The sequence below is a fragment of the Nocardiopsis suaedae genome (genome assembly GCF_027706745.1).
Classification (GTDB): Bacteria; Actinomycetota; Actinomycetes; order Streptosporangiales; family Streptosporangiaceae; genus Nocardiopsis_A; species Nocardiopsis_A suaedae.
On record NZ_JAQFWP010000021.1, the window covers coordinates 1 to 56,809 of the forward strand.

General features: G+C 74.1%; 54 protein-coding genes (1 of these 54 cut by a window edge). 30 read left to right on the top strand and 24 right to left on the bottom strand.

What is annotated here, in order from left to right; genetic code table 11:
* Positions 1–182: 182 nt before the first annotated feature.
* Positions 183–1,688, top strand: coding sequence for a cell division protein PerM (locus O4U47_RS12950; protein ID WP_270678080.1), 1,506 nt, complete (start codon positions 183–185; stop codon positions 1,686–1,688).
* A 6-nt stretch (positions 1,689–1,694) separates the two neighbouring features.
* Here O4U47_RS12950 and O4U47_RS12955 read toward each other — a convergent pair whose 3' ends face one another.
* Positions 1,695–2,114, bottom strand: coding sequence for a DUF4190 domain-containing protein (locus O4U47_RS12955; RefSeq protein ID WP_270678081.1), 420 nt, complete (start codon positions 2,112–2,114; stop codon positions 1,695–1,697).
* A gap of 243 nt (positions 2,115–2,357) precedes the next feature.
* Here O4U47_RS12955 and purN point away from each other — a divergent pair, with 243 nt between their 5' ends.
* The 3 genes from purN to O4U47_RS12970 are packed head-to-tail and all read left to right on the top strand — an operon-like array spanning position 2,358 to position 5,448.
* A complete protein-coding gene (gene purN / locus O4U47_RS12960) occupies positions 2,358–2,990 on the top strand; it encodes a phosphoribosylglycinamide formyltransferase (protein WP_270678149.1) in 633 nt (210 codons plus the stop codon).
* A complete protein-coding gene (gene purH, locus O4U47_RS12965) occupies positions 2,987–4,558 on the top strand; it encodes a bifunctional phosphoribosylaminoimidazolecarboxamide formyltransferase/IMP cyclohydrolase (protein ID WP_270678082.1) in 1,572 nt (523 codons plus the stop codon). The genes purN and purH overlap by 4 nt, the downstream gene beginning before the upstream one ends.
* A 32-nt stretch (positions 4,559–4,590) precedes the next feature.
* Positions 4,591–5,448, top strand: a complete 858-nt coding sequence (locus tag O4U47_RS12970; RefSeq protein ID WP_270678083.1) for a bifunctional methylenetetrahydrofolate dehydrogenase/methenyltetrahydrofolate cyclohydrolase — start codon at positions 4,591–4,593, stop codon at positions 5,446–5,448.
* Positions 5,449–5,500: 52 nt separating this feature from the next.
* Here the strand turns inward: O4U47_RS12970 and O4U47_RS12975 are convergent, their stop codons facing one another.
* The gene (locus O4U47_RS12975) at positions 5,501–6,106 is read right to left on the bottom strand and encodes an FHA domain-containing protein (protein WP_017626033.1); all 606 of its coding nucleotides are present in this window, start codon (positions 6,104–6,106) and stop codon (positions 5,501–5,503) included.
* A gap of 444 nt (positions 6,107–6,550) precedes the next feature.
* Between O4U47_RS12975 and O4U47_RS12980 the strand changes: the two genes are divergently transcribed.
* A complete protein-coding gene (locus O4U47_RS12980; RefSeq protein WP_408638968.1) occupies positions 6,551–6,901 on the top strand; it encodes a DUF3017 domain-containing protein in 351 nt (116 codons plus the stop codon).
* Between the two features lie 115 nt (positions 6,902–7,016).
* On the top strand, positions 7,017–8,234 hold the full coding sequence (locus O4U47_RS12985) for an NADP-dependent isocitrate dehydrogenase (protein WP_270678085.1): 1,218 nt from the start codon (positions 7,017–7,019) through the stop codon (positions 8,232–8,234).
* Between the two features lie 346 nt (positions 8,235–8,580).
* Here O4U47_RS12985 and O4U47_RS12990 read toward each other — a convergent pair whose 3' ends face one another.
* The 3 genes from O4U47_RS12990 to O4U47_RS13000 all read right to left on the bottom strand — a co-directional run bounded on the left by O4U47_RS12990 (position 8,581) and on the right by O4U47_RS13000 (position 11,442).
* A complete protein-coding gene (locus O4U47_RS12990) occupies positions 8,581–9,789 on the bottom strand; it encodes an LCP family protein (protein WP_270678086.1) in 1,209 nt (402 codons plus the stop codon).
* Between the two features lie 138 nt (positions 9,790–9,927).
* Entirely contained in the window at positions 9,928–10,344 is a 417-nt protein-coding gene (locus tag O4U47_RS12995; protein WP_270678087.1) for a spore-associated protein A, read from the bottom strand.
* A gap of 51 nt (positions 10,345–10,395) precedes the next feature.
* Positions 10,396–11,442, bottom strand: coding sequence for a galactokinase family protein (locus O4U47_RS13000; protein ID WP_270678088.1), 1,047 nt, complete (start codon positions 11,440–11,442; stop codon positions 10,396–10,398).
* 105 nt (positions 11,443–11,547) lie between these two features.
* Between O4U47_RS13000 and O4U47_RS13005 the strand changes: the two genes are divergently transcribed.
* The 4 genes from O4U47_RS13005 to O4U47_RS13020 all read left to right on the top strand — a co-directional run bounded on the left by O4U47_RS13005 (position 11,548) and on the right by O4U47_RS13020 (position 15,955).
* On the top strand, positions 11,548–12,744 hold the full coding sequence (locus O4U47_RS13005) for a YihY/virulence factor BrkB family protein (protein ID WP_270678089.1): 1,197 nt from the start codon (positions 11,548–11,550) through the stop codon (positions 12,742–12,744).
* A 105-nt stretch (positions 12,745–12,849) separates the two neighbouring features.
* The gene (locus tag O4U47_RS13010) at positions 12,850–13,992 is read left to right on the top strand and encodes a glutamate--cysteine ligase (RefSeq protein WP_270678090.1); all 1,143 of its coding nucleotides are present in this window, start codon (positions 12,850–12,852) and stop codon (positions 13,990–13,992) included.
* A 54-nt stretch (positions 13,993–14,046) separates the two neighbouring features.
* On the top strand, positions 14,047–15,303 hold the full coding sequence (locus O4U47_RS13015) for a M20 family metallopeptidase (RefSeq protein ID WP_270678091.1): 1,257 nt from the start codon (positions 14,047–14,049) through the stop codon (positions 15,301–15,303).
* Positions 15,304–15,355: 52 nt separating this feature from the next.
* Positions 15,356–15,955: a PH domain-containing protein gene (locus tag O4U47_RS13020; RefSeq protein WP_270678092.1), complete on the top strand. Its 600-nt coding sequence runs from the start codon at positions 15,356–15,358 to the stop codon at positions 15,953–15,955.
* A gap of 490 nt (positions 15,956–16,445) precedes the next feature.
* On the opposite strand, the gene O4U47_RS13025 is transcribed toward O4U47_RS13020, so the two are convergent.
* On the bottom strand, positions 16,446–17,249 hold the full coding sequence (locus tag O4U47_RS13025; RefSeq protein ID WP_270678150.1) for a purine-nucleoside phosphorylase: 804 nt from the start codon (positions 17,247–17,249) through the stop codon (positions 16,446–16,448).
* Between the two features lie 273 nt (positions 17,250–17,522).
* Here O4U47_RS13025 and O4U47_RS13030 point away from each other — a divergent pair, with 273 nt between their 5' ends.
* Positions 17,523–18,899, top strand: a complete 1,377-nt coding sequence (locus O4U47_RS13030) for an NAD(P)H-quinone dehydrogenase (RefSeq protein ID WP_270678093.1) — start codon at positions 17,523–17,525, stop codon at positions 18,897–18,899.
* A 94-nt stretch (positions 18,900–18,993) separates the two neighbouring features.
* On the opposite strand, the gene O4U47_RS13035 is transcribed toward O4U47_RS13030, so the two are convergent.
* The 6 genes from O4U47_RS13035 to O4U47_RS13055 form a co-directional block, all read right to left on the bottom strand.
* On the bottom strand, positions 18,994–20,265 hold the full coding sequence (locus O4U47_RS13035) for a chemotaxis protein CheA (RefSeq protein WP_270678094.1): 1,272 nt from the start codon (positions 20,263–20,265) through the stop codon (positions 18,994–18,996).
* Between the two features lie 142 nt (positions 20,266–20,407).
* Complete coding sequence (locus tag O4U47_RS13040; protein ID WP_270678095.1) at positions 20,408–21,877, bottom strand: dicarboxylate/amino acid:cation symporter; 1,470 nt, start codon at positions 21,875–21,877, stop codon at positions 20,408–20,410.
* Positions 21,878–22,075: 198 nt separating this feature from the next.
* A complete protein-coding gene (locus tag O4U47_RS31285) occupies positions 22,076–22,288 on the bottom strand; it encodes a putative leader peptide (protein WP_408638966.1) in 213 nt (70 codons plus the stop codon).
* A gap of 134 nt (positions 22,289–22,422) precedes the next feature.
* A complete protein-coding gene (locus O4U47_RS13045) occupies positions 22,423–24,198 on the bottom strand; it encodes an acetyl/propionyl/methylcrotonyl-CoA carboxylase subunit alpha (protein ID WP_270678096.1) in 1,776 nt (591 codons plus the stop codon).
* A gap of 41 nt (positions 24,199–24,239) precedes the next feature.
* Positions 24,240–24,503 (bottom strand): acyl-CoA carboxylase subunit epsilon, encoded by a 264-nt coding sequence (locus tag O4U47_RS13050; protein WP_270678097.1) that lies wholly within the window; start codon positions 24,501–24,503, stop codon positions 24,240–24,242.
* Positions 24,500–26,104 (bottom strand): acyl-CoA carboxylase subunit beta, encoded by a 1,605-nt coding sequence (locus O4U47_RS13055; RefSeq protein ID WP_270678098.1) that lies wholly within the window; start codon positions 26,102–26,104, stop codon positions 24,500–24,502. Before O4U47_RS13055 ends, O4U47_RS13050 begins: the two co-directional genes overlap by 4 nt.
* A gap of 219 nt (positions 26,105–26,323) precedes the next feature.
* On the opposite strand from O4U47_RS13055, the gene O4U47_RS13060 reads away from it, so the two are divergent.
* The 8 genes from O4U47_RS13060 (at position 26,324) to O4U47_RS13095 (ending at position 36,496) form a co-directional block, all read left to right on the top strand.
* Entirely contained in the window at positions 26,324–27,166 is an 843-nt protein-coding gene (locus O4U47_RS13060; protein ID WP_270678099.1) for a nitrilase-related carbon-nitrogen hydrolase, read from the top strand.
* A gap of 12 nt (positions 27,167–27,178) precedes the next feature.
* Positions 27,179–28,603, top strand: coding sequence for a dihydropyrimidinase (gene hydA, locus O4U47_RS13065; RefSeq protein ID WP_270678100.1), 1,425 nt, complete (start codon positions 27,179–27,181; stop codon positions 28,601–28,603).
* 12 nt (positions 28,604–28,615) lie between these two features.
* Positions 28,616–29,653 (top strand): TIGR03842 family LLM class F420-dependent oxidoreductase, encoded by a 1,038-nt coding sequence (locus O4U47_RS13070; RefSeq protein ID WP_270678101.1) that lies wholly within the window; start codon positions 28,616–28,618, stop codon positions 29,651–29,653.
* A gap of 228 nt (positions 29,654–29,881) precedes the next feature.
* Entirely contained in the window at positions 29,882–32,482 is a 2,601-nt protein-coding gene (locus tag O4U47_RS13075) for a phosphoenolpyruvate carboxylase (protein WP_270678151.1), read from the top strand.
* Positions 32,483–32,534: 52 nt separating this feature from the next.
* Positions 32,535–33,371 carry a biotin--[acetyl-CoA-carboxylase] ligase gene (locus O4U47_RS13080; RefSeq protein WP_270678102.1) on the top strand — a complete coding sequence of 279 codons (837 nt, stop codon included), beginning with the start codon at positions 32,535–32,537 and terminating at the stop codon, positions 33,369–33,371.
* A gap of 216 nt (positions 33,372–33,587) precedes the next feature.
* Positions 33,588–34,652, top strand: coding sequence for an adenylate/guanylate cyclase domain-containing protein (locus tag O4U47_RS13085; protein ID WP_270678103.1), 1,065 nt, complete (start codon positions 33,588–33,590; stop codon positions 34,650–34,652).
* 77 nt (positions 34,653–34,729) lie between these two features.
* Positions 34,730–35,854, top strand: coding sequence for an S-(hydroxymethyl)mycothiol dehydrogenase (locus O4U47_RS13090; RefSeq protein WP_270678104.1), 1,125 nt, complete (start codon positions 34,730–34,732; stop codon positions 35,852–35,854).
* Entirely contained in the window at positions 35,855–36,496 is a 642-nt protein-coding gene (locus tag O4U47_RS13095) for an MBL fold metallo-hydrolase (RefSeq protein WP_270678105.1), read from the top strand.
* A gap of 87 nt (positions 36,497–36,583) precedes the next feature.
* Here the strand turns inward: O4U47_RS13095 and O4U47_RS13100 are convergent, their stop codons facing one another.
* The 3 genes from O4U47_RS13100 to O4U47_RS13110 form a co-directional block, all read right to left on the bottom strand.
* Positions 36,584–37,870, bottom strand: a complete 1,287-nt coding sequence (locus O4U47_RS13100; protein ID WP_270678106.1) for a sensor histidine kinase — start codon at positions 37,868–37,870, stop codon at positions 36,584–36,586.
* A gap of 69 nt (positions 37,871–37,939) precedes the next feature.
* On the bottom strand, positions 37,940–38,608 hold the full coding sequence (locus tag O4U47_RS13105) for a response regulator transcription factor (protein ID WP_270678107.1): 669 nt from the start codon (positions 38,606–38,608) through the stop codon (positions 37,940–37,942).
* Between the two features lie 176 nt (positions 38,609–38,784).
* Complete coding sequence (locus tag O4U47_RS13110) at positions 38,785–39,264, bottom strand: GtrA family protein (protein ID WP_270678108.1); 480 nt, start codon at positions 39,262–39,264, stop codon at positions 38,785–38,787.
* An 80-nt stretch (positions 39,265–39,344) separates the two neighbouring features.
* On the opposite strand from O4U47_RS13110, the gene O4U47_RS13115 reads away from it, so the two are divergent.
* Positions 39,345–40,502: a 5-(carboxyamino)imidazole ribonucleotide synthase gene (locus tag O4U47_RS13115; protein WP_270678109.1), complete on the top strand. Its 1,158-nt coding sequence runs from the start codon at positions 39,345–39,347 to the stop codon at positions 40,500–40,502.
* A 35-nt stretch (positions 40,503–40,537) separates the two neighbouring features.
* Positions 40,538–41,038 carry a 5-(carboxyamino)imidazole ribonucleotide mutase gene (gene purE / locus O4U47_RS13120; RefSeq protein ID WP_408638969.1) on the top strand — a complete coding sequence of 167 codons (501 nt, stop codon included), beginning with the start codon at positions 40,538–40,540 and terminating at the stop codon, positions 41,036–41,038.
* Positions 41,039–41,212: 174 nt separating this feature from the next.
* On the opposite strand, the gene O4U47_RS13125 is transcribed toward purE, so the two are convergent.
* From O4U47_RS13125 to O4U47_RS13155, 7 genes are all read right to left on the bottom strand, one after another.
* Positions 41,213–41,758, bottom strand: coding sequence for a type III secretion system chaperone family protein (locus tag O4U47_RS13125; protein WP_270678111.1), 546 nt, complete (start codon positions 41,756–41,758; stop codon positions 41,213–41,215).
* 55 nt (positions 41,759–41,813) lie between these two features.
* Positions 41,814–42,236 carry a CoA-binding protein gene (locus tag O4U47_RS13130; protein ID WP_270678112.1) on the bottom strand — a complete coding sequence of 141 codons (423 nt, stop codon included), beginning with the start codon at positions 42,234–42,236 and terminating at the stop codon, positions 41,814–41,816.
* A gap of 104 nt (positions 42,237–42,340) precedes the next feature.
* Positions 42,341–43,285, bottom strand: coding sequence for a sphingomyelin phosphodiesterase (gene sph, locus O4U47_RS13135; RefSeq protein ID WP_270678152.1), 945 nt, complete (start codon positions 43,283–43,285; stop codon positions 42,341–42,343).
* Between the two features lie 113 nt (positions 43,286–43,398).
* On the bottom strand, positions 43,399–44,730 hold the full coding sequence (locus tag O4U47_RS13140) for a UDP-glucose dehydrogenase family protein (protein ID WP_270678113.1): 1,332 nt from the start codon (positions 44,728–44,730) through the stop codon (positions 43,399–43,401).
* A gap of 222 nt (positions 44,731–44,952) precedes the next feature.
* A complete protein-coding gene (locus O4U47_RS13145; RefSeq protein WP_270678114.1) occupies positions 44,953–45,483 on the bottom strand; it encodes a hypothetical protein in 531 nt (176 codons plus the stop codon).
* Positions 45,484–45,545: 62 nt separating this feature from the next.
* A complete protein-coding gene (locus O4U47_RS13150; RefSeq protein ID WP_270678115.1) occupies positions 45,546–45,773 on the bottom strand; it encodes a hypothetical protein in 228 nt (75 codons plus the stop codon).
* A gap of 190 nt (positions 45,774–45,963) precedes the next feature.
* Positions 45,964–47,508 carry an LCP family protein gene (locus O4U47_RS13155; RefSeq protein WP_270678116.1) on the bottom strand — a complete coding sequence of 515 codons (1,545 nt, stop codon included), beginning with the start codon at positions 47,506–47,508 and terminating at the stop codon, positions 45,964–45,966.
* 233 nt (positions 47,509–47,741) lie between these two features.
* On the opposite strand from O4U47_RS13155, the gene O4U47_RS13160 reads away from it, so the two are divergent.
* Positions 47,742–48,752, top strand: a complete 1,011-nt coding sequence (locus O4U47_RS13160) for a glycosyltransferase family 2 protein (RefSeq protein ID WP_270678117.1) — start codon at positions 47,742–47,744, stop codon at positions 48,750–48,752.
* Here O4U47_RS13160 and O4U47_RS13165 read toward each other — a convergent pair.
* Together O4U47_RS13165 and ispD are read right to left on the bottom strand one after the other, a co-directional pair.
* Positions 48,749–49,501 (bottom strand): glycerophosphodiester phosphodiesterase, encoded by a 753-nt coding sequence (locus O4U47_RS13165; RefSeq protein ID WP_270678118.1) that lies wholly within the window; start codon positions 49,499–49,501, stop codon positions 48,749–48,751. The genes O4U47_RS13160 and O4U47_RS13165 overlap by 4 nt on opposite strands.
* Entirely contained in the window at positions 49,498–50,235 is a 738-nt protein-coding gene (gene ispD, locus O4U47_RS13170) for a 2-C-methyl-D-erythritol 4-phosphate cytidylyltransferase (protein WP_270678119.1), read from the bottom strand. The genes O4U47_RS13165 and ispD overlap by 4 nt, the downstream gene beginning before the upstream one ends.
* Positions 50,236–50,481: 246 nt before the next feature.
* Between ispD and O4U47_RS13175 the strand changes: the two genes are divergently transcribed.
* From O4U47_RS13175 to O4U47_RS13210, 8 genes are all read left to right on the top strand, one after another.
* Complete coding sequence (locus O4U47_RS13175; protein ID WP_270678120.1) at positions 50,482–51,336, top strand: ABC transporter permease; 855 nt, start codon at positions 50,482–50,484, stop codon at positions 51,334–51,336.
* Positions 51,336–52,157 carry an ABC transporter ATP-binding protein gene (locus O4U47_RS13180; protein WP_270678121.1) on the top strand — a complete coding sequence of 274 codons (822 nt, stop codon included), beginning with the start codon at positions 51,336–51,338 and terminating at the stop codon, positions 52,155–52,157. Before O4U47_RS13175 ends, O4U47_RS13180 begins: the two co-directional genes overlap by 1 nt.
* 66 nt (positions 52,158–52,223) lie before the next feature.
* Positions 52,224–52,919, top strand: coding sequence for a hypothetical protein (locus O4U47_RS13185; RefSeq protein WP_270678122.1), 696 nt, complete (start codon positions 52,224–52,226; stop codon positions 52,917–52,919).
* 43 nt (positions 52,920–52,962) lie between these two features.
* Entirely contained in the window at positions 52,963–53,565 is a 603-nt protein-coding gene (locus O4U47_RS13190) for a DUF5941 domain-containing protein (RefSeq protein ID WP_270678123.1), read from the top strand.
* A gap of 16 nt (positions 53,566–53,581) precedes the next feature.
* Positions 53,582–54,313: a phosphocholine cytidylyltransferase family protein gene (locus O4U47_RS13195; RefSeq protein WP_270678124.1), complete on the top strand. Its 732-nt coding sequence runs from the start codon at positions 53,582–53,584 to the stop codon at positions 54,311–54,313.
* Positions 54,314–54,318: 5 nt separating this feature from the next.
* Positions 54,319–55,368, top strand: coding sequence for an iron-containing alcohol dehydrogenase family protein (locus O4U47_RS13200; protein ID WP_270678153.1), 1,050 nt, complete (start codon positions 54,319–54,321; stop codon positions 55,366–55,368).
* The gene (locus O4U47_RS13205; protein WP_270678125.1) at positions 55,346–56,116 is read left to right on the top strand and encodes a CDP-alcohol phosphatidyltransferase family protein; all 771 of its coding nucleotides are present in this window, start codon (positions 55,346–55,348) and stop codon (positions 56,114–56,116) included. Before O4U47_RS13200 ends, O4U47_RS13205 begins: the two co-directional genes overlap by 23 nt.
* Before the next feature lie 242 nt (positions 56,117–56,358).
* Positions 56,359–56,809: the 5' portion of a glycosyltransferase family 2 protein gene (locus tag O4U47_RS13210; protein WP_270678154.1), read on the top strand. It continues 407 nt past the right edge of the window; the window shows 451 of its 858 coding nt (coding positions 1–451); it begins with the start codon at positions 56,359–56,361; its stop codon lies beyond the right edge, outside the window.

Below are 56,809 nucleotides of genomic sequence, written 5' to 3' on the forward strand. Positions count from 1 at the left end.
CCAAGAAGGAGGCTCTGGAGGCGGCCGGCGTGAAGGTCGGCAAGACCCCCAGCGAGACGGCCAAGCTCGCGCGCGACCTCTTCTAGCATCCGCCGCGCCTTCGTGCGCATGCGCCGCCCCGCCCCGGGACCCCGGGGCGGGGCGCGCTCGTTCCGGGCGCCTTCTGCTGGCAGCATGGCGGGGTGAGCGCGCCCAAGGAACCCTCCGACCGACGCGGGACCGACCACCGCCCGCTGTACACCGCGGGCGGGCTGGCCGCCGCCTGGGCGGCCGGCGTCGGCCTGGCCGTCCTGCTGACCCTCACCCTCGCCGGCTGGGTGGCCGCCCCGCACGACGCCTTCGGCGAGGAGATCGCCGACGTCGTGCGCACCGCCGTGCAAGCGTGGCTGGTGGCCCACCTGGTCGGCTTCGGCATCCCCGGCGGCGAGGTGATGATGCTGCCGCTGGGCCTGGTGGTGCTCCCCGGCGCGCTGCTGTACCGGGCCGGGCGCTGGCTGGCGCGCAGCAGCGAGCTGCCCCGGCTGCGCCACATGTTCCGCGCCGCCGTGGCCCTGGCCGGGCCGTACGCGGCCGTGTCGGGCACGCTCGCGCTGGTGGCCCAGACCGAGGCGATCCGCCCCAGCGTGCTGCAGGCGCTGGTGGCCGGGTTCTCGCTGGCGTTCGTCGCCGGGGGGCTGGGCGTGCTCCGCCAGCAGCTCCACGACAAGGGCATCCCGCTGCGCCGGATGCTGGAGCTGATGCCCGACCGCCCGCGCTCGCTGCTGGCCGGGACATCCGGCGCCACCGCGGTGCTGCTGGCCGCCGGGACGGTGCTGTTCGCCTGCGGGCTGGCGTTCGGGTTCGGCGACGCCGCGGGCATCACCCGCGAGCTGGCGCCGGGCGCGGTCGGCGGCACCCTGCTCTTCCTGGCCCAGCTCGCCTACCTGCCCAACGCGGTGGTGTTCGGCACCGCCTACGCGGTGGGGCCGGGCTTCGCGGTGGGGACCGGCACCATGGTCGCCCCCACCGGGGTGGCGGTCGGGCCGCTCCCGGCGTTCCCGATGCTGGCGGCGCTGCCGGACAACGGCGCGGCCCCGGTGGCGTCCCTGGCGGCATTGGCCGCCCCGTTCGCCGCCGGTGCGCTGGGCGGGGTGCTCACCCAGCGCAGCGCCCCCACCGTGGTGGGGGAGGCGGCTCCGCTGTGGGGGTTCGTCTGCGGGGTCGCGACCGGCCTGGTGTTCACCGCGCTGTCGCTGATGGCCGGCGGGCCGATCGGGGCCGAGCGACTGGCCGACGTGGGGCCGTCGGCGTGGCAGGTCGGGCTGATCACCGCTTTGGAGGTGGGCCTGGCGGCGGCGATCGCGGCCTGGCTGGCCAACTGGCGGCACTTCCGCAGGCGCGCCGCCGAGCGGGCGCAGGAGGCCGCACCCGAGGAGGACGGGCCCGAAGAGGCCGAGCCGGTGGAGGCCGTGCCCGCACAGGCCGTGCCCGCGGAGCCCGAGCCCGCGCAGGCCGAGCCCGCGCAGGCCGAGGAGCCGGACGGGGACGGCGGGAAGGCCGGGCGCCGACGGTTCCGGATGCCCCGGCTGCCGCGGCTCCGCAAGAGGCGCGGCGCGCCCGAGCCCGACGAGGACGACCCCGGCGAGCTGTTCGGCATCACCTACGAGGCCGGACCGGACGAGGCCCCGGTCGAGGAGTCCAGCCGCTAGCGGTCCCTAGGCGGAGCCGCCGAGGGAGGGCACGTCCTCCTTGGGGATGCCCGCGCGCTCGGACACCGCCGCCTTCCAGGCGTCGTCGCACTGCTCCTGCGTGCTGACGGTCAGCGCCCGGGCCGAGCACTCCTGGTAGGCGGTGTACTCGTCCCAGAAGACGATGTACCCGGCGATGGCCGCCACCGAGAACACCACGCCGATCCAGCCCAGCACCATGCTCAGCACCGCGCCCGGGGCGTGGCCGCTGTTCGCGCGGGCCGCCCGGCGGGCCTTGCGCCCCTGGTGGATGCCGAGCAGCGACAGGAGCACGCCGAACGGGGGCAGCATCAGCCCCGCGGCGGACAGGAAGACCCCCCACAGGCCGCCCTTCTCCACGGTGGGCGGCTGCCCGTCGGCGTGCGGCTGCGGGGACTGCTCGGTCAACGCGGGTCCTTTCCTCGGTCGGGCGGCTCGGGGGAGGCGCCGGTACAGACGCTACCGGAGGACCGGCGCGCTCACGGCCCCGGTCCCTCCGCGTCCGGGCTGGGAGGATAGGGTTGGGCCGCGAGCGGGAGCGCGGTGCCCTCCCGTCCGTTCCGCCCTCTTCCCACCAGTGCCCGGATGCTGCGCGTTCCCAACGCGACCCCGGGCAGGGGCGGACCCGCGATCCCCTGAGGAGGAACCACACTGTCGGCGCGAGTAGTCGTCCTCATCTCCGGGACGGGGAGCAACATGGCCGCGCTCCTCGAAGCGGCGGAGGACCCCGAGTACGGGGCCGCGGTCGTCGCGGTCGGATCGGACAGAGAGAACGCGGCGGGGCTGGAGCTGGCCGAAAAGGCCGGGGTGCCGGTGTTCGCCGAACCCTTCCGGGGCCGCGGGGAGCGCGCCGCCTGGAACGCGGACCTGGCCGCGCGCATCGCCTCCTACCACCCCGACCTGGTGGTCTCGGCCGGGTTCATGCGCATCCTGGGCCGTGAGGTGATCGACGTGGCCCCGGTGGTCAACCTGCACCCCGCGCTGCTGCCGTCGTTCCCGGGCGCGCACGCGGTGCGCGACGCCCTCGCCCACGGCGTGCGGGTCACCGGCTCCACGGTGCACTTCGTCGACGAGGGGGTGGACACCGGGCCGATCATCGACCAGGTGGCGGTGCGGGTCGAGCCCGGCGACGACGAGGCGTCGCTGCACGCGCGGATCAAGGCGGTGGAGTCCCGGCTGCTGGTGGAGACGGTGGGCCGGCTGGCCCGGGAGGGGTGGCGCCTGGAGGGGCGGCACGTGCGGCCCGGTGCGGCCGGCAACGAACGAGCGGAGGAGAACCGGTGACGCGGCAGGCCATTCGGCGCGCGCTGATCAGCGTTTACGACAAGACGGGGCTGGAGGAGCTGGGCGTGGGCCTGGCCGGGGCCGGGGTGGAGATCGTCTCCACCGGGTCGACGGCGGCCCGCCTGGCCGCGGCCGGGGTGCCGGTGGTGCCGGTGGAGGAGGTGACCGGCTTCCCCGAGTGCCTGGACGGGCGGGTCAAGACGCTCCACCCGAAGGTGCACGCCGGGCTGCTGGCCGACCGGCGCCGCCCCGAGCACCGGGCCTCCCTGGAGGAGATGGGGGTGGCCCCCTTCGACCTGGTGGTGGTCAACCTCTACCCGTTCTCCGAGACGGTCGCCTCGGGCGCCTCCCAGGAGGAGTGCATCGAGAAGATCGACATCGGCGGCCCGTCGATGGTGCGGGCGGCCGCCAAGAACCACGCGAGCGTGGCCGTGGTGGTCGACCCGGCCCGCTATGACGAGGTGCTGGAGGCGGTGCGCGCCGACGGCTTCGAGGAGGCCGCCCGCAGGCGGCTGGCGGCCCAGGCCTTCGCCCACACCGCCGCCTACGACGCGGCGGTGGCCGGCTGGTTCGCCGAGGACTACGCCCCCGACGGCACGGCCGAGGCGACCGGCTGGCCGGACTTCCACGCGGTGGCCTACGAGCGTGCGGCCACCCTGCGCTACGGCGAGAACCCGCACCAGCGGGCGGCGCTGTACGTCACCGGCGACCCGGCGGGGCCGGGGCTGGCCGGGGCCGGGCAGCTGCACGGCAAGGAGATGTCCTACAACAACTACGTCGACGCCGACGCGGCGCTGCGGGCCGCCTACGACTTCGACGAGCCGTGCACGGCGATCATCAAGCACGCCAACCCGTGCGGCATCGCGCTGGGCGCCGACATCGCCGAGGCGCACCTGAAGGCGCACGCCTGCGACCCGCTGTCGGCCTTCGGCGGGGTGGTGGCGGTCAACCGCCCGGTCACCGCCCGCATGGCCGAGCAGCTCGCCGACATCTTCACCGAGGTGGTGGCCGCCCCCGCGTTCGAGGAGGGGGCGCTGGAACTGCTCACCCGCAAGAAGAACGTGCGCCTGCTGACGGTGGCGGCCCCGGACCGCGCCGCCCGGCCCGAGGCGCGGCAGATCAGCGGCGGGCTGCTGCTGCAGTCGGCGGACGCGCTGGACGCCCCGGGTGACACCCCCGACGGGTGGGAGCTGCGCACCGGCGCCCCCGCCGACGCGGCGACCCTGGCCGACCTGGCCTTCGCCTGGCGGGCGGTGCGCGCGGTCAAGTCCAACGCGATCCTGCTGGCCGCCGACCGGGCCACGGTCGGCGTCGGGATGGGCCAGGTGAACCGGGTGGACTCGGTGCGGCTGGCGGTGTCCCGTGCGGGGGAGGACCGGGTGGGCGGCTCCGTGGCCGCCAGCGACGCCTTCTTCCCGTTCCCCGACGGTCTCGAGGCGCTGGCCGAGGCCGGCGTGCGGGCCGTCGTCCAGCCGGGCGGCTCGGTGCGCGACGACGAGGTCGCGGCCGCCGCCGAACGGCACGGCGTGACGATGTACTTCACCGGCACGCGGCACTTCTTCCACTGAGAAACCCCCCGAGGGGGAACGGAGGCGACGCCATGAGCGCACAGGTGCTGGACGGAAAGGCCACCGCCGCGAAGATCCGGGCGGAACTGGCCGGGCGGGTGGCCGCCCTCAAGGAGAAGGGGGTGCATCCGGGGCTGGGCACGGTCCTGGTCGGGGACGACCCGGGCAGCACCTCCTACGTGGCGGGCAAGCACCGCGACTGCGCGGAGGTGGGCATCGCGAGCATCCGCCGCGACCTGCCCGCCACCGCCTCCCAGGCCGAGGTGGAGGCGGCGGTGGCCGAGCTCAACGCCGACCCGGCGTGCACCGGCTACATCGTGCAGCTCCCCCTGCCCAAGGGGCTGGACGAGAACCGGGTGCTCGGCCTCATCGATCCGGTCAAGGACGCCGACGGGCTGCAGCCGGCGAATCTGGGCCGCCTGGTGCTGATGGAGCCGGCCCCGCTGCCGTGCACCCCGCGCGGCATCATCGACCTGCTCACCCGGTACGGGGTGGAGCTGGACGGCGCCGAGGTCGTGGTCGTGGGGCGCGGGGTGACCGTGGGCCGCCCGCTGGGGCTGCTGCTGACCCGGCGCTCGGAGAACGCGACGGTGACGCTGTGCCACACCGGGACGCGGGACCTGGCCGCGCACACCCGCCGCGCCGACGTGGTGGTGGCCGCGGCGGGGAAGCCGGGGCTGGTCACCGGCGACATGGTCAAGCCGGGGGCGGCCGTGCTGGACGTGGGCGTCAGCCGCACCGACCAGGGGATCGCCGGGGACGTGGCCCCGGACGTGTGGGACACGGCCGGGCACGTCTCCCCGAACCCGGGCGGCGTGGGCCCGATGACCCGGGCGATGCTGCTGGTCAACGTGGTCGAGGCGGCGGAGCGCGCGGCCGGTCTCGTCTAGGCTCCGCGTGCGCGCCCGCCGTCGTCCCCGCGGGGGCGGCGGCGGGCGCCCCTCATCCCGCCTTGCGTTCGCGGTCGCCCGCGGGCATGGGGCGCACCAGGCCCAGGGCGACCACTTCGTTGGCCAGCCGGGTGCGGCGGTTGGGCCCTTCGGGGATGCGGAACTTCTGGTAGAGGCGGAGCAGGTGCTGTTTGACCGCGGCCTCGGTGACCACCAGGTCCTCGGCGATCTCGCGGGCGGTCGCGGGGGAGACGAACGCCTCGTCGGACAGGGCCGGGCGGCACAGGGAGGTCAGGACGTCCAGCTCCCGCCGGGTGAGCTCGGGCGCCGCTCCGCGGCGCAGCTCGACGTCGGGGTGCAGGTCCTCGCGGGGCAGCCCGCCGATCTTGCAGCGGGCCGACCCGAAGCTGACGACGTCGCCCTCCTCCAGGACGCGCCGGGCGATGGGGCGGCCGTTGACCCGGGTGCCGTTGCGCGACAGGCCGAGGTCGACGACGTAGACGTAGGGGCCGCGGCGCACCAGTTCGGCGTGCAGTTGGGAGACGCTGGGGTCGGAGAGGCGGATGTCGGCGCCCTCACCGCGGCCGACGGTGGTCACCTCGGCGGTGACGCGGCAGACGTCCCCGGTCTCCTCGACCCTGATGTAGGGCCCGTCCACGGTTCTTCCTCCCGTTGTGGGGCGTGGCCGTTGGGACGGTGCGCGGTTGACGTGCTGAGTGGGGTTCATGGGGGGCTGTCCTCGCTCACCGTGGCACTCGTCTCCTGGTTGGTTACCCGGGGCCTGTCGGTTCTACGCGCTTACTCCCCCGTTAGACACCTATCGCGGGAGGTTTACGCCCTTCATCGGAGATCGGGACGATGGGGCGCGGGGGCGCCCCGGGCCCGATACGGTGCGGCGTGGGACGTCGGCGTGGGGGGACTCACTAGACTGGTTCCGCGGTGGCCAGTCGCGATGAGTGATCATTGACGGTTCGCTCGCCCGTGGCCCCACGTCTCCTCCGGGTTTCGGTCATGCCGCCGCGGCCGGTGGCCGGAGTGCGCCATTCGGGGCGCCGTCCCGTGCCTGCGATCGGTGCGTTGGAGCGTGAGGTAATCGGTGAGCCTGGATTCGGTGGAGGCAGCGGTCGCAGCCGAGGAGCAGGAGCAGGGTCCGCCCGAGCCCGGTGACCGGCAGGCGCCGGAGGCGCCCGGCTGGCTCGCCCAGGTCCCCTACTTCCTGGTGCTCGCCACCATGGCGGCGGGCATCGTGGTGGTGGCGGCGGCCTATTTCAAGCGCGGGCCCGCGATCATCGCCGGGGCGCTGATGCTGGCGGCGCTGCTGCGCTACGTGCTCCCCGAGGACCGCGTCGGCATGCTGGCCGTGCGCGGGCGCTGGTTCGACATCGCGACCGCCCTCGGGCTGGCCGGGGCGCTGGTGGTGCTGGCGTGGGTGGCGCCCGCCCTGGGCACGTGAGCGTCTAATAAGCTTGATATCGAGATATCGCGTACAGTTCGGCCGGGCCGCCTGCCACCGCGACGCCCTTGGGACGCGCGACGGCCAGCCGACACGAAGGGACAGCCACACAGCCATGGCCAAGATCAAGGTTGAGAACCCCGTAGTAGAGCTCGACGGCGACGAGATGACCCGGATCATCTGGTCCTTCATCAAGGACCGCCTGATCCTGCCCTACCTGGACGTCGACCTGAAGTACTACGACCTGGGCATCGAGGAGCGCGACCGCACCGACGACCAGGTCACCGTCGACGCGGCCAACGCCATCAAGCAGCACGGCGTCGGCGTCAAGTGCGCCACCATCACCCCCGACGAGGCCCGGGTCGAGGAGTTCGACCTGAAGAGGATGTGGCGCTCGCCCAACGGCACGATCCGCAACATCCTGGGCGGCGTCGTCTTCCGTGAGCCGATCATCTGCCAGAACGTGCCGCGCCTGGTCCCCGGGTGGACCCAGCCGATCATCATCGGCCGCCACGCCCACGGCGACCAGTACAAGGCCAGCGACTTCAAGGTCCCCGGCCCCGGCACGGTGACCATCACCTACACGCCCGACGAGGGCGGCGAGCCCATGGAGATGGAGGTCGCGCGCTTCCCCGAGGGCGGCGGCGTGGCCATGGGCATGTACAACTACCGCAAGTCCATCGAGGACTTCGCGCGCGCCAGCCTCAACTACGGCCTGGACCGCGGCTACCCGGTGTACATGTCCACCAAGAACACGATCCTCAAGGCCTACGACGGCATGTTCAAGGACGTGTTCCAGGAGATCTACGACACCGAGTTCAAGCAGAAGTTCGAGGCCGCCGGCCTGACCTACGAGCACCGGCTGATCGACGACATGGTCGCCGCCGCGCTCAAGTGGGAGGGCGGCTACGTCTGGGCCTGCAAGAACTACGACGGCGACGTGCAGTCCGACACGGTCGCCCAGGGCTTCGGGTCGCTGGGCCTGATGACCTCGGTGCTGCGCACCGCGGACGGCCGGACCGTGGAGGCCGAGGCCGCGCACGGCACGGTCACCCGCCACTTCCGCCAGCACCAGCAGGGCAAGCCGACCTCCACCAACCCGATCGCGTCCATCTTCGCCTGGACGCGCGGCCTGGAGCACCGCGGCAAGCTGGACTCCACCCCGAAGGTCACCGAGTTCGCCAACACGCTGGAGCGCGTGGTCATCGACACCGTCGAGGGCGGGCAGATGACCAAGGACCTGGCGCTGCTGGTCGGCGGCGACCAGGAGTGGCTGACCACCGAGCAGTTCCTCGCCGCGCTCGACGAGAACCTGCAGAAGCGCCTGGCCTGAGGCCGCGCCGGGGGCGGCCCCGCCGGGGGACCGGCGGGGCCGCTTTCGCGTTCGGCCTGCGCGGGCGCGGGTGCGCTGCGAGGATGGATCCGCGGGTTCCCGTTCCGGGTGCGGCGAAGGCCACAGCCGCACCGTTCGCGTAGTTTGCGAGCATTGCGTAGAGTTGTACCTGTTCGGAGCGGCCGGAACCGGCCGGACCCGGACACCGCAGGCCGACGTGCCGGCCGTGCGCCCGCTGGGGGGTAGGCGCGCGCGGTGCGGAACGTCACCAGAAGGGCCCACCGCCTCCGGGCGGTGGGCCCTTCGCCTGTGCGGGGCGGGCCCGGTAGCGGGCCCGGTAGCGGGCTCAGTCCCGCAGCACGTCCTCGGGGATCTCCTCCCCCTGGCGCATCGCCTCGAACATCGTCTCCGAGGCGGCCTCGTCCCACAGCACCACGCTGCCGACGTCGAGCGTGGGCGTCGACCCCACCGGCACCGACGTGGTCGTGGGGTCCTCGCGCATCGCCATCGCCATGCCGCCCAGGTCCATCAGCGAGTCGTCCTCGTCCACCTCGAAGGTCTCGGTGCCCTCCCGCACCATCGGGACCGAGCGGAAGGGGTTGGCCAGCGTGGAGGTGTCCGTGCCCTTGGAGACCAGGGCGCTGAAGAACTCCCGCTGGCGCTGGATGCGGTCCAGGTCGGCGCGGGCCGAGGCGCGGGTGCGCACGTACCCCAGGGCGGTGGCGCCGTCCATCTCCTGGCACCCGGCCTCGATGTCCAGCCCGGCCTTGGGGTCCTCCATGGGCTCCTCGGGGCACATCTCCACCCCGCCGACCGCGTCCACGATGTCGACGAACCCGCCGAGGCCGATCTCCACGTAGTGGTCGATCCGCACCCCGGAGGCCTGCTCGAAGGTCTGGATCAGGGTGCTCGGCCCGCCGCCCAGGTCCTCGGAGAAGGCCGCGTTGATCTTGTTCTGGCCGATGCCGGGGATCTCCACGTAGGAGTCGCGCGGGACGCTGATGATGGAGGGGCGCCCGTCCTCGGGCACGTACACCACCATGATCGTGTCGGTGCGCTTGCCCTCCGCGCGGCCGGTGCGCAGGTCCTGCAGCTCGTCCTCGCTGAGGTCCTTGCGGCTGTCGGAGCCGACCACCATGTAGGTGGTGCCCGGCTGCTCCTCGGGGCGCCCGTCGGCGGCCGGCATCGCGTCGACCCGCACCAGGCGGCCGTTGGCCCACATGTAGAACCCGACGGCGAACACCAGCGGCGCCAGGACCAGCAGGGCCAGCACCGCGCCGGCGATCCTCAGGCCGCGCCGGCGGCGCCGCTCACGCGACTGCCGCTTCCTGCGGGCGGTGCCGGTTCCGTCGTAGACCCGGCCCGGGGGCAGGTCCTTGCGCTTGCGCCCCCCGCCGTCCCCGCGCGCGGGGGGCATGCGGCGGGTGGACCCGGCCGAGCCCGAGGAGGACCGCCGCTCCGGGCGGTACATCTTCTCGATCTCGTCGTACCCGCCGGAGTCGGAGCGCCGGAAGACCCCGGTGCGCTGCGAGTCGTCGTCTCGGCCGTGGACCATCGTTCAGTTCGCCCGTTCCCGTCGTTCGCCTCTCGCCTGTACCGACGCGGCCGATCGTATTCCGGTTCGGCCCCGGCACCCCGGTATGACGGATCTCACCCTCGGTCCGTGTCAACCGCCCGTATCAGGCGGCCGTGCTCAGCCGCAGTTGGTGCGGGCCTTTCCGGCGGCCTGGCCGCCGATGATCCCGCTCCAGGTCACGCACGTGCCCTTGGCGTCCAGGCGCACCGGCCCGGCGTACTCGGTGAAGTCGCCGCTGTCCAGCACCGCCGCCCCGGGGTCCGAGGCCGGCGCGAGCTGCACGTCCATCGGCCGGGCCGCGCCTTTGGAGGCACGGACGGTCACCGCGCAGTTCTTGCCGGAGGAGCCGTTGTAGGTCAGGAAGACGGTCCCCGCGCCGCCCGGCAGGTCGGCGGAGTTGACGACCTTGTAGCCCGAGCCGCAGGCGCCGTTGTAGCCCGCGGCCGAGGCGGGCGCGGCCGTGGTGAGCACGCCGCCCGCGGTGAGCAGGGCGAGTGCCGCGAGCGCGGTGGGCGCGGGCCTGGGGGCGGGCATGGGTTCCCTCCGTCTCGTAGGGCCCTCTCGCGGGGCCGTCTGTGCGGCCGGTCAGTCCGACCGGCGGGCGCCCGCGGCCGGGAGGGCGGTGCGGATCCGGGGGCGGATCCGGGGGAAGCGCTCCTCCAGTGCGGCGCGGACGGCCTCGGCGACCGCCCCGGCGCGCTCGGCGGGCACGAGTGCCACCGCGCAGGCGCCGGAGCCGCCGGTCATCCGGGCGCCTCGCGCGCCAGAGCCTACGGCCCGCTCCACCGCCAGGTCCAGTTCGGGGGTGGACATCCCGAAATGGTCGCGGACGGACAAGTGGGAGGCGGTCAGCACCGCGCCGATGTCGCCGAGCGCCCCGGCGCGCATCAGGCCCGTGACGGCGCTGAGCCGGTTGTCCTCGGTGACGGTGTGCCGTACGCGGCTGCGCAGCACCGGGTCGCGCAGCCGCCGCAGGGCCCCTGCCAGGTCCTCGACCTCGCGCAGGGAGGACACGCCGAGCCGGGCCGCGGCGCGTGCGCACTCGGCCCGGCGGCGGGACGAGGGCGCCGGGGGGATGGAGCGGGTGTCGGCGATGAGGAGCCGCAGCCCGGCGGCCGCGAGGCCGAAGGGGAAGGCGCGGGTGCGCCCGGTGCGCCGGTCGACGCGCAGGGCCGTGCCCTCGGTGAAGGGCAGGGCGGTGTCCGTGGTGCCCAGGACGGGGCGCAGGGCCTCCTCCAGGGCCTCCTGCCCGCCCAGGGCGGCCGGGGCGGGCAGGTCGGTGTCGATGAGGACGCGGGCGCCGGCGGCCGCGTCGTTGAGGGGCGCGGGCAGCGGCAGCGGCGTGTCCGGGTCGCGGGCGTGGCGCAGCTCCACGGTGCCGTCCCCGGCGGGCGCCCATGCCGCGTGCACGCCCCAGGGGAGGGCGGCGAGGAGCACGGGGGAGTCCTCCCCTCCCGGCTCGCCCATGAGGGCGACGCGGCCGGGGGCGAAGCGCACGCCCTCGGGCGCGGTTCCGTAGAGGTCGGCGAAGGCGGCCGTGAGAGCGCCGGTGCCGACGCTGTCGGCCACCGGCCACTCGGGGACCCGTGCCGTGTGGTCCCGGCCACTCAGGAGGCGTCTGAAGAGCTTCACAATGGTCTTCATTGTGCCGCGCGCGTGGTCCGCTTCCGCGCCTCGCGCCGCTGCGGCTACGCTCGGTCCACCACTGTGGACGTTCCGGGAGGTGAGGCGGCGATCGTGGAGGAGACGGGCACCGCCCGCGGCGCGGTCGGGAGGGCCAAGGACGAGGCGCGGCACCTGAAGCAGCGCGGCATGGACGCCTATTGGGGGCTGCGCCGTCGGCACCCGTGGTTCGACCACATCGTGCGGGCCGCCGAGCGCTACTCCGATCAGGACGGGAGCCGCCTGGCGGCCTCGGTCACCTACTTCGCCTTCCTGTCCTTCTTCCCGCTGATCGCCCTCGCCTTCGCCGTCGTCGGGTACGTCGCCGAGTTCAGCCCCGACGCCCGCGACTACCTCGACACCGCCGTCAACGACCTGCTGCCCGGCCTGGCCGCGGAGCTGCCCATCGACGAGATCGCGCAGGCCCGCACCGGCGCCTCCGTCGTCGGCCTGCTGGGCCTGCTGTACGCCGGGCTGGGCGCCGTCGGGCAGCTGCGCGCCGCCCTGCACCGCATCTGGCTGAAGAACCCCTCCGAGGGCCCCAACGTCGTCCTGGCCAAACTCCAGGACACGGCGGTGATGGCGGTGCTGGGCACCGCCCTGCTGGCCTCGGTGGCGCTCACCAGCGTCTCCCAGGCGGCCACCCGCTGGGCGCTGGCCTGGGTGGAGCTGGACGGGTCGGTGGCCGCGGTGGCCGCCACCCGCCTGCTGGCGGTGGCCATCGCCGTCGCGGCCGACACCCTCATCTTCCTGGTGGTCTTCTCCCGGCTGTCCGGCACCCGCCGCCCCTGGCGGATGCTGTGGCGCGGGGCGCTGCTGGCCGCCGCCGCGTTCGAGGTGCTCAAGTCGGCGGGCGCGCTGCTGATCGCCGGGACCCTGAACAACCCGGTCTACGCCTCCTTCGCGGTCCTGGTCGGGCTGCTGGTGTGGATGAACATCGTGCTGCGCGCCGTCATGTTCGCCGCCGCCTGGACCGCCACCTGGCTCCCGGTCCCGCCGCCCTACCAGGGGGCCGTCCCGCTCGACCTGCCGGTGGGCCTGGACCCGGCCGAACCCGGGCGCAGCGCGGTCCGCCCCGCCGACGGCGTGCACGGCGCCGCCGTGCTCCCGGCCCGCCCCACCGCCGAGGCGCTGGCCCGGTCGCGCGCCCTGACCCGCCGCCGCCTGCTGCTGCGCCGGCTGCGCGCGCTCGCCCCGGCGGCGGCCGCGGGCGCCGCGGCGGCCGTGTTCTGGATATGGCGGACCCGCGGGCGCCGGGACGCGTACCGTTGAGGTGACGGGCGGTCCCGCGGACGGGTTGCGGATCCGCGGCCCCGGGGATGAAGGTTCCACTGCGCCGGTGAGCGCGCCGGCCGGACCCCTGCTCGGAGGTTGCCCGTGGCCATCGAATTCAACGCCTCTGACCGGACCACCCTGGGCGTGGAGTGGGAGCTGCAGCTCGTCGACGTCCGCACCCGCCACCTGCGCCAGGAGGCCCAGCAGGTGCTGGCCGACCTGCCCGACCTGAGCCGCGGCCCGGGCCGCCCCCCGCTGCGGCACGAGCTCATGCAGTGCACCGTGGAGGTGGTGACCGGGGTGTGCGAGACCGTGGAGGAGGCCATGGCCGACCTCCAGGGCAGCGCCGACCGCCTGCAGGGCGTGCTGGAGCCCCGCAAGGCGGCCGCGCTGTGCGCGGGCACCCACCCGGTCGACGACTGGCGCGACCAGACCCTGGCCCCGGTGCAGCGGTACGGCGAGCTGATCGAGCAGATGCAGTGGCTGGCCCGGCGCATCCTCACCTTCGGCGTGCACGTCCACGTGGGCGTGCGGTCCAAGGACAAGGCGGTGCCGATCGTCAACGCCCTGGCCGGGTACCTGCCGCACTTCCTGGCGCTGACCGCCTCCAGCCCCTACTGGAGCGGCCACGACACCGGGCTGGCCTCGTCCCGGTCGATCGTCTTCGGCGCGCTGCCGACCTCGGGCCCGCCGCCGCTGCTGGACGATTGGCCGGCTTTCGAGGAATACATGGAGACACTCCTGCGCGCCGGTACCATCGCCAGTATCAAGGAAGTGTGGTGGGACGTCCGCCCGCACCCGGACTACGGCACCATCGAGATCCGGATGTTCGACGGGATCCCCACCCTGCGCGAGGTCGGCATGGCCGCCGCCCTCTCGCAGAGCCTCGTCCGCCTGTTCGACCAGCAGATCGACCGGGGCTACGGGCTGCCGCGCCCGCCCGCGTGGGTGGTCGCCGACAACAAGTGGCGCGCCACCCGGTACGGGCTCGACGCGCGCGTGATCACCGACGGGCGCGGGTCCACCGTCCCGCTGCGGGACGACCTGTACGAGCTCGTGCGCGAGCTCGGACCGGTGGCCGCGCGCCTGGGCTGCGCCGAGGAGCTGGACGCGGTGTCCGAAGTGCTCGACAAGGGCGCCTCCTATGAGCGGCAGCGCGCGATCGTGCGCGAAGGGGGCACCCTCAACGACGTCGTGGACGCGCTCGCCGAGGAGTTCCGCACCGGGACCCCCGGCGGCGGGTAGCACGGCGCGACGACCCACGACGATCCACGACCGACGACGACAGGGGGCCCACGCATGCAGGGGCGTGATCTGCCGGACCAGATGGCCGCGTTTCTCGCGCGCGGTGAACGCGGGCTCGTCGAGTTCCGGCGGGACCTGCACATGCACCCCGAGCTGGCGTTCGCCGAGACCCGGACCACCCAGCGGGTGGAGGAGCGGCTGCGCGCCGCCGGGCTGGAGCCCGAGCGGCTCCCGGACGGCACCGGGCTGGTGTGCGACATCGGTTCCGGCGGGCCCACCGTGGCACTGCGCGGGGACATCGACGCGCTGCCGCTGACCGACGAGAAGACGGACGCGCCCTACCGGTCCACCGTGCCCGGGGCGGCGCACGCCTGCGGGCACGACGTACACACCACCGCGCTGCTGGGGGCGGGGCTGTTCCTCGCCCAGCAGGCCAGGGCCGGGGCGCTCCCCGGGCGGGTGCGGCTGCTGTTCCAGCCGGCCGAGGAGCTGCCGGGCGGCGCCCGCGCCGTGATCGAGGCCGGGGCGCTGGAGGGGGTGGACCGGATCTTCGCCCTGCACTGCGACCCGCGCCTGCTGTGCGGGCAGGTGGGGCTGCGGGTCGGCCCGATCACCGCCGCCTGCGACCAGCTGGCGGTGCGGCTGTCGGGGCCGGGCGGGCACACCGCCCGGCCCCACCTCACCAGCGACCTGGTGTACGCGCTGGGCAAGGTGGTCACCGAGCTGCCGGCGGCGCTGTCGCGCCGGGTGGACCCGCGGGCCGGGTTCAGCCTGGTGTGGGGGCGGGTGAGCGCCGGGTCGGCGCCCAACGTCATCCCCGACGACGCGGTGGCCGAGGGCACGGTGCGCTGCCTGGACGACGACGCGTGGCACGCGGCGCCGGACATCGTCAAGGAGCTGGTGGAGTCGGTGGTCGGGGGCTACCAGGCCACCGCGGAGGTGGACTACCGGCGGGGCGTCCCGCCGACGGTGAACGAGGCGGAGAGCGTGCGCATGCTGCGCGACGCGGTCGGCCAGGCGCTGGGGCCCGAAGCGGTGGCCTCCACCGCGCAGAGCCTGGGCGGGGAGGACTTCGCCTGGTACCTGGAGCACGTGCCGGGGGCGCTGGCGCGGCTGGGCACCCACCCGCCGGACTCCTCGGGGCCGATGCTGGACCTGCACCGGGGCACCTTCGACGTGGACGAGCGCGCGATCGGGACCGGGGTGCGGGTGTTCGTGTCGGCGGCGCTGACGGCCCTGTGGGAGGGCGCCCGCCCGGGCGGGCGCGGCGCGGCGGCCGACGACGCGCTGGGGGACGCGGCGCTGATGTGAGCGGGCGCGCGCCCCGGCCTCCCCGGTCCCGCCATGCGGTAAGACTGGTCATGTGGGAGATGACGGAAGACCCCTGACCGCGACGCTGCCGCGGGTCCTGTCCTGGATCTGGATCGGCGTCGCCGCGCTCTTGCTGTTGGACCTGGTGGTCAACGGCTCCGACGCGGCGTCCCTCGTGGCGGCCGGGGTCCTGCTGCTGACCGTCGGGGGCGTCTACGTGATGTGGCTGCGCCCCCGGATCGTCCCGGGGGAGGAGGGCGTGCGCGTGGTCAACCCGCTGCGCGAGACCCTCGTCCCCTGGTCCGCGTTCACCTGGGCCGATGTGACCGACGTGGTCCGCGTGCACGCGGGCGGCACCGTCGTCCGGTCGTGGGCGCTGCGTGAGACCAAGCGCTCCAAGGTCCGGGAGAACCTGCGCCGGGCCAACGGGTACTCCGACGCGGACCCGATCGCCGAGTCCGACCCCCGCGACCTGCGCCCCGCCGAGCTGCACGCCAAGCGCCTGCGCGAGATCGCCGAGCGCCGCAAGGCGCGGCCCGCCGCAGAGGGCACGGGTGCCGCGGAGGGCGTGGCCACCACGGTGGCGCCGGACGCGGTCGTGGCGCTCGCCGTCCCGATCATCCTGCTCGCGGCGGCCGCCCTGCTGTTCTGAGGCGGCGCCGACCCGTTCCACCAGGGGAGTCCTTCGGGGCTCCCTTTTTTCGTGTGCGCATGGGCGCGTGGGCGCGTGGGTGCCGTCGTGCACGCGTGTGCCCCGGGGGACTTGACGCGGCGCCGCGCACCTGATTAGGTAAGGCATGCCTAAGGAGAACGGGCGGGGCTCCGGGGATCGCGCGGAACCCCGGTGCCCCTCCGCCCCTCCCCGGGCGCTGCGGGTCAACTGAATAGCGGGATCGCGCGGCGGTGCGGATCGCCACCCGCCCCCCGTGCGATCGGTGCACATGGGCCCCGCCGAGGCGGCCGGACGCGTCGTCATCCTCGGCCTCGGGATGCTGCTCGCCACGCAGCGCCGACGGCCACCCGGTGGGTCCCCCCATCCGAGCACCCCTCCGACGGGAGGGGCGCCGTTCCCCAGCGCGGAGGGGAGCGGCGCCCCTTCCGGCCTTTCCCGCCCGTGCCGCGGTCCGGGCCGCGGTCCGTTCCTAGACCCGCATCAGCACGGTGTTCAGCAGCTCGCCCAGCCGCTGGGTGTGGCGGCGCACCGCCTCCAGCGCGGCGTCCGGGTCGAACGGCTCGAACACCCCGCCCACGGCGTCGTTGCTCACCGTCGCCAGGCCCATCACCTCGGCCTCCATCTCGACCGCGGCGATCGTCTCCAGTGCCAGCGAGCGCCCCACCAGGTCCGCCCCGGAGGCGCGGAGCATGCCCAGCTCGGCCGGGGTCATCAGCTCCGGCCCGGTCACCTCCGCGTACACCCCCTCGGCCAGCGACGGGTCCGCGTCGGCGGCCACCCCCCGCAGCCGCGCCGAGTAGGCCCGCGACAGGTCGGTGAAGTCCGGCCCGGTCAGCGGCGAGGCGCCGGTCAGGTTGATGTGGTCGCGCACCAGGATCGGCTCGCCCACCGCGTAGTCCGTGCGCAGCGACCCCGCCGAGCCGGTGAGGACCACGACCGGGGCGCCCGCCGCGATGACGGTGCGCACCGGGTGCACCACCGCCATCGGGTCGTGCGCCTCGCCCAGGTGGACGCGGCCGCAGAGCACGGCGACCCGCTTGGCCCCCACCCACAGGCTGCGCAGCCGCCCCGAGTGGCCCGGCGCGGTCGGCGCGGCGAACCCCGGCAGCTCGGCGGCGTCCAGCTCGATGTCGGGCGTCCCCAGGTGGTCCGCCACGTCGGTCCAGCCCGAGCCGAGCACGACGAGCGCGTCGTAGCCGTCGGCGCCGGTGCGGGACTTCAGTTCCTTCGCCGCCGCGGCGGCCTGCTCCTTCGCGTCGGCCGTCGTGACCACGGGGCGGTCTTGCGTGGATTCGCTCACATCTCCGGAGCGTACCCCTGTGCTTCCGATTTGTTACTGAGCGCAACGCCGGGGTGTGTATCGCGGACACCGGGCGCGGTGTCCGGACCGGGGTCGGCGGCCGCCGGGCGCGCGGGGGAGGGAGCCGCGGAGAATCCGCCCCTGACCATGGCGGACAATGGAGGTGCGACAGGCGAGCAGACATCCGGGCGACAGGGCGCCGGAGTGGTGCCCCGCGCCCAGGCGCCGCGAAGGAGTGGAACAGACGTGACGAAGGTCGTGATCATCGGGGGCGGCCCCGGCGGGTACGAGGCGGCCCTGGTCGCCGCCCAGTTGGGCGCGGACGTGACCGTGGTCGAGCGGGAGGGCGTGGGCGGCGCGTGCGTCCTGACCGACTGCGTGCCCTCCAAGACGATGATCGCCACGTCGGTCCGGTCGACCTACGTCAAGGACGCCGGGCGGCTCGGCCTGACCATCAACGCCGGCGACGAGTGCAAGGTCGGGGTGGACCTGGCCGCGGTCAACGCCCGGGTCAAGCGGCTGGCGCGGGCCCAGTCCGAGGACACCGCCGCCCGGCTGCAGAAGGAGGGCGTGCGGATCGTCGCCGGTGAGGCCCGCCTGGTCGACCCGCGCATCGTGGCCGTGGGCGAGGAGCGCCTGCAGGCCGACGTGGTGCTGCTGGCCACCGGCGCCCACCCGCGCGAGCTGCCCACCGCCCGTCCCGACGGCGAGCGCATCCTCACCTGGCGCCACCTGTACGACCTGGAGGAGATGCCCGAGCACCTGATCGTGGTCGGCTCGGGCGTCACCGGCGCCGAGTTCGCCAACGCCTACACCGGCCTGGGCGCCGAGGTCACCCTCGTCTCCTCGCGCGACCGGGTGATGCCCACGCAGGACGCCGACGCCGCCGAGGTGCTGGAGGGCGTCTTCCGGCGCCGGGGCATGCAGGTGCTCGGCAACACCCGCGCCGAGTCGGTGGTCAACACCGGCGACGGGGTGCGGGTCACCCTCTCCGACGGGCGGACCGTGGAGGGCAGCCACTGCCTGATGACGGTCGGGATGATCCCCAACACCGAGGGGATCGGCCTGGAGGAGATCGGGGTGCGCCTGGACGACGGCGGCTTCGTGCAGGTCGACCGGGTCTCGCGCACCTCCACCCCGGGCGTGTACGCGGCCGGGGACTGCACCGGGGTGAACATGCTCGCCTCGGTGGCGGCCATGCAGGGCCGCATCGCCATGTGGCACGCCCTGGGCGAGGCCGTCTCCCCGCTGAAGCTGTCCACGGTCGCCGCGACCGTGTTCACCAACCCCGAGCTGGCCTCGGTCGGCGCCACCGAGGAGGACGTGCGCAGCGGCAAGGTGGACGCGCGCATCGTGAACCTGCCGCTGGACACCAACCCGCGGGCGAAGATGGGCGGCAGCAAGGACGGGTTCGTCAAGCTGATCTGCCGCCAGCACACGGGCATCGTGCTGGGCGGGGTCATCGTCGGCCCGCGGGCGAGCGAGCTGATCCTGGGGGTGTCCATCGCGGTGCAGCAGCGCCTGACGGTGGACGAGATCGCCCACACCTTCGCGGTCTACCCGTCGCTGTCGGGCAGCGTCACCGAGGCGGCGCGGTCGCTGATGCAGGCCTCGCCCGAGTAGGGGAGGCGGCCCCCAGGGGCCGGACAGGGGGAAGGGCCCACGGCGTCCGCCGCGGGCCCTTCCGTGTACCTGCGCGTACCGGGGAGGCGGGGGCTCAGAAGTCGAAGCCGCCGAAGTCCATGTCGCCGCCGAAGTCCCCGCCGAAGTCGCCTCCGCCGAGGTCCTCGCCGCCGCCCATGTCGCCCATGCCGGCGCCCATCATCCCGGCGCCCATCATGGACCCCATCATCGAGCCCATCATCATGCCGGAGAACATGCCCATCATCATGCTCATGCCGAAGTAGCCGCCGGCGTAGGGGGCGTAGTCCGGGCCCGCGTCGTAGTAGGGGCGGCGCTCGCCGTCCACCTCGACCAGGCGCACGTCCGGGTCGTGCCCGCTGAGCACGGCCCTGGTGCACACCGCGCAGGCCGGGACGGCGCGCACCGCGCCGCCCGGGGGCGCCCACTGCACGTCCTGCTCGGACGGGCCGTGCTGCGGGTTGAAGAAGCAGGGCTGGCGCCGCTCGGGCACCGGCTCGCCGTTCATCCGCGCCCGGGTGGCGACCATGTAGTAGCGGCCGTCCTCCAGGGCGTTGGTGACCTGCTGGATGTCCTGCGGCTCCCGGATCCCGTCCAGGGTGGCCTTGGCCCGGTCGTAGGAGTCCATGGCGTGGCTGTAGTCGGTCCGGGTGGGCTCGTCGACCTGGGACAGGTCGATCTCCAGCCGGGCGATGTCCTCGCCGAGCCGGACGACGTCCTCCTGGGCCATCTGCTTGATCTCCGCGAGCTGCTTGGCCTTCTCGGCCGCGCGCTTCTTGCGGGAGCTGTAGACGTAGTAGCCGCCGCCCGCCACGGCGAGCACGAGGATGCCCAGGAACGCGGCGCCGAACATGCCGGAGGCCGCGGCGTCGCTCTCCTGCTCGGCCACCGCGTCGGGGACCGCGGCCAGGGTGTCGACCTCGGTGCCGGGGTCCGAAGCGACGACGTTGTCACGGATCTGGTTGAGCTCGCTCTGCTCCAGATCGGGCGAGTCGACGAAGAAGTTGTTGGCCCCGTCCCCCATGAAACCGGCGTACACGCCGTCGCCGACGTCGCCCATGAGTTCGTCCATATAGGCGTCGAGGGCCACCTGGGAGTCGAAGCTCTCCTCGGGGAGCATCACCAGGTAGACGGGGGAATCGCTCTCGGCGCCCTCCGCAGCGGAGGCCATGGCGTCCTGTGCGTCCCCGGGGACGGTCTCAGAGATGCTCGGGTCGATGTAGAAGTGGTCGGACTTCAGGTCCTGTGCGGCGTCGCTCGCCTCGGGGGCGTCAGCGGCGGCCGGGGCCGCCATCGCGACGCTGAAGCCCGCTGCGAGCAGGGCCGGTACTACCAATCGGCGCAACATGTCGTTCCTCTCGCCTCCCTCATTCCATAAGGACGAACGGCGTGGGCCGCCGGTTCCCGGAGAGGAGCCCGGTCCCTGGGGCGAAGACTACGGGCGGCCCACCGGGTGGTGGGCCGCCCGCGGGTGCGGCGGGTCGTGCGGGTCAGTCCCGCGCGGGCACCTTCTCGTAGGCGCCCTCGTCGGAGGCCCCGTCGGCCGCATCGGCTCCATCGGCGTCGTCGCGCCCGGCCGACTCGCCCTGCGCCGCCTCCTGCTCGGCGGCGGTGACGTAGTCGTCGGCGACGAACCCGCCCAGGCCGCGGGGGGCGTGGAAGCGCTCGACGTCGAGGATCCTCTCGCGCTTGGCGACGATCGCCGGGACGAGCGCCTGCCCGGCCACGTTGGTGGCGGTGCGGCCCATGTCCAGGATCGGGTCGACGGCCAGCAGCAGGCCGACGCCCTCCAGCGGCAGGCCGACGGTGGACAGCGTCAGGGTCAGCATGACGGTCGCGCCGGTGGTGCCGGCGGTGGCCGCCGAGCCGATCACCGAGACGAACACGATCAGCAGGTAGTCGGTGATCGACAGGTTCACGCCGAAGAACTGGGCGACGAAGATCGCCGAGATCGCCGGGTAGATCGCGGCGCAGCCGTCCATCTTGGTGGTGGCGCCGAACGGCACGGCGAAGGACGCGTAGTGGCGCGGCACCCCGAAGTTGGTCTCGGCGACCCGCTGGGTCACCGGCATGGTGCCCATCGAGGAGCGGGAGACGAAGCCGAGCTGCACGGCGGGCCAGATGCCGGAGAAGTACTTGGCGATGGACAGCCCGTGCACCCGCGCCAGCACGGGGTAGACGGCGAACACCACGAGGGCCAGGCCCAGGTAGATCGCCACCGTGAAGGAGCCCAGCGCGCCGATGGTGGTCCAGCCGTAGCTGTAGACCGCGTTGCCCAGCAGGCCGAGGGTGCCGAGCGGGGCCAGGCGGATGACCCACCACAGGACCTTGAGCACGATCCGCAGCGCGGAGTCGGTGAAGGCCAGGAACGGCTCGGCGGCCTTGCCGGTCTTCACGGCGGCCACGCCGATGGCGATCGCGATGACGATGAGCTGCAGCGCGTTGAAGGTCAGCCCGGTGGACAGGTCCAGGCTTCCGCCGTCGGCCACCTGGCCCTCGGTGGAGGCGGTCAGCCCCAGGAAATTCTGGGGGACCATGCTCTCCAGGAACGCCATCCACGAGCCGTGCGTGGAGGGGTCCTCGGCGGCGGAGGCGTCCACGCCGCTGTTCAGGCCGGGGCGGATGACCGAGCCCAGGCCGATGCCGATCGCCACCGCGATCAGGGCGGTGACCGCGAACCACAGCAGCGTCTGTCCGGCCAGCCGGGCGGCGTTGGAGACGTTGCGGAGCTGCGCGATCGAGGAGATCACGGCCAGCAGGATCAGCGGCGGGACGATCGCCTTGAGCAGCGTGACGAAGGTGCTGCCGATGGTGTCGAGGGTGACCGCCAGCCAGTTCGGGTTGTCGGCGTCGCCGCCGAGCTGGAGGGCGGCCACGCCGAGCGCGATGCCCAGCACGAGGGCCGCGAGCACCTGGTAGGCGAAGGGGACACGGGGGATGCGTCTGAGCGCGGTTAGCACGGGATGGCTCCTGGGTCAGGGCAGAGCCGACGGGCGCGTGTGGCGTCGGGGTCGGCGGACGGACGAATGGGGTCGGCCTGCGCGGGCGGTTCCGGGGGCGGTGCCGTGGTTCACGGCCCGAAGGGACGCCGCACGGCGGACGCGCAGGGGCGGGACGAGAGGTCGATCGGCGGAGATACGGCGGATCGGCTCAGGCGGTCATCGACACGCCTGGCTGGCGACGCGGCACAGGTCGACGTGCCGTCGCTCGGTCAGGCCCCACAGGTTCGTCACGAATAGGAACAATAACGGTCCGCGCCGGATTATTCCCGGGGTAGGCGGTGTCAATCCGGTCACGTCGGTGCAGGTATGCCCGTATCCCCCCGCTGACATGGGATGAATCGGAGGGGGAGGGGCGCCCAACGGGCCCATCCCCCCGGCGTCCGGCCGGGACCCCGCTCCCGGGCCCTGGCCGCCCTCCGTGGTCGTCGCCGCCCTCGGCCCTACCTGCTGGGCCGTCGGCACTCGGTGCCCGGCGGAGACCCGCCCGCCGGGCACCGGGCGCTCTAGGCGTCCTTGATCTCGCAGACGGCCGAGCCGCTGGACACCGTGTCGCCCGGGGCGACCGTCAGCCCGGCCACCGTGCCCGCCTTGTGGGCCGCCAACGGCTGCTCCATCTTCATCGCCTCGACCACGACCACCGTGTCCCCCTCGGCCACGGTCGCGCCGTCCTCGGCCACGACCTTGACGACGGTGCCCTGCATCGGCGAGACCAGGGCGTCCCCGCTCGCCGCCGTCGCGGCGCCGCCGCCCTTCTTCCGCGAACCCTTCCGGCGCCCGCCCGCGGCCTGCGCGGCCGGGGCGGCCGCCGAGGCGCCCAGCCCGGCCGGGAGCACCACCTCGATGCGCTTGCCGCCGACCTCCACGGTCACCGACTCGCGCTCGTCGCCCTGGTCATCGGGCTGGGCGGGGACGCCTTCGTAGGGCGGCACCGTGCCCGCGAACTCGGTCTCGATCCAGCGGGTGTGCACCGCGAACGGCTCCCCGCCGGCCGGAGCGAACGCCGGATCCTCGACCACCGTGCGGTGGAAGGGGACCACCGTGGGCATACCGCCCACCTCGAACTCGGCCAGCGCCCGCCGGGACCGCTCCAGCGCCTGGGCGCGCGAGGCGCCGGTGACGATCAGCTTGGCCACCATCGAGTCGAAGGAGGCCGGGACGGTGAAGCCCTCCTCGCACCCGGTGTCCACCCGCACCCCCGGCCCACCGGGCAGGTTGAACCGGGTGATGGTGCCCGGCGCGGGCAGGAAGCCCCGACCGGCGTCCTCGGCGTTGATCCGGAACTCGAAGGAGTGCCCCCGCAGCACCGGGTCGCCGTACCCCAGCTCATCGCCGTCGGCGATGCGCAGCATCTCGCGCACCAGGTCCAGGCCGGCGACCTCCTCGCTGACCGGGTGCTCGACCTGCAGGCGGGTGTTGACCTCCAGGAAGGAGATGGTGCCGTCGGCGCCGACCAGGAACTCGCACGTGCCCGCGCCGCGGTACCCGGCCTCGGCCAGGATGGCCTTGGAGGCCGCGTACAGCTCGGCGTTCTGCTCCTCGGTCAGGAAGGGCGCCGGGGCCTCCTCGACCAGCTTCTGGTGGCGGCGCTGCAGGGAGCAGTCGCGGGTGGAGACCACCACGACGTTGCCGTGGGCGTCGGCCAGGCACTGGGTCTCCACGTGGCGGGGCCGGTCCAGGTAGCGCTCGACGAAGCACTCCCCGCGGCCGAAGGCGGCGGTGGCCTCGCGCACGGCCGAGTCGAACAGCTCGGGGATCTCCTCCAGGGTGCGGGCGACCTTCAGGCCGCGCCCGCCGCCGCCGAAGGCGGCCTTGATGGCGATGGGCAGGCCGTGCTCGCGGGCGAAGGCCACGGCCTGGCCGGCGTCGTCCAGGGGGTCGGCGGTCCCGGCGACCAGGGGGGCGCCGACCTTGGCGGCGATGTGGCGGGCCTGGACCTTGTCGCCCAGGGCGGTGATGGCCGCCGGGGGCGGGCCGATCCAGGTGAGCCCGGCGTCGGTGACGGCCTGGGCGAAGTCGGCGTTCTCGGACAGGAAGCCGTAGCCGGGGTGGACGGCGTCGGCGCCCGAGCGGGCCGCCACGTCCAGGATCTTGGCCATGTCCAGGTAGGTGTCGGCCGGGCTCTGGCCGCCCAGGGCGTAGGCCTCGTCGGCGGTCTTGGTGTGCAGGGCGTCGCGGTCGGGGTCGGCGTAGACGGCCACGCTGGCGATCCCGGCGTCGCGGCAGGCGCGGGCCACGCGCACCGCGATCTCCCCGCGGTTGGCGATCAGGACTTTGCGCACGGTGGGGAATCCTCCTGGTCAGAAGTTCGGGAAGGGCCGGGTCAGCCCGGGTGGAAGCTGCGCGCCCAAGCGCTGGGCCCCGGGTGGACGGGGCGCCGCAGCAGCCGGGAGCGGTCGCGCCAGGCCGACCGCGGGCGCCGGGCGGACTCCTCGGCCTCGCGGGCGGCCTGCGCCGCGCGGGCGCGCGCGGTGAGCACGGCGACGAGCGCGGCCACCTCCTCCGGGCCGGGGTCGCCGCGGACGACGCTCAGGTGCGTCCCGGGGTCCTGCCCGGCGGGCCGTCCGGGGTTCTGCGCGCCGCTCACAGCGGGATGTTCCCGTGCTTCTTGGGCGGGAGCTGCTTGCGCTTGCCGCGCAGCGCCCGCAGCGCCTTGACGACCGACACGCGCGTCTCCGAGGGGAGGATGACCCCGTCGACATAGCCGCGCTCCGCCGCGGAGTAGGGGTTGAGCAGGGTGTCCTCGTACTCCTCGACGAGGCGGGCCCGCTCGCCCTCCACGTCCCCGGCGGCGGCGAGGGTGCGCCGGTGCAGGATGTTCACCGCGCCCTGGGCGCCCATGACCGCGATCTGCGCGGTGGGCCAGGCCAGGTTGACGTCGGCGCCCAGGTGCTTGGAGCCCATCACGTCGTAGGCGCCGCCGAAGGCCTTGCGGGTGATGACGGTGATCAGCGGCACCGTCGCCTCGGCGTAGGCGTAGATGAGCTTGGCGCCGCGCCGGATGATGCCGTTCCACTCCTGGTCGGTGCCGGGGAGGAATCCGGGCACGTCGACGAAGGTGAGCACGGGCACGTTGAAGGCGTCGCAGGTGCGCACGAAGCGCGCGGCCTTCTCGGAGGCGTCGATGTCCAGGCACCCGGCGAAGTTCATCGGCTGGTTGGCGACCACGCCCACGCTCTGGCCGTCCACCCGGCCGAAGCCGACGACGATGTTGCCCGCGAAGTGCTCGTGCACCTCGAGGAAGTCGCCGTCGTCGACGACGTGACCGATGATCCGGCGGATGTCGTAGGGCTGGTTGGCCGAGTCCGGGATGAAGGCGTCGAGCTCCCGGTCCTGCTCGGTGACCTCGGTGTCGGGGTCCCCCGGCGGCACCGGCGCCTCGTCGAGGTTGTTGTCGGGCAGGTGGGCGAGCAGGTCGCGGACGTAGTCGAGGGCGTCCTGCTCGTCGGAGCCCATGTAGTGGGCGACGCCGGAGCGGGTGTTGTGCGCCCGCGCCCCGCCCAGCTCCTCCATGGACACGTCCTCGCCGGTGACGGTCTTGATGACGTCGGGCCCGGTGATGAACATCTGCGAGGTCCGGTCCACCATCACGACGAAGTCGGTGAGCGCGGGGGAGTAGACGTGCCCCCCGGCGGCGGCGCCCATGATCACCGAGATCTGCGGGACGACGCCGGAGGCGTGCACGTTGCGCTTGAAGATCTCGGCGTAGAGGCCCAGGGCCACCACGCCTTCCTGGATGCGCGCGCCGCCGCCCTCGTTGATGCCGACGACGGGGCAGCCGTTGGTGAGCGCGTGGTCCAGGACCTTGACGATCTTCTCCCCGTACACCTCGCCCAGGGAGCCGCCGAACACGGTGACGTCCTGGCTGAAGACGGCGACGGGGCGGCCGTCGACGGTCCCGTGGCCCGTGACCACGCCGTCCCCGTAGGGCCGGTTGGCGTCCAGGCCGAAGTTGGTGGACCGGTGCCGGGCGAGGGCGTCGAACTCGGTGAACGACCCCGGATCCAGCAGGGCGTCGATCCGTTCGCGCGCCGTCATCTTGCCCTTGGCGTGCTGTTTCTCGATCGCTCGCGCGGAACCGGCGTGGACGGCCTCGTAGCGCCGTCGCTGGAGGTCGGCGAGCTTGCCCGCGGTGGTGTGGATGTCGATCTCGTCCGCGGGCAGCGGTTCAGGGGCTTCGGTGGCCATGGAAGACCAGGGTAGACGCCCCCGTTCGGCGCTCGCCGGGGTGACCCCCGTTACTTCCACATGCTGGACACGCATCCCGGCCGTCACGGCTGCGGACGACCGAAACCCCTGGTCCGGACGGGGCGTGTCGCCTGGGACCGTTGACCCCCGTGCGAGAGCCTGCCTACCGTCGACGCTTCCCGCGGCCAAGGGGGGCCCGGGACGGCGTTAAGGAGGGCCATGCCGCAGATGGTTCGTGCCGCGCTCGTGCAGACCGAGTGGACCGGCGACACCGCGTCGATGACCGACGCCCACGAGCACTACGCCAGACAGGCCGCCGCCCAGGGGGCGCGGGTGATCGGCTTCCAGGAGATCTTCACCGGCCCCTACTTCTGCCAGGTGCAGCAGGACGAGCACTTCGCCCTGGCCGAGGAGGTCCCGGACGGGCCCACGGTCACCCGGTTCTCCGCGCTCGCGCGGGAGCTGGGCATGGTGATGGTGCTGCCGGTGTTCGAGCGCGAGGGGCCGGGCTGGTTCTACAACACCGCCGCCGTCATCGACGCCGACGGCACCTACCTGGGCAAGTACCGCAAGCACCACATCCCGCAGGTGAAGGGGTTCTGGGAGAAGTACTACTTCCGCCCCGGCAACCTGGGCTGGCCGGTGTTCGACACCGCCGCCGGCCGGATCGGCGTCTACATCTGCTACGACCGGCACTTCCCGGAGGGGTGGCGCGCGCTGGGCCTGGCCGGGGCGCAGCTGGTGTACAACCCGTCGGCCACCAGCCGGGGCCTGTCGGCGCACCTGTGGAAGCTGGAGCAGCCGGCCGCCGCCGTGGCCAACCTGTACTACGTGGCCGCCATCAACCGGGTGGGCACCGAGGAGTACGGCGACAACGACTTCTACGGCAGCAGCTACTTCGCCGACCCGCGCGGGGCGTTCGTGGGCGAGGTCGCCTCGGACCGCAAGGCCGAGCTGGTCGTGCGCGACCTCGACTTCGACATGGTCGAGCAGGCCCGCACCCAGTGGGCGTTCTACCGCGACCGGCGCCCCGACGCCTACGGCCCGCTCACCGGGGCCTGAGGGGAGGCGGACATGGCAGCGACGACGGGAGCGGCGCGCACCCTGGTCCGCGGCGGCCTGCTGGTGACCGCCGCCGAGGAGACCCCCGCCGACGTCCTCATCGAGGGCGAGCGGGTGGCCGCCGTGGCGGCCCGGGGCAGCGAGGCCGCCGAGGCCTGGGCGCGCGGCGGGGCCGAGGTGATCGACGCCGAGGGGCACTACGTGGTCCCCGGCGGCGTGGACGCCCACACCCACATGGAGATGCCGTTCGGCGGCACCTACGCCTCCGACACCTTCGAGACCGGTACCCGGGCGGCCGCCTGGGGCGGGACCACCACCATCGTCGACTTCGCCGTGCAGCGCGCGGGCGAGTCGCTGCGGGCGAGCGTGGACGCCTGGCACGCCAAGGCCGACGGGGTGTGCGCGGTCGACTACGGCTTCCACGCCATCGTCGGGGACGCGGTGCCCGACGCCCTCAAGGAACTGGACGCCCTGGTGGACGAGGGCATCACCTCGTTCAAGATGTTCATGGCCTACCCGGGCGTGTTCTACAGCGACGACGGGCGGATCCTGCGCACCATGCAGCGGGCCGCCGCCAACGGCGGCCTGATGATGATGCACGCCGAGAACGGCCTGGCGATCGACGTGCTCGTGGAGCAGGCGCTCGCCGAGGGGCGCACCGGCCCCGAGGCGCACGGGCGGGTCCGCCGTGAACTGCTGGAGTCCGAGGCGGTGCACCGGGCGGTCCGCCTGGCCCAGGTGGCGGGCGCCCCGCTGTACATCGTGCACGTGTCGGCGGGCCAGGCGGTCGAGGAGATCGCCCGCGCGCGCGACGAGGGGCTCAACGTCTTCGCCGAGACCTGCCCGCAGTACCTGTACCTGTCCGTCGACGACCTGGCGCGCCCGGACTTCGAGGGCGCCAAGTACGTGTGCTCCACACCGCTCCGACCGCGCGAGCACCAGGAGCTGCTCTGGCGGGCGCTGCGCACCGGCGACCTGTCGGTGGTCTCCACCGACCACTGCCCGTTCTGCTTCAAGGGCCAGAAGGAGCTGGGCCTGGGGGACTTCTCCAAGATCCCCAACGGGATGCCCGGGGTGGAGCACCGCATGGACCTGCTGCACCAGGCGGTGCTGGACGGGCGCATCTCCCGGCGCCGGTGGATCGAGCTGGCCTGCGCGGCGCCCGCCCGCATGTTCGGCCTGTACCCGCGCAAGGGAACGATCGCGCCCGGCGCCGACGCCGACATCGTCGTCTACGACCCGGGGGCCGGGCACGTGCTCTCCGCCGCCACCCACCACATGAACGTCGACTACTCGGCCTACGAGGGGCTGCACGTCACCGGGAAGGCCCGCACGGTGCTCTCCCGCGGGCGCGTGGTCGTGGACCGGGGCGCCTACACCGGCGCGGCCGGGCACGGCGGGTTCGTCCGGCGCGGGCTGTGCGGGGAACTGATCTGAGAGGGGAGCGCCATGGACGTGGGGCTGGTTCTGCAGACCGACCCGCCCGGCGCGCAGGTCGTCGAGCGGATGCGGCGCGCCGAGGAGCTGGGGTTCAGCCACGGGTGGACGTTCGATTCGGCGGTGCTCTGGCAGGAGCCGTTCGTCATCTACAGCCGCATCCTGGCCGCCACCGAGACGCTCCGGGTGGGCACGATGGTGACCAACCCGTCCACCAGGGCGTGGGAGGTCACCGCGTCGGCGTTCGCCACGCTGAACGAGATGTTCGGGCCGCGCACGGTGTGCGGGATCGGGCGCGGCGACTCGGCGATGCGCGTGGCCGGGCGCAGGCCCACCACGCTGGTGCGGCTGGAGCGCGCCATCACCGCCATCCGGGACCTGGCCGAGGGGCGTGGGGCCCGCCTGGGCACCGGCCCCGACGGGGAGCCCGCCGGGGACCCGGTGCGGCTGCCGTGGGTGCGGGACGGGCACCTGCCGGTGTGGGCGGCGGCCTATGGGCCCAAGGCGCTGGCGATGGCCGGGCGCACCGCGGACGGGTTCATCCTCCAGCTCGCCGACCCCTTCCTCACCGAGTGGATGGTGGAGGCGGTGCGGCGGGCGGCCCGGGAGGCCGGGCGCGACCCGGACGACGTGGCGATCTGCGTCGCCGCGCCCGCCTACACCACCGACGGCACCCCCGAGGGGCTCGCCCACGCCCGCGAGCAGTGCCGCTGGTTCGGCGGCATGGTCGGCAACCACGTCGCCGACCTCGTCGCCCGCTACGGCGCGGCCTCAGGGGCCGTTCCCGCCGAGCTCACCGACTACATCAGGGAGCGGGAGGGGTACGACTACGCCCACCACGGCCGCACCGGCAACCCCGACACCGCGTTCGTGCCGGACGCCGTCGTGGACCGGTTCTGCGTGCTCGGCCCGCCCGAGGAGCACGTGCGCCGTCTGAAAGAGCTCCGCGCCCTGGGGGTCGACCAGTTCGCCGTCTACGCCATGCACGACGCCGTGGACGAGGTGGCCGTCACATACGGCAGGGAGGTGATCCCGGCGCTGGGCGGGTAGGCACCGGGGCGCGGCCGGGTAGACCACTGCCCGGCCGCGCCGGACGGCGCCGCAGGTCGGAACAGAGGCACCCCGGGTGCCCAATGGTCCAGACCATCACCGCTAGGCTGTCGCACCGACACGCCACCGCGGAACCTGCAACGGCGCCGGTGCGGTGACCCTGCGAGAGGAGATCGGGCGATGGCGAACGACCCCGCCGGTGCCGGGCGCGAGGGCGCCCGGCAGGAGATGCCGGAGCAGCTGCGCAGCGACATCCGGCTGCTCGGCGGCACCCTGGGCACGGTACTGGCCGAGGGCGGCGGCGAGGACCTGCTGGCCGACGTGGAGAAGCTGCGCACCGCCGTGATCGGCGCCCGCGAGGGCACCGTCGACCCGGCCTCGATCACCGATCTGGTCGAGTCCTGGCCGCTGGAGCGCGCCAAGCAGGTGGCGCGCGCGTTCACGGTCTACTTCCACCTCGCCAACCTGGCCGAGGAGCACCAGCGCATGCGCGCCCTGCGCGAGCGCGACGACGCGGTGCACCCGCCCGGCGAGTCGCTGGCCGCCGCGGTGGAGACGGTCCGCGCCGACTGCGGCGAGGAGCGGCTGGCCCGGTTCGTGGAGGGCATGGAGTTCCACCCGGTGCTCACCGCCCACCCCACCGAGGCGCGCCGCCGCGCCGTGTCCACCGCCATCGTGCGGATCGGCGCCCAGCTGGAGCGGCTGCACGCCGCCCACCCCGACAGCGCCGCCGAGCGGGAGGCCCGCCGCCGCCTCACCGAGGAGGTGGACCTGCTCTGGCGCACCTCCCAGCTGCGCTACACCAAGCTCGACCCGCTCGACGAGGTGCGCACCGCCATGGCCGCCTTCGACGAGACCATCTTCGCGGTGGTGCCGGAGATCTACCGGTCGCTGGACACCGCGCTGGACCCGGCCGGGACCGGCACCCGCCCGCCGCAGGCGCGCGCGTTCATGCGCTACGGCAGCTGGATCGGCGGCGACCGGGACGGCAACCCGTTCGTCACCCACGAGGTGACCCGGGAGGCCATCGCCATCCAGTCCGAGCACGTGCTGCGCAGCCTGGAGGAGGCCTGCGGCCGGGTGGCGCGCACCCTGACCGCCTACGCCAACCTCACTCCGGCCGGCGAGGACCTGCGCGACACCCTGGCCACGGCGCAGGCCGCGCACCCGCCGCTGATGGCCGACATCGCCAAGCGCTCCCCGAACGAGCCGCACCGGCAGATGCTGATGTTCGCCGCCGCGCGGCTGCGCGCCACCCGCGAGCGCAACGCCGACCTGGCCTACCAGCGCCCCGAGCAGCTCCTGGAGGACCTGCGCACGGTGCAGTCCTCGCTGGACGCGGCCGGGGCCCGGCGCCAGGCCTACGGGGAGCTGCAGCACCTCGTCTGGCAGGCCGAGACCTTCGGGTTCCACCTGGCCGAGCTGGAGATCCGCCAGCACAGCGCGGTGCACGCCCGGGCCCTGGAGGAGGTGCGCGCCGGGGGCGCGCTGTCCGAGGCCACCGAGGAGGTGCTGGCCACGCTGCGGGTCGTGGCCTGGATCCAGGAGCGGTTCGGCGTCGACGCCTGCCGCCGCTACATCGTCAGCTTCACCCGCTCGGCCGCGGACGTGGCCGCCGTGCACGAGCTGGCCGCGCACGCCCTGCCCGCGGGCAAGGCCCCGGTGCTGGACGTGATCCCGCTCTTCGAGACCGGCGCCGACCTGGACGCCTCGCCGCGGGTGCTGGACGGCATGCTGGAGCTTCCGGACGTGCGGCGGCGCCTGGCCGAGTCCGGGAACCGGCTGGAGGTCATGCTCGGCTACAGCGACTCGGCCAAGGACGTCGGCCCGGTCAGCGCCACCCTGCGCCTGTACGACGTGCAGGGGCGGCTGGCCGAGTGGGCCGACCGCAACGGGGTGGTGCTCACCCTGTTCCACGGCCGCGGCGGCTCCCTCGGCCGGGGCGGCGGACCGGCCAGCCGGGCCCTGCTGGCGCAGGCCCCCGGGTCGGTGGACGGGCGGTTCAAGGTGACCGAGCAGGGCGAGGTCATCTTCGCCCGGTACGGGCAGCGGGCCATCGCGCACCGCCACGCCGAGCAGGTCGGGCACGCGGTGCTGCTGGCCTCCACCGGCACCGTGCAGGACCGGGCGCGCCGGGCCGCGGACCGGTTCCGGGGCCTGGCCGACGAGATCGCCGAGGCGGCGCAGGCCGCCTACCGGGAGCTCATCGACACCGACGGGTTCGCCGAGTGGTTCTCCCGCGTCAGCCCGCTGGAGGAGCTGGGCGAGCTGCGGCTGGGCTCGCGGCCCTCGCGCCGCTCGGCCGCCCGGGGGCTGGACGACCTGCGCGCCATCCCGTGGGTGTTCGCCTGGACCCAGACCCGGGTCAACCTGCCGGGCTGGTACGGCCTGGGCACCGGGCTGGCGGCCGTCTCGGACCCGGAGGCGCTGCGCGCGGCCTACGCCGAGTGGCCGCTGTTCGCCTCGCTGCTGGACAACGCGGAGATGAGCCTGGCCAAGACGGACCGGGCGATCGCCGAGCGGTACCTGCGGCTGGGCGGCCGGCCCGAGCTGACCGACAAGGTGCTGGCCGAGTACGACCGCACCCGGGACCTGGTGCTGGACACCACCGGGCACACCCGGCTGCTGGAGAACCGGCGGGTGCTGTCGCGGGCGGTGGACCTGCGCAACCCGTACGTGGACGCGCTGTCGCACCTGCAGCTGCGGGCGCTGAACGCGCTGCGCGGCCCGGAGGCCGAGAAGCTGGACGAGGACGACCAGCGGCACCTGGAGCGGCTGCTCCTGCTGTCGGTCAACGGTGTGGCGGCCGGACTGCAGAACACCGGCTGACCCGGCGCGGCCCCTTCCGGGGGGAAGGGGCCGCACCGGTATACATGGACCCATGAGCGCCACGCCCTCCCCGTACGCCGATCCGGACCGCCCGCCGCTCAGCGAGCGCGCGCTCACCCGCGCCCTGGTGCGGCCCGAGACGATGTGGACCGGGCTGGAGGTGGTCCCCGCGCTCGGGTCCACCAACACCGAGCTGCTGGCCCGGGCCCGCGAGGGCGCCGAGGCGGGGCGGGTTCTGGTCACCGAGCACCAGACCGCGGGCCGGGGGCGCCTCGGCCGTGGATTCACCACCCCCGACCGGGCGGCCCTCACCTTCTCGGTGCTGGTGCGCCCGCGCGCGGCCCCCGGACGGCTGGGGTGGCTGCCGCTGGCCATGGGGGTGGCGGCGGTGCGGGCGTGCGGCTTCGTCGGCCAGGTGTTCCCGGCCCTCAAGTGGCCCAACGACGTGCTCGGCCCCTCGGGCGGCAAGCTCGCCGGGATCCTGGCCGAGGCCGACTTCTCCGGCGGCGGCCCGGCGGTGGTGGTGGGCATGGGGCTGAACGTGAGCCAGGGGCGCGCGGAGCTGCCGGTGGACACGGCCACCTCCCTGGTGCTGGAGGGCGACCCGCACGGCGACCGGGACCCGCTGCTGCGCGCCGTGCTGCGCGCCTTCGCCGACGTGTACGGCGCCTGGGAGGCGGCCGGGGGCGACGCCGAGGCGAGCGGCCTGGCCCGCGAGTACCGGGAGGGCTGCGCCACGCTCGGCCGCCGGGTGCGCGTCCACCTGCCCGCCGGGCGGCTGCTGGAGGGCGAGGCCGAGGACGTGGACGCCGACGGCCGTCTCGTCGTCCGCCCGGACGCGGGCGCCGCGGAGGCGGTGAGCGCGGGCGACGTGGTGCACGTGCGCTGACGGCCGGTGCGCGCGCGGGGCCGCGTGCGCAGGGTGCCCTTCTGGGGCCCGCACCGGCGTGGCACCATGGAGGCCACGCCAGATGCCCGGGGGCCGGGGCGTTCTTGACGGGGAGAGGTCCCGCCCGCTAAACCGACAGTGACACTGATGTGATCGTGTGGGGCCCGGACCGTTATCCGAGGCCCGCCCACCACCGCAGCGAAGACGAGAGAACGTATGCCCGCGCGTCCGGACCCCGAGCAGATCGAAGCCGCCCTGTTGGGAGGAGAGGCGCGCCATACCCGCGCCGAGGCCGTGCGGCTCTCCGGCGCCCCTCCCGAGTTCGCCGGGCGGGTCTGGCGGGCCCTGGGCTTCCCCAGCCGCGGCGAGGACGCCGCCGCGTTCACCGACAGCGACGTCGAGGCCCTGCGCACCGCCGCCGACCTCTTGGCCGACGGCAAGGTGGACGAGGAGGCCGCGATCCGCCTGGCCCGCTCCATGGGGCAGACCATGGCCCGCCTGGCCGAGTGGCAGACCAGCATCGTGTCCAACCTGGCCTTCGGGCGGGACGGGGGCGGGGACGCGCCGGAGACCGCGGGCGCAGGCGACGACGGCGGCCTGGGGCCGCTGGTGGGCCTCACCCGCGAGCTGCTGCCGGACGTGGAGAAGCTGCTGGTGCACATCTGGCGGCGGCAGCTCGCCGCCTCCTCGGCGCGCCGCCTGGCCTTCATGGAGAGCAGCGACGACGCCGCGCCCACCTACTTCCCGCTCGCCGTGGGCTTCGCCGACCTGGTGTCCTTCACCAATCTCAGCCGCGAACTGGACGAGGTGGAGCTGGCCGAGGTGGTGGAGGGGTTCGAGTCCACCGCCACCGACATCGTGTCCTCCGGCGGCGGCCGGGTCGTCAAGACCCTCGGCGACGAGGTGTTCTTCGTCGCCAACACGCCGCGCCAGGCCGCCGAGATCGCGCTGCGCCTGTCCGACGGGGTCGCCACCGACATCGAGGTGCCGGACGTGCGGGTGGGGGTGGCCTTCGGGCCGATCCTGGCGCTGCTGGGCGACGTGTTCGGCACCACCGTGAACCGGGCCAGCCGCCTGACCTCCTTCGCCCGGCCGGGCACGGTGCTCATCGACGACGCCATGGCCGAGCAGCTCGAAGGCGAGTCGGCGCTGCAGGTGGCGGCGGTGCGCCCGCGCCACGCGCACGGCCTGGGGCGGTTGCAGCCCTACGCGCTGCGCCGGGTGTTCACACCTGCCCCGGCCACCTCGGCCTCCCCGGCCACCCCGGCGCCGGGGGCCTGAGTCCCGCCGCGCTTGCGGCGGGGCGGCGCGGGGCATGGGGAGGGGGAAGAGCCAGGGGCCGACCCCGAGGAGCGCTGGTGTCCCACGATCCCCACACCTCCGGCCGCACCGGCCGCACCGGCCGTGCGGTCCGCGCCGCCGTCGCCGTCGAGAAGAACGCCCCCGTCTCCCTGGAGACGGTGATCGTCCCCGACCCCGGACCGGGGGAGGCGCGGGTGGAGGTGCAGGCCTGCGGGGTCTGCCACACCGACCTGCACTACCGCCAGGGCGGCATCGGCGACGACTTCCCCTACCTGCTCGGCCACGAGGCCGCCGGCGTGGTCGAGGCCGTCGGCCCCGGCACCGAGGGCCTGGAGCCCGGCGACTTCGTGGTGCTGAACTGGCGGGCGGTGTGCGGCCGGTGCCGCGCCTGCGCCCGCGGCCGCCCCTGGTACTGCTTCGACACCGCCAACGCGGCCCGGCCGATGACCCTGGCCGACGGCACCCCGCTCTCACCGGCCCTGGGCATCGGCGCGTTCGCCGAGGCCACTCTGGTCGCCGCCGGGCAGTGCACCAAGGTCGACCCCGCCGCCGACCCGGCCGCCGCCGGGCTGCTCGGCTGCGGGGTGATGGCCGGGCTGGGCGCGGCCGTCAACACCGGCGGGGTGGGGCGCGGCGACACCGTGGCGGTCATCGGCTGCGGCGGGGTGGGCGCGGCCGCGGTGGCCGGGGCGCGGCTGGCCGGGGCCGCCCGGATCATCGCCGTCGACATCGACCCGCGCAAGCTGGAGTGGGCCGCCGCGCTGGGCGCCACCGACACCGTCAACGCCCGCGAGCAGGCCCCGGTGGCCGCGATCCGCGAGCGCACCGGCGGGTTCGGCGCCGACGTGGTGATCGACGCGGTGGGCCGCCCCGAGACCTTCCGGCAGGCGTTCTACGCCCGCGACCTGGCGGGCACCGCCGTCCTGGTGGGGGTGCCCACGCCGGAGATGCGGACCGAGCTTGAGCTGCTGGACGTGTTCGCGCGCGGCGGGGCGGTCAAGTCCTCCTGGTACGGGGACTGCCTGCCCTCCCGGGACTTCCCGATGCTGATCGACCTGTACCTGCAGGGGCGGCTGGACCTGGACGCGTTCGTGTCCGAGCGGATCGCCCTGGACGACGTGGAGGAGGCCTTCGAACGGATGGGCAAGGGGAGCGTGCTGCGATCGGTGGTGGTCCGCTGAATGGCCGACGCGTCCGTGCGGACCGTGCAGAGCCTGGTGACCTCCGGGGTCTTCGCCCTGGACGGCGGCGAGTGGGAGGTGGAGAACAACGTCTGGATCGTCGGCGACGACCGCACGGCCGTCGTCATCGACGCCGCCCACGACCATGAGGCCGTCGCCCGCGCGCTGGGCGACCGGGAGCTGATGGCGGTGGTGTGCACGCACGGGCACAACGACCACGTCAACGCGGCGGTGGAGCTGGCGGCCCTGTGCGACGCGCCGATCCTGCTGCACCCCGACGACGCCGAGCTGTGGCACCGCGTGCACCCGGACACCGAGCCGGACGCGCCGCTGCTGGACGGCGAGCGGCTGCAGGCCGGGGGGACGGAGCTGGAGGTGCTGCACACCCCCGGGCACTCGCCCGGGGGCGTGTGCCTGTACGCGGCCGAGGAGGGCGTGGTGTTCACCGGGGACACCCTGTTCAGCGGGGGACCGGGCGCCACCGGGCGGTCGCTGTCGGACTTCCCGACCATCATCGCCTCGATCCGGGACCGGCTGCTGGGCCTGCCCCCCGAGACGGTGGTGCACACCGGCCACGGCCCGTCCACCACCATCGGCGCGGAGGCCCCGCACCTGCAGGAGTGGATCGACCGGGGGTACTGAGAGCTCGAAACCGCGATGATCTCGGGGAACCCGTTCTCATGATGTCCGTTTTAACCCCGACTTCCCCGAGATCGACGAGGGTCGGCTCTACACCGGTCCGGTGGCCTTGTCCAGGCCCTCGCCGCCGACCGGCAGGAACACCGCGAACGTGGGCGGGTTGGCCCGCACCAGCTCCAGGCGGGCGCCCTCGGACTCGGCGATGTGCCGGGCCAGGGCCAGGCCCAGGCCGGTGCCGCCGGCGCCGCTCACCTCGCGGTCGAAGATCTTGCCGACCAGGTGCTCGGGCACGCCCTCGCCCTCGTCGCCCACCTCGATGCGGACCGAGTGGCCGCCGTCGACCACGTTCACCGTGACGGTGCCGCGCCCGTGCACCGCCGCGTTCTCCACCAGCACCGCCATGATCTGCGTCAGGTCCATGGGCACCGTCATCGCGGTCATCCCCTTGGCGCCGGTGAGCCGCAGCTCCCGCCCGTTCTGCCGGAACATCGGCGACCACTCGCCGACGAACCGCTCCAGCAGCCGGTCCACACTGACCGGCTCCACCTCCGGGTTCTGGCTCTGGCGGGCCCGCCCCAGCAGGCTCTCCACCGTCTGGGTGAGCCGCTCGGCCTGCTGCAGCGCCGCCTCGCCCTCCTCGCGCACCACGGCGGGGTCGTCGGCCTCGGCGATGATCTCCTCCAGGCGCATGGTCAGCGCGGTGAGCGGGGTGCGCAGCTGGTGGGAGGCGTCGGTGGCGAAGTGCCGCTCGGTGGCGATCAGCCCGGCGATCCGCTCGGCGCTGCGGTCCAGCACCTCGGCGACCCGGTCGGCCTCGGGGATGCCGTAGCGGTGGCCCCAGGGGGTGGCCACCCCCGACCCCAGGCGCTCGGCGGTGGCCGCCAGGTCCACCAGCGGCAGCGTCAGCCGCCGCGCCTGCAGGATCGCCAGCCCCACCGCGACCCCGATGGCCAGCAGCGACAGCGAGGCGATGCCGAGCCAGGCGTTGAACACGCTCTCCTGGATGGGGCGGGTGCTGCGCCAGACCTCCACCCGCACGCCGCCGGAGGAGACCGTCTCGGCGTCCATCACGGCGCGGGTGCCCCCGGCCCCGGGGGAGTAGTCCCATCCTCCCGCCCGCACCGGCCCGTCGGCGCCCGGGGGCGTGAGGCGCACCGCCAGGTCGGGGTAGACCTGGGCGAAGTGCGGGACGTCGATACCGCCCTCGTTCTGCAACTGGGCGTCGGCGTCGGCCGCGATCACGTCGGCGTCCTGCTGGAGCGCGCGCCCGGCCTCCTCGTAGGCCGAGCGGTACACCAGGGCGCCCAGGGGCAGGCCGAGGAGCAGGACCGCGATCACGGTCACCACGAGTGTGGAGAACAGCATCCGCCTGCGCATGTCGTCCCTTCTGGTCGGGCCCCCGTTCCGGCGGCCGTCCGCGGCGCAGGCGGGTGGTCGGCCGCTGCGTCAGTCCCGTTCGAACCGGAACCCGACGCCGCGCACGGTGGTGATGTAGGAGGGCTGGTTGGCGTCGTCCCCGAGCTTGCGGCGGAGCCAGGAGATGTGCATGTCGAGGGTCTTGGTCGATCCCCACCAGTTGGTGTCCCACACCTCGCGCATGATGTGCTCGCGGGTGACCACCTTCCCGGCCTCGCGCACCAGGACCCGCAGCAGGTCGAACTCCTTCGTGGTGAGCTGCAGCTCCTCCTCGCCCAGCCAGGCGCGGCGCGAGTCGTTGTCGATCCGCACCCCGTGGACCACCGGGACCTCGGCCCCGCCCCGGCGCAGCAGCGCCCGGACCCGGGCCAGCAGTTCGGCCAGCCGGAAGGGTTTGGTGACGTAGTCGTCGGCGCCGGCGTCCAACCCCACCACGGTGTCGACCTCGTCGGCCCGCGCCGTCAGGATGAGGATGGGCGTGGTGTGCCCCTCGGCCCGCAGCCGCCGGGCGACCTCGAGCCCGTCCATCTCCGGCAGGCCCAGGTCAAGGACCATCAGGTCGATGTCCCCCGCGCGGGCGCGGTCGAGGGTGTCGGTGCCATTGACGGTCACGTCGACGGTATAGCCCTCGCGGCGCAGGGCGCGCGCGAGCGGCTCGTAGATCGAGGTGTCGTCTTCGGCCAGCAGAACGCAGGTCATGGTGGAGATCGTAAGCGCCGCCAGGGCAATTCACTATTATGCGCGCCGTATGGAGCAGGGGTGGATGAAATCACCGGTGCGCGGCCCGGACGATATCGGGTGCGAAGGGCGTCCGGTACCGCCCTTTGCCGTTCTTTGAACGGTGATTGGGCGAAAACGTGCCCCTCGGGCCCCCTTCAGGCCTCCTGGCGTGCCTGCTCGCCGGGGCCCTCGGGCTCCCGGGGCGCCGCGGGGAACACCCATGTGCGGTAGGACCAGAACCGGAACAGCGACCCCAGGCCGACGCCGATCACGTTTCCGGCGATATTCCGGGCCAAAGGCCCGTCCAGCCCCAGGCCGTACACGGCCGCCCACAGACAGGCGAGTTGGATCAGCAGCCCGACACCGTTCATGATGAAGAACAGGGCGTATTCGCGGCCCAGACCGGTGCGGGCGCGGTGGCCGAAGGTCCAGTACCGGTTGCCCGCGAACGCGACCAGGGTGGCGACCACGGTGCCGACCGCCTGCCCGGTGAGGGCGGGGGCGTCCAGCGCCGACCACAGCAGGTTGGTCGTGGTCAGCTGCACCGCGTAGGCCACCGCGCCCACGGCCCCGAATTTGGCGGCCTCGTGGACGAGGTGGGCGGACCTGCGGTACAGGCCGACCGCGAATCGCATGGTCGCTCCGTTCCCGCCCGACGGCGGTCATTAGACTGCTGGTCGGCGCAAGGACCGACTAGTGAGGCGTTGAGGAAACAGTGAGTGAGCTTAACCGCACCGTCCCCCGCGTCGGAATGGTGGGGGGCGGACAGCTCGCGCGGATGACCCACCAGGCCGGCATCGCCCTGGGCGCGGACTTCAGCGTACTGGCCGCCTCCCCGACCGACAGCGCCGCGCTGGTCTGCGGGGACGTGCGCCTGGGAGACGACCGCGGGCTGGAGGACCTGCTGGCCTTCGGCAAGTCCTGCGACGCGCTCACCTTCGACCATGAGCACGTGCCCGAGCCGGTGCTGCGCCGCCTGGAGGAGGAGGGCGTGGTGCTGCGCCCCGGCCGGGACGCGCTCCGGTTCGCCCAGGACAAGCTGCGCATGCGGGTGCGCGCCGGAGAGCTGGGCGCCCCGTGCCCGCGCTGGCGCCCGGTCTCGGAGACCGCGCACGTGGAGGCCTTCGCCGGGGAGGCCGGCTGGCCGGTGGTGCTGAAGGCGGCCCGCGGCGGCTACGACGGCAAGGGCGTCTGGGTGGTCGGCACCGCCGCCGAGGCCCGCACCGTGGTGGAGCGGGCGGCCGCCGAGGAGGTGCCGCTGCTGGTGGAGGAGAAGGTGGACTTCTCCCGCGAGCTGGCGGTGCAGGTGGCGCGCTCGCCCTACGGGCAGGTGGCGGCCTACCCGGTGGTGGAGACGGTGCAGCGCGACGGCATCTGCCATGAGGTGGTGGCCCCGGCGCCCGGGCTCGACCCCGACGCGGCGGTGCGCGCCCAGGAGCTCGCCATCGAGCTGGCGCACGCGCTGGGCGTGGTGGGCATGCTGGCGGTGGAGCTGTTCGCCACGGCCGACGGGGTGGTCGTCAACGAGCTGGCGATGCGTCCGCACAACTCGGGGCACTGGACCATCGAGGGCGCCCGCACCTCCCAGTTCGAGAACCACCTGCGGGCCGTCCTGGACCTGCCGCTGGGCTCCCCGGAGGCGGCGGCGCCGGTCACCGTGATGGCCAACCTGCTGGGCGGGGAGGACCCCGACGTCTACTCGCGCTACGTCCACGTCATGGCCAAGGACCCCGGCCTGAAGGTGCACTTCTACGGCAAGCAGGTGCGCCCGGGCCGCAAGATCGGGCACGTGACCGTGCTCGGCGACGACCCCGAAGAACTGCTCGCGCGCGCCCGCGACGCGGCCGCCTACCTCAAGGGAGACCCCCAGTGACCGACAACGCGTCCGCCCCGGCGGTCGGCATCGTGATGGGCAGCGACTCCGACTGGCCGGTGATGCGCGATGCCGCCGCCGCGCTCGAGGAGTTCGGCATCGCCTACGAGGCCGACGTGGTCTCGGCGCACCGGATGCCGCACGAGATGATCGAGTACGGGTCGCAGGCGGCCGGCCGCGGCCTGCGGGCGATCATCGCCGGTGCGGGCGGTGCCGCGCACCTGCCGGGGATGCTGGCCTCGGTCACGCCGCTCCCGGTGATCGGCGTGCCGGTGCCGCTCAAGCACCTGGACGGGATGGACTCGCTGCTGTCCATCGTGCAGATGCCGGCCGGGGTGCCGGTGGCCACGGTCGCCGTGGGGGCGGCCCGCAACGCCGGGCTGCTGGCGGTGCGGATGCTCGCCTCGGGCGACGAGGAGCTGCGCGGGCGCATGGAGGAGTTCCAGGCCGAGCTCAAGCGGCTGGCCCAGGCCAAGGGCGAGCGCCTGCGCAAGGAGGCCGCGGCGGGCGGCCCGAAGGTCGGCTTCGCGCCCTAGGGGGTGTTGTGCGGGTCACGGCCTACTGCGCGACGCCCGGGCACGCCCCTCGCTGCGTCCTCATCGGTCGACAGCGCACCCAGGCTGACTCCCCTGCTTTTCGGGAAACACAGCGTTCTTGCGATGAACGCACCTGGACGCCGCTCGCTACGGCCGTGATCCACACGACACCCCCTAGGCCCCCGTCCGCCCCCACTGGGACCAGACCTCGTCGGGGATGCGGCCGACCAGGTCGACCAGTGCGTCCAGGCGCTCCAGGACGGCGCCCGGGGCGGTGTCGCCGCCGGTGCTGATGAGCAGGGTGCCGTCCACCACCAGGTCGGCGATCCCGGCGCGGCGGATGTCCGCGCGCACGCCGTCGTCGAGCAGGGCCAGCGCGAAGCTTCGGTCCGCGGCCTCGGCGTACAGGTCGTGCGCTCCGCCCTCGCGGTCCTGCACGTAGGCGTAGGGCAGCCGGGCGGGCAGCTCGAGGGCGTGCACCACCAGGGCGTTCGGTCCGGGGCCGTACAGGTAGTCGAAGAGGCGGAAGGCGCGGCCCCGGTGCACCCCGGACACCTCGTCCACCACACTGCCGAGCGGCCCCGGCGGCAGTGCGGTGCGCGGCCAGCCCCGCAGGGCGCGGGTGTCGCGCGCGGTGTAGGTCCACCCGTGCTCGGCGGCGAGCGCCTTGCGGGCGGCGGTCCGGTCGGAGGCGGTGCGGGGGGTGCGCGGTGCTCGCATGCGCCTGCCCTACCCCCGGCGGGGGCGGCCGAACCCGGTCCCCGGGGGGAGGGGTTCATCCCATCAGGCGCGGCCACTCGATCGCCGGGCAGCGGTCCATGACCATGGCGCGCCCGGCGGCCTGCACGCGGGCGGCCGCACCGTGGTCGACCACGCCGAGCTGGAACCAGACCGCCCGCACGTCGTCGCGGGCCAGCGCCTCGTCGGCGACGGCCCCGGCGGCGTCGGAGCGGCGGAAGACGTCGACGGTGTCGATGCGGAAGGGGACGTCGGCGAGCGAGGCGTAGCCGGGCTCGCCGTGCACCGTCGCCGCCGACGGGTGGACCGGGACGATGCGCTTGCCCTGGGACTTCAGGAACCCGGCGACGCCGTAGGCGGGCCGGGAGGGGTCGCCGCCCAGGCCGACCACGGCCCAGACCTCGCACCCCCGCAGGATGTCGCGGATCTCGTCGTCGCTCGGTTCCCGGTAGCCGCTCATGGGGCCATTGTGCCCGGGGACGGCGTTGATCTCGACGAAAGTGCTGCCATTTCGGCGATTTTGACAGCACGATCGTCGAGATCATCGGCATGGACGCACCGCGTCTAGCCGCCGAAGACGGGGTAGTGGTCGCTGTGGTCGGTGTAGGTGTAGTCCTTTCCGCCGGAGGTGACGGTCCAGGGCTCGCTGTGCACCTCTTCGGTGCGGTTGGTGTAGGCGGCCGGGGCGGCGCCGTTGGCGATCGGCAGCACGTGGTCGAGCTGCTCGCCGGGCCAGTCGCCGTACCGGTCGGCGGCGATGGAGTTGGTGGCGGTGTCGAAGGAGTAGGCGTGCCCGGTGTAGTCCGGGCGGACGGCGCCGAGCTGGCCGATCATCGCCTCGTACTCGGCCGATCCGCCGATCACGTTGAGGTCCCCGGCCACGTAGACGGGCTCGTCGTCGGGGACGGCCTTGTCCTCCAGGACGGTGGCGATCCGGTCGAGCTGGGACCAGCGCACGTCGACGTCCAGGTCGCCCGCGCAGCCGTCGTCCTCGGACTGCAGGTGGGTGCCGACCACGTGCAGGGGGCCGTCCGGGGTGTCCAGCTCCACGTAGGCGAAGCCCTTGCCGGAGAACCAGTCGCCGCCGCAGGCGTCCTCGTAGATGTACTGCTCCTGGCGGACGATGGGCCAGCGGCTGAGCACGGCGACCCCGCCGTCCTCGGAGGTCTCCCACCGGTAGCCGTCGGTGCGGTCCCACCCGGCGGTGGACCGGCCCACCACGGGGGTGGCGTAGGGGTACTCCCCGGACAGGTTGTCGATCAGCCGCTCGGAGGAGGAGTTGTCGAAGGCCTCCTGGAGGACGACGACGTCCTGGCCGGACACCACGCCGTCCTCGGCGATCAGGTCGGCCCGCCGGTCCTGCCCCCAGTTGGGGTACAGGTTCTCGGACATGAAGAAGACGTTGTAGGTGGCGATCCTCGGGGCGTCCGATGCGTCGGCGGCGGCCGCCGGAGGGGCGGCGACCGCCGTCGGCGCGCCGAGCGCGGTCCCGAGGGCGAGGGCGAACATGAAATTGTTTCGCTTTCTCATGTCCGCCCAGCCTTCAGGGGCGGGGTCTCTGCCGGGTTACCGCTCGGTAGCCATGGCGTATCGGCGCGGCGGCGGTCCGGGGGCGCGGCCGCTCAGGGGCGGCCCAGCGCCCGGTAGGTCCAGCCGCGGGCGCGCCAGTGCGCGGGGTCGAGCACGTTGCGCCCGTCCACGATCTTGCGCTCGGCGACCACCTTGCCCAGCTCCTCCGGGTCGGCGTCGCGGAACTCGGACCACTCGGTGAGCAGCAGCACCACCTCGGCGTCGCGCACCGCCTCCAGCATCGACCGGGCGTAGTTCAACTCGGTGTGCTCCCGCTCGGCGCGCTCCAGCGCCTCGGGGTCGTAGACGGTGACGTGGGCCCCCAGCGACGCGATCGTGGAGGCCACGTCCAGCGCGGGCGAGTCGCGGATGTCGTCGGAGTTGGGTTTGAACGCCGCCCCCAGCACGCCGACCGTGCGCCCGGCGAACCCGCCGCCGATCAGGGCGCGGGCGATGTCCACCGTGCGGGCGCGGCGCCGCTGGTTGATGGCGTCCACCTCGCGCAGGAAGGACAGCGCGGGCTCCACGCCCAGCTCGTCCGCGCGGGCCATGAACGCCCGGATGTCCTTGGGCAGGCACCCCCCGCCGAAGCCCAGGCCCGGCCCGAGGAACTTGCCGCCGATGCGGTCGTCGTAGGACAGCGCCTTGGCGAGCTGCATCACGTCGGCCCCGGCCGCCTCGGAGACCTCGGCCATCGCGTTGATGAAGGAGATCTTGGTGGCCAGGAAGGCGTTGGCGGAGATCTTCACCAGCTCGGCGGTCTGCAGGTCGGTGACCATGAACGGGATGCCCGCCTCGATCTGCGGTGCCGACGCCTCGCGCATCGCGGCCTCGACCCGGGGGGAGTCGGTGCCGATGACGATGCGGTTGGGGCGCAGGGTGTCCTCCACCCCGAACCCCTCGCGCAGGAACTCCGGGCTCCAGCCCAGCTCGACGGCGTCCCCGGCGGGGGCCAGCTCGCGGATGCGGGCGGCCAGCACCGCCGCGGTGCCCACCGGGACCGTGGACTTGCCGATCACCACGGCGGGGCGGTCCAGCCGGGGGGCCAGGGCCTCCACCGAGGACTTGACGTAGGACAGGTCGGCGGCGCCGGAGTCGTCCCGCTGCGGCGTGCCCACGCAGATGAAGTGCAGGTCGGCGAAGGCCGCCACCTCGTCGTAGTCGGTGGTGAAGCGCAGCCGCCCGGACTCCAGGTTGCGGGCCAGCACCTCCTCCAGGCCCGGCTCGTAGAAGGGGACCCGGCCCGCGGACAGGCTCTCCACCTTCGCCCGGTCGACGTCCAGGCCGATGACCTCGAACCCCAGTTCGGCCATGCAGGCGGCATGGGTGGCGCCGAGGTAGCCGGTGCCGATCACCGAGATCCTGGTGAGCGCTTGAGAGACCAATGGTCCGTCCTTCCTTACGACCGGCAAAGCATCGTAGTACCGGCGCGGGCGGCCGGTCCCGGGGCCCCGTCGACCCGGTCGCCGGCAGGCGTCGTACAGGAAGGTGTTTCCGGAACCGGGGCGGGGGCAACCCCGGGGCGTGCCAAGAAGCCGGCGGCGCCGGACGCGGGACGAGGAGGAGGGGCGGGGCGCGCGTGTCCTGCGGCGGTAGTGGGCCCCAGGCTACCTCTTGCGGGAGAACGGGATGGTCGTGCGCTCAGGGTCGGCGCCCTGGGCCGCGGGGCCGGCGGGCTCCGCCGGCGGGGGCACGGCCCCCGGGGGCGGTGGGCCCTCCGGCGGGGCCGGATCGGCCGTCGGCGGCGGGGCGGGGGCGGGAGCGGGGGAGCGCCGGTCCCGCCGCCACCGGGACGGCGACAGGGCCGCGATGACCAGCAGGGTGCCCAGCACCAGGGCGAACGGCAGCGCGGGGCCGTCGGGGCGGGCGAGCCCGCCGGGGATCCAGTCGGACACCGTGTGCGGCGCGACCACCGGCCACAGCGCGTAGGCCAGCAGCGGCAGGCCGCAGGCCAGGGAGCCGACCGGAGGGATGCGCACCCCGACGAGGAACCCGCCCGCGGCGCCCGCCGCCATCAGCACCCCCAGCGGAACGGTGTCGGAGGCCTGCGGCGCGGTGTCCGCGGCCCAGGCGGTGCCGAACCAGACCGCGGGGGCCAGGGCCAGCCCGGCCAGGAAGGTGAGGAGTTGGCGCAGCACGGCGACCTCCGCGTGATCGGGGCCGGGTCTCCACCGTCCACGGTATCGGCTCCCCGGCCGCCTCACAGCGCCCGCTTGGCCGCCCCTCCGAAGGCGCCTACGGCCGCCCCCAGGGCGAACATGGCGGCCTCGTCCTCGCTCATGTGCACGATCCCCGAGACGAGTTTCACCGCGTAGGGGCGTGGGCCCGCCGGGCCGATCTCGACGCCGTCGATGACGCCCTGGGCGTGCAGCAGTTTCAGGGCCTCGCCGACCTGCCTCGGGCGGTCTCCCTCGGATAGCAGCGCCATAGGGCGATCCTAGATTAGGATCGGCCCCACGACCGGGCTGATCGGTCGGCCGTCTTGCGGGGGGCGTGTGCGGTGTGGTCGGCGATGACGCGTTGGTTGTGCGAGAGCTGTCGGCGTCCCAACCCGGAGAAGTGGGACTACTGCACCTACTGCTTCAACCCCAAGCCCTGCTTCGCCCCCGAGCCGGGGTTCACCCGTCGCAGACGTTCTCCCGGGCGGTAGCCGTCCGGGGCCCCTCCTGCCCGGCCGACGGTTCGGGCTCCGGCTCGGGCTCGGGGTTCTCCACCGGGACCACCCCCGTGTAGTCGAACCCCAGGACGAGCTGCACCTCCCCGCTCAGCGTCGCGTCCTCGCGGGTCTGGGCCCCGGGCACGGCGGAGGCGACCAGCTCGGCGGCGGCCCCGTCGCCCGGCCCATGGCGCACCGTGGTCGCCTCCTCGTTCCGGGAGCTCCAGTTCTGCGCCTTCCCGGGCACCGAGAAGCCGGTCGCCTCTAGGTCCCGCGCGGCCCGCCCGCCGAGCCCCGGGGTGCCGATCCCGTTGAACACCTGCACCCGCACCTCGCCCGGCACCGGCGGCGCCTCCTCGCGCCCCCCGGCCCCCTCCGCGGCCTCCGGGGAGGGCGCGGAGCCGTCCAGCGGCCGGTCCGCCGCCACCCGGGCGAACATCTCCTGGGCCGCCTTCCGGTCCCAGGTCACCGCCACGTCCCCGCGGGGGGTCCAGTAGGCGGCGTCCTCCACCGGGACCTGGGCGAAGGAGACGTCGTCCAGGCCCACCGAGCGGAGCTGCCCGCCCAGCTCGCCGATGGCGGCGGTGTCCAGCCCGCTGTCCACGGTGACCGAGCCCAGCGCGGTCTCCAGGAACGCCGAGAACCGGGACGGGTCGCCGAGCGTGTCCGTGCTCATCGCCTTGTCCAGCAGCGCCGCCATCACCTGCTGCTGGCGGTCGATGCGGTCCAGGTCGCCCCCGGCGGTCTTGCGGGTGCGGGCGAAGGCCAGCGCCTCGCGCCCGTCCACCTCGTGCGTGCCCGCGGCCATGTCCAGCTTGGCCTTCTCGTCGGTGATCGGCTCGGGCAGGCACACCTCGATCCCGCCGAGCGCGTCCACCACCTCGGTGAACCCGGTGAAGTCGATCTCCACGTAGTGGTCGATGCGCACGTGCGTGGCGGCCTCGACGGTGCGCACGGTCAGCTGCGGGCCGCCGTGGGCGTAGGCGGCGTTGATCTTGTCCTTGCCGACCCCGGGCACGTCCACCCACGAGTCGCGGGGGATGCCGATCACGCTGACGGCGTCCCGCTCGTTGTTGACGTGCACCAGCATCATGGTGTCCGAGCGGCGCCCGTCGGCGCTGCCCACGCCCAGGTCGCTCTTGGCCGAGGAGTCCATCCCCTCCCGCGAGTCCGACCCGATCACCAGGAAGTTCAGCGCGCCGGTGGGGCCGGGGGCGGGGCGCTCGCCCAGCCCGGAGAACACGTCGAACCGGTTGATCTGGCCCGACACCCACCCGGTGAGCGCCCAGGCGGTCCCCGAGGCCAGCAGCACCACGACCGACAGCGTCCCGGCCAGCAGCAGGCCCAGACGGCGGCGGCGCACCGAGCGGCCCGGCAGCACCGGGCCGCGGGGCCCACGCGCGCGCGATGGGCCCGCCGGGGGAGTGGGGGAGGACCGCACCCTGCGGAAGCCGTCCCCGTCCGTGCCGCGGTGCCCGTTCCCGCCGTCTCCCCTGCGCTCGCCCACTGGGTTCCTCCAGCCCCCTGGATGGCGCGGCCCTCCGGCCGTGCGCATCCAGGTTGTCATCGAATCCACCGATGGGTCGGCCATGTCGGCCCCGGCGTGTTGTCGACCGATGTCCGACGGCCCTTCCCGGAGGGCCTGCCCGCGGGAGGGGGCGGCGGCACATGGCGGGAGCGCGCCGCGGGTTGCAGTACCGTTACGGTCGAACCCCGACCGAGTGACCCTTGGGAAGTCCTGTGAGCTGGCCGGCCGTATCCGTAGTCATGCCCGTGCTGAACGAGGAGCGCCACCTGGAGGCCGCGGTGCGCCACGTGCTCGCCCAGGACTATCCGGGTGAGCTGGAAGTGGTGCTCGGTGTGGGCCCCTCCGCGGACCGCACCCGCGAGGTGGCCGACGCGCTCTCCGCCGCCGACCCCCGCGTGGTCGTGGTGGACAACCCCTCCGGGCGCACCCCCTCCGGGCTCAACGCCGCCATCGGCGCCTCCTCGCACGGCATCGTGGCGCGCATCGACGGCCACGCGATGATGCCCTCGGACTACCTCAAGGTGGCGGTGGAGACCCTGGAGGAGACCGGGGCCGACAACGTCGGCGGCATCATGGCCGCCGAGGGGGAGACCCCGTGGGAGCGCGCCGTGGCCGCCGCCATGACCTCCAAGGTCGGGGTGGGCAACGCCCGCTTCCACACCGGCGGCGAGGGCGGCCCCGCCGACACCGTGTACCTGGGCGTGTTCCGCCGCTCGGCGCTGGAGCGCGTGGAGGGCTACGACGAGGCCTTCCTGCGCGCCCAGGACTGGGAGATGAACCACCGCATCCGGACGACCGGCGGCACCGTGTGGTTCCAGCCCCGCATGCGGGTGTCCTACCGGCCGCGCCCCGACCCGGCGCGGCTGGCCAAGCAGTACTTCCACTACGGGCGCTGGCGGCGGGTGGTCGCCCGGCAGCACAAGGGCACCATCAACCTGCGCTACCTGGCGCCGCCGGCGGCGGTCGCCGGCATCGCGCTGGGCCTGGCCGGCGGGTTCCTGTTCTGGCCGGCGTGGCTGGTGCCCGGGGCCTACGCCGCCGCCGTGGCGGCCGCCTCGGTGCCGCTGGGCACGGGGCTTCCGCTCATGGGCCGCCTGTCGGTCCCGGTGGCGCTGGCCACGATGCACATGTCGTGGGGGCTCGGGTTCCTGACCAGCCCGCCGAGCCTGGGCGCGGACTCGCGCACCGCCCGCGCCCGGCAGCAGTCCCAGGAGCGCGCCTAGCGCTTGACGGCGGCGGCCACCCCCGGCACGTCGTCGGCGACCACCGCGTCCACGCCCGCGTCCGCGAACCGGGCCGCGTCCACGGCGTCGGGGCACCACGAGACGACCTCCAGCCCGGCCCGGTGCGCGGTGTCCACCGTGTAGTCCACGCTGCGCCGCCCCGGGCGGGGCGGCTCCCCGGTCAGGCCGAAGGACCGCGCGTCGATCGCCACCGCCGCGCACCCCATCCCGGCCGCCCCGGCCACCGCCTGGTCCAGCGGGTTGCGCACGAACGGCATCCACGCGGTGGGCACCCCGGGCGCCTCCTCGGCCACCCGCAGCAGCACCGCCGGGTCGAAGGAGCACACGAACACCCGCCGCCGGGCCGCCTCCCGGCGCAGCACCGGCATCAGCAGCGCGGCGGTGCGGCGGGACGGCGCGTCGGAGGCGTCCTCCATCACCGTCTTGACGTCCACGTCCAGCCCCGCCTCCTCCGGCAGGGCCTCCAGCGCCTCCTCCAGGCGCACCAGGCCGTGCCGGGCGCACTCGGCGGCGGTCGCGTCCACCACCGGCCGCCCGTCGGCCAGGGCGGCGTCGTGGTGCAGCACCAGCGCGCCGTCGGCGGTCCGGCGCACGTCGATCTCCACCCATGCGGCGCCGGTGCGCAGCGCCTCCCGGTAGGACTCCACGGTGTTCTCCCGGAGCCCCCCGTTCTCGCCGCGGCCGGCGCCGCGGTGCCCGATGACCTCGGTGGGGCGGAAGACGCTCATCGCTCCCCCTCCCCGGCGCCGCGCCCGGCCTCCCGGCGCAGCAGCGCCTCGGCGACCTCCACGTCCCCCGGGTGGGTCACCTTGATGTTGGCCTCGGTGCCCGCGACGATGTGCACCGGCTCACCCGGCAGGTAGCGCAGCACCACGCCGCAGTCGTCGGTGGCCACCAGGTCCGGGTCGGCCAGCGCGGCGGCGTAGGCCCGGCGCAGCACCTCCAGCCGGAACCCCTGCGGGGTCTGCATCCGCCGCAGCTCGGCGCGCGGCGGCACCTCGGCGACCGCCTCGGCCCCGCCCCCGCCCGGCGCCACCCGCACGACGGTGTCGGAGGAGGGCACCGCCACCCCCACAGCGCCGGCGTGCTCCAGGGCCGCCACCGCCGCGGCGACGGTCGTCCGGGCCACCAGCGGGCGGGCCGCGTCGTGCAGCAGCAGCAGGTCCGACCCGGGCCGGGCCTCGACCGCGCGCAGCGCCGCCACCGAGCTGTCGGTGCGGGTGGACCCGCCCGGCAGCACCGCGGTCACCTTGGGGAAGGGCGCCGCGATCCGCTCGGCCTCGCGCAGGTGGTCCGGGGCCATCACCACGAGCACCTCGTCCACCTCCGGGGCGTCCTGGAACGCGGCGACCGCGTGCTCCAGCACCGGCCGCCCGGCCAGCGGAAGCAGCTGCTTGGGGACGGCCCCGCCCATCCTCGACCCGGTGCCCCCGGCGAGCACGGCGGCCATCACGTGCGGCATCGCACACCTCGGCTTTCCCTCTCAGGCGTTCCTGCAGCAGAACCTACGGGACGGGGCGCCCGCCGCCGACCGGTACCCTTGTGTCGCCCCGGGGACGGCGTCCGCCGCCCGGCGCGGCCGCCAAGCGGTGCGCGCGGCGACGCCGGGTCTGCCCCGCGCGGCTCTCGAACATCCCCCGGCCGGAGCGCGCCCCCCGCAGCGTCCGGCCGCAAGGTCTCACGACTGCACACCCCCAAGGAGGTGGCGGTGGCGTCAAGGGCGCTGGCCGTCTGGCAGAACCGTCAGGTCGTTGGCCTCCTGGTCCGGCGCGACCTGAAGGTCAAGTACCAGAAATCGATCCTCGGTTACGCGTGGTCGATGCTCGAACCCCTGGCCATGGCCGGGGTGTACTTCTTCGTGTTCGGGCTGATCTTCAACACGAACCGGGGCGTCCCCGGAGGCGACGACGCCCCCGGCGGCTACCTGCTGTTCCTGATCTCCGGCCTGCTGCCCTGGCTGTGGTTCAGCACCGCGCTGAACGAGGCCCCCAAGGCCCTGATCTCCCAGTCCAAGCTCATCACCACGATGAAGGTGCCCCGGGAGATCTTCCCGATCGCGGTGGTCACCCGCGGCTTCGTGGACTACCTGTTCACCTGGCCGGTGCTGCTGCTGTTCGTGTTCTTCCTGGGCGGGCGCACCACCCTGATGGGCGTGCTGGTCTGGCTCCCGGCGGCGCTGGTGGTGCAGTACGCCTTCACCCTGGGCGTGACCTTCCTGCTGGCCTCGGTCAACGTGCTGGTCCGGGACGTGGAGCGGATCGTGCGCATCCTCAACCGGATCCTCTTCTACGCCTCGGCGATCATCATCCCCTCGGGCATGGTGCTGGCCGCGGACTCCTCCTTCCCCGGCTGGTTCAAGGCGCTCTTCCAGCTCAACCCGCTGCTCGGGATCTTCAAGATGCACCACGCCGTCTGGTACCCCGCCGACGCGCCCGGCTTCGCCGCGGCCGCCGAGGCCGGGGGCTTCGCGCTCACCACCGCCCTCGTGGGTGCGCTGGTCTTCCTCACTGTCGGATACTGGGTGTTCCGGCGCCTGGAGACGGCCGTCCTTAAGGAGTTGTGATGGCGGAGCCGATCATCGAGGCCGAGAACCTCGGCATCAGTTTCGCGGTGAACCGCCGGCGCAAGCGCAGCCTGCGCGAGATGTTCATCCACGGCAGGAAGCGCGACCCCAACGCGGCCGGGGCCGACTTCTGGCCCATGCGCGGCGTCTCCTTCCAGATCGCCGAGGGCGAGTGCGTCGGGATCGTCGGCAAGAACGGCACCGGGAAGTCCACCCTGCTCAAGATGATCGCCGGGGTGCTGATCCCCGACGAGGGCAGCGTCCGCGTGCACGGGAAGGTGGCGCCGCTGCTGGAGCTGCGCGCCGGGTTCAACGACCAGCTCACCGGGCGGGAGAACATCTACCTGGTCGGGTCCCTGCACGGCATGGACACCGAGACCATCGACGCGCGCTTCGACGAGATCGTGGAGTTCGCCAACATCCGCGAGGGCTACATCGACATGCCCGTGCGGCACTACTCCAGCGGCATGAAGGTGCGCCTGGGCTTCGCGCTCATCTCCCAGCTGGAGCACCCCGTCATGCTCGTCGACGAGGTGCTGGCGGTGGGCGACAAGGCCTTCAAGAAGAAGTGCTACGAGGCCATCGAGCGGATGCTGGCCAAGAACCGCACCATGGTCCTCGTCTCGCACAACGAGACCGACCTCAAGCGCTTCTGCGGCCGCGGCCTCTACATCAAGGACGGCGAGCTGGCCCTGGACGCCGACATCGAGACGGCGCTGGAGGCCTACAACGCCGACTCCAAGGCCGAGACCGAGGCCCGCAAGAAGGCGGCGGAGGACAAGAAGCGCCGCCGGGAGAAGGGCGGCGGCGAGGCCGCCTGACCGGCCGCGGCCCGCCGGGGCGTGTCGGAGGTTGCCGCACGCCCCGGCGCGGGGGACGCTCGACGGGTGACCTCCGCCGTGCTCACGCGGATCGCGCCCGTGGCGGCCGTCCTGGCCGCGGTCTGGTTCTCCGCGGGCGATACGCGCGGTGCCCTGGTGGGCTCGGCCCTGCTCGGGGCGGTCCTGGTGGCCGACCGGGTGCGGGCGGCCGCCGCCGCGGGCCGCCGCGACGCCCTGGAGGAGTGGCTCGCGGTCGTGCTCGGCCGGCTGGGCGAGTACGCCGTCTACGCGGGCCTGGCCGTCGGCGGCGCGCTCGCCGGAGAGGACGAGGCCTGGGCGTGGGCGGCGGGGGCGCTGATCGCCCTCGCTCTGCGCGACAGCGTCCTGGAGGGGGAGGGCCGACGGGCCGCCCCGGTCCCGCCCGCGGCGGGCGTGCCCGCCCCGCGCGAGGGGTCCCCGCTGGCGCGGCTGCCCGGCATGGAGACCGTCCCCGAGCGCACCGACCCCGGCCTGGCCGACGAGCTGCTGGGGCCGCGCCGGGCCCAGGAGCCCCGGCGCGCGGCCCCCGTGCGGCGCCCGGCCGCGGTCGGCGCGCTGCGGGAGGCGGCGGCCTTCCCCCGGCCGCTGCGGTTCGCCGTCATCGCCGTCGGCGCCCTGGCCGCCGACGCGCGCGTGACCTTCATCGCACTCATGGTGGGGTGCGCGATCGCGGTGACCGCCGCCCTCGCGGATCCCCGGCCGGAGAGGGGGCCGGTCGGCTAGCGTGGACGCTTTCCCCCCGGAACGCGTGTCGACACGCGTCGACGTGCGGTTTCTCCGTGATGATGGTCACCTCGCGCGGCTGCTGGGGCGCCTGGCGGGCGGCGCGCTGCCGCCGCTGCCGCCCGCGGCCGCCGCCGCGCTGGTGACCGGCGTCCTGCTCGCGGCAGGCCTGGGGGCGGCCACAGGCATTACCCTGTTCGCACCGGTGGCCGCGCTCCTGCTGGCCGGAGCCGCCTCGGCGCATCCGCACGGCGGCCGCCACGACCCCCTCGCCGTCCCCCTCCTCCGCGGGGCCGAATACCTGTACCTGCTCGCGCTGGGCACGGGCGGCGGCGTACCGGGGCCCCTGGTGTTCGTACTCTTGGTCGTGGTGGCCCTGCACCACTGCGGTACCGTCTGCCGGGCACGCCAAGGGGCCGGTCCACCGGACCGGGCCGCTCGGGCGGCGCTCGGATGGGACGGCCGCATGCTGCTCGCCGCCGCGGGAGGCGCCCTGGGGTGGCTGCCGTTCGCCTTCGGCGCGCTCACCGGCTACCTGGCCGTGCTGCTCGCCTACGGGGCGGTGGCGGGCTGGGCCCGCACACCGGTGGCCGACCTGGCGGACACCGGCGACGAACCGGGAGGCGCAGGCGCCTCCACGACCTAAGGAGGAACGCGCGTACATGCTCGGTATGGTTCTTGCGGCCGGAGCCGGCCGGAGGCTGCGCCCCTACACCGACACGCTCCCCAAGGCGCTGGTGCCGGTCGACGGCGAGACCACCATCATGGACATCTCGCTGCGCAACCTGGCGGCCTCGGGCCTGACCGACGTCGTGGTCGTCGTCGGCTACCGCTCCGAGGCGGTCGAGGAGCGCAAGGAGGCGCTGGAGCGCCGCCACGGCGTGAAGCTGACGCTCGTGTACAACGACAAGGCCGAGGAGTGGAACAACGCCTACTCCCTGTGGACCGCGCGTGAGTACTTCTCCGAGGGCGTCCTCCTGGTGAACGGCGACACGGTGCACCCGGTGAGTGTGGAAGAGACGCTACTGGCCGCCCGCGGACCGGAGCTCCTCCTGGCGGTGGACAACGTCAAAACCCTCGCCGACGAAGAGATGAAGGTGACCCTGGACGGCTCGGGCCACCTGGAGCGCATCACCAAGAAGATGGACCCGGCCGCCGCCGCGGGCGAGTACATCGGCGCCACCCTCATCGACGGCGCGGCCGCCGGCCGCCTGGCCGACGCCCTCAAGGCCGTTTGGGAGCGCGACCCGGACCTGTACTACGAGGACGGCTTCCAGGAGCTGGTCGCCCGCGGCGGCAAGATCGCCGTGGCCCCGATCGGCAAGGTCGACTGGGTCGAGGTAGACGACCACGACGACCTCGCGCGCGCCCGGGAGATCGCATGCCGCTACTAGCCCGGATGCTCCCGTCCCCGCTCACCATCGACGTGCGCCGGGGCGCCATCGCCTCCCTCGGGTCGGTCCTGTCCGACCGCCGCATCGCCACCTCGGGCCGCATCGCCGTCGCGGTCGGCCCGGGGCAGGGCGGCCAGATCGCCGCCGACCTCGACATGCCCGACTGCGAGGTGGTGCAGGTCGACGGCGGCAGCGTGGACGCCGCCACCGAGCTGGGCAAGAAGCTGCGTTCGGGCGCCTACGAGGCGGTCGCCGGGATCGGCGGCGGCAAGACCATCGACGTGACCAAGTACGCCGCCTCCATGGCGGGCGTGCCGATGGTCGCCGTGGCCACCAACCTGGCCCACGACGGCATCTGCTCGCCGACCGCCTCGCTGGAGCACGAGAGCGGCAAGGGCACCTACGGGGTGTCCATGCCCATCGCGGTGGTCATCGACGTGGACTACGTGCGCGCCGCCCCGCAGCGGCTGGTCCGCTCCGGGGTGGGGGACGTCGTCTCCAACCTGTCGGCGATCGCCGACTGGGAGCTGGCCGGGCGCGAGCAGGGCGAGCCGGTGGACGGCATGGCCGTCACCTTCGCCCGGGTCGCCGCCGAGGCGGTGCTCTACCGCACCGACTCGGTCGAGTCCGACGAGTTCCTCACCGTGCTGGCCGAGGCGCTGGTGCTGTCCGGGATGGCGATGTCGGTGGCCGGGTCGAGCCGTCCGGCCAGCGGCGGGTGCCACGAGATCCTGCACGCCGTCACCCACCTGTACCCCGGGGTGAGCAACCACGGCGAGCTGGCCGGGATCGGCGCCCTGTTCGCCTACTTCCTGCGCGTGCGGCACCTGGGCGAGGACGACCGGCGCATGCGGGACATCCGCGCCTGCCTGGTCCGCCACGGGCTGCCCCTGACCCCCGGGGACGTCGGCCTGGACGAGGAGATGTTCGCCCGCGCCGTGGCGCACGCCCCCGCCACCCGGCCGGGGCGCTACACGGTGCTGGAGCACCTGGACCTGTCCGAGGACGAGATTCGGCGGAGCGTCGGTGAGTATGTCCAAACCGTCGGTCGCTGAGGTCCGCGCCGGGGGCCAGCCCGAGGGCGTCAAGGAGCGCGTCAACGAGGAGCACTGGGCCGGCCGCCTGTACATGCGCGACGTGTCCCCCTACCTCAGCACCGTGTTCGTGCGGCTGGGCGTGCCGCCGAACCCCATCACCTACCTGATGATGGCCTTCGGCGTGCTCGCCGGGGCCGTCGTCGCCTTCGGCGGCCTGTGGTCGGCGCTGCTGGCCTTCGCCATGGTGCAGGTCTACCTGCTGCTGGACTGCGTCGACGGCGAGGTGGCGCGCTACACCGGCCGCACCAGCACCGCCGGGATCTACCTGGACCGCATCGGCCACTACGTCTCCGAGATCGCCCTGCTCATCGGGCTGGGCGTGCGCGCCCAGGGCGCGTTCGAGCCCGGCGGCTGGGTGGTGGCCGGGATGGCCGGGGCGATCGGCGTGGCGCTGATCAAGGCCGAGACCGACAACGTGGTGGTGGCCCGGGCCAAGGCCGGGCTGCCCGAGCAGGTCTCCCAGGAGGCCATGCGCCCCCGCTCCTCCGGGCTGAGCCTGGCCCGCAAGGCCGCCTCGGCGCTGCGGTTCCACCGGATCATCCAGGCGGTGGAGCTGTCGGTGCTGCTGGTGGGCGTCGCGGTGGTGGACGCGGTCCGCGGCGACCTGGACGCCACCCGCGTGCTGGTGGCGGTGTGCGTGGCGGTGGCCGCCCTGCAGACCGTGCTGCACCTGGTCAGCGTGCTGGCCTCGCGGCGGCTGGAGTAGGGCGGGCGGCCACGGGTCCTCCGGGCGGCGCCCCGACACGCGGGGCGCCGCCCTTCCCGCCGTGGCGGGAAGGGAAACCGTCCCTTATCTTTTCGTTAGCGGGTTCGCGGGAGTGTAAGGTCCCGTCCACCCGTCGTCCACGCCTACGAACGGTTGCCATGAACCGACACGTGTCCGAGGAAGCGCCCCGGGAAGCCGTCCAGGAGGCACCCGCGCCGGCGTCCACCGGGGGTGCCGAGCGTTTGAAGATCTCGTGCGTCGTGCTGACCATGGGCAACCGCCCGGCCGAGCTGCGCCGCGCGGTCAAGAGCGTGCTGGAGCAGCGCGGCGCCGACGTCGACGTGGTGGTCGTGGGCAACGGCGCCGACCTGCCGGAGCTGCCCGCGGGGGTGGCGACCCTGCGCCTGGAGGAGAACCTGGGCATCCCCGAGGGGCGCAACCAGGGGGCGGCCGCCACCGACGGCGACGTCCTGCTCTTCCTCGACGACGACGGCTGGTACCGCTCGCCGGACCTGTGCCGCCGCCTCGCCGACCGGTTCGCCGCCGACCCGGGCCTGGGGGCGCTCTCGTTCCGCATCGCCGACCCGGACGGCGGCCCCGACCAGCGCCGCCACGTGCCGCGGCTGCGCGCGGGCGACCCGCGCCGCTCCAGCCGGGTGACCACCTTCCTCGGCGGCGCCTGCGCCATCCGCC

Coding starts and splice junctions, on each gene's coding strand:
- O4U47_RS13205 (WP_270678125.1), top strand. CDS start 55,346: ATGTCCAAACCGTCGGTCGCTGAGGTCCGCGCCGGGGGCCAGCCCGAG.
- O4U47_RS13110 (WP_270678108.1), bottom strand. CDS start 39,264: ATGCGATTCGCGGTCGGCCTGTACCGCAGGTCCGCCCACCTCGTCCAC.
- O4U47_RS13070 (WP_270678101.1), top strand. CDS start 28,616: ATGGACGTGGGGCTGGTTCTGCAGACCGACCCGCCCGGCGCGCAGGTC.
- sph (WP_270678152.1), bottom strand. CDS start 43,285: ATGTTCGCCCTCGCCCTCGGGACCGCGCTCGGCGCGCCGACGGCGGTC.
- O4U47_RS12985 (WP_270678085.1), top strand. CDS start 7,017: ATGGCCAAGATCAAGGTTGAGAACCCCGTAGTAGAGCTCGACGGCGAC.
- O4U47_RS12970 (WP_270678083.1), top strand. CDS start 4,591: ATGAGCGCACAGGTGCTGGACGGAAAGGCCACCGCCGCGAAGATCCGG.
- hydA (WP_270678100.1), top strand. CDS start 27,179: ATGGCAGCGACGACGGGAGCGGCGCGCACCCTGGTCCGCGGCGGCCTG.
- O4U47_RS13100 (WP_270678106.1), bottom strand. CDS start 37,870: ATGCGCAGGCGGATGCTGTTCTCCACACTCGTGGTGACCGTGATCGCG.
- O4U47_RS12990 (WP_270678086.1), bottom strand. CDS start 9,789: ATGGTCCACGGCCGAGACGACGACTCGCAGCGCACCGGGGTCTTCCGG.
- O4U47_RS13080 (WP_270678102.1), top strand. CDS start 32,535: ATGAGCGCCACGCCCTCCCCGTACGCCGATCCGGACCGCCCGCCGCTC.
- O4U47_RS13165 (WP_270678118.1), bottom strand. CDS start 49,501: ATGAGCGTCTTCCGCCCCACCGAGGTCATCGGGCACCGCGGCGCCGGC.
- O4U47_RS12995 (WP_270678087.1), bottom strand. CDS start 10,344: ATGCCCGCCCCCAGGCCCGCGCCCACCGCGCTCGCGGCACTCGCCCTG.
- O4U47_RS13200 (WP_270678153.1), top strand. CDS start 54,319: ATGCTCCCGTCCCCGCTCACCATCGACGTGCGCCGGGGCGCCATCGCC.
- O4U47_RS13075 (WP_270678151.1), top strand. CDS start 29,882: ATGCCGGAGCAGCTGCGCAGCGACATCCGGCTGCTCGGCGGCACCCTG.
- O4U47_RS13180 (WP_270678121.1), top strand. CDS start 51,336: ATGGCGGAGCCGATCATCGAGGCCGAGAACCTCGGCATCAGTTTCGCG.
- O4U47_RS13125 (WP_270678111.1), bottom strand. CDS start 41,758: ATGCGAGCACCGCGCACCCCCCGCACCGCCTCCGACCGGACCGCCGCC.
- O4U47_RS13035 (WP_270678094.1), bottom strand. CDS start 20,265: ATGTTGCGCCGATTGGTAGTACCGGCCCTGCTCGCAGCGGGCTTCAGC.
- O4U47_RS13060 (WP_270678099.1), top strand. CDS start 26,324: ATGCCGCAGATGGTTCGTGCCGCGCTCGTGCAGACCGAGTGGACCGGC.
- O4U47_RS13015 (WP_270678091.1), top strand. CDS start 14,047: ATGCAGGGGCGTGATCTGCCGGACCAGATGGCCGCGTTTCTCGCGCGC.
- purE (WP_408638969.1), top strand. CDS start 40,538: ATGGGCAGCGACTCCGACTGGCCGGTGATGCGCGATGCCGCCGCCGCG.
- ispD (WP_270678119.1), bottom strand. CDS start 50,235: ATGCCGCACGTGATGGCCGCCGTGCTCGCCGGGGGCACCGGGTCGAGG.
- O4U47_RS13130 (WP_270678112.1), bottom strand. CDS start 42,236: ATGAGCGGCTACCGGGAACCGAGCGACGACGAGATCCGCGACATCCTG.
- O4U47_RS13150 (WP_270678115.1), bottom strand. CDS start 45,773: ATGGCGCTGCTATCCGAGGGAGACCGCCCGAGGCAGGTCGGCGAGGCC.
- O4U47_RS13105 (WP_270678107.1), bottom strand. CDS start 38,608: ATGACCTGCGTTCTGCTGGCCGAAGACGACACCTCGATCTACGAGCCG.
- O4U47_RS31285 (WP_408638966.1), bottom strand. CDS start 22,288: ATGGGCCCGTTGGGCGCCCCTCCCCCTCCGATTCATCCCATGTCAGCG.
- O4U47_RS13055 (WP_270678098.1), bottom strand. CDS start 26,104: ATGGCCACCGAAGCCCCTGAACCGCTGCCCGCGGACGAGATCGACATC.
- O4U47_RS13095 (WP_270678105.1), top strand. CDS start 35,855: ATGGCCGACGCGTCCGTGCGGACCGTGCAGAGCCTGGTGACCTCCGGG.
- O4U47_RS13195 (WP_270678124.1), top strand. CDS start 53,582: ATGCTCGGTATGGTTCTTGCGGCCGGAGCCGGCCGGAGGCTGCGCCCC.
- O4U47_RS13085 (WP_270678103.1), top strand. CDS start 33,588: ATGCCCGCGCGTCCGGACCCCGAGCAGATCGAAGCCGCCCTGTTGGGA.